The organism is Agreia sp. Leaf210, assembly GCF_001421485.1.
In the GTDB taxonomy this organism is placed as follows: domain Bacteria; phylum Actinomycetota; class Actinomycetes; order Actinomycetales; family Microbacteriaceae; genus Agreia.
The window spans coordinates 857,393-911,828 of sequence record NZ_LMKK01000002.1; the positions used below are offsets into that span (position 1 = coordinate 857,393).

The following is a 54,436-nucleotide window of genomic DNA, read 5'->3' on the forward strand; positions in this document are numbered from 1 at the left end:
GTCGAGCACCACTTTCTTGCCATAGCGCTTGACGATCGAGTCGACGATCACCGGCCAGATGCGGATCGTTTGTTGCATCGTTACCTCTCACGCAGCACGGTGCTGTTCCCGATAGCTCAGACGCTACGGGCGTCGAACAGCACGGCGCCTCCCTCGTGAGAGGGAGATTCCCCACGGCGAGGGATGAGATCGCCGGCGCACGTGGTGCACGGAGCGGCCCGGCACATCAGCTCCGAGGCGCGCCCTTGCGTTGCTCCCTCACGGCGAACACGAACAGGGCCGCAGCCAGTGCAAAGAACGCGGCGCCCAGGGCCCACTGGTTGAGCAGTGCCATCGCAACGCCCGCGATGAGAAAACCCACCGCGCCGATGTACCAAAGAATCGTCGTCATGTTTCATCCCTTCGAAGCGGCGTCGTTACCAGGGGACAGTGTTGCAGCGGGCCTTCGGCAAGTCAGCCCCTTGTCACGAGAAAGTGATCTCGATACGGCTGCTCGTTCCTGGCACGGCCCCTCGATCCGCACAAGCGCTCAGCCCAGCGGCACCGGCTCCACGGCCACCCCGAAGTTGTCTTTAAACACGGCGTCTGGGTCGACCTGTGCCTTGATCGCCCTGAGCCGGGCCAGCGTGGCCGGCGGGAACGCCTGCGCCACGATCTGCTCGCCCGTTCTGCTCTCGAAGCTCAGGTACAGGCCATCGAAGTGCGAGGCCAAGGAATCCCACAGCTGCTCGAAGCGCGCGCTACGACCGACCGAGGTGATCGAGAAGTTGGCCGATCTGTGGGCGTACGCCGTCGCATCCGGAGCCACGTCGTTGATCGCGCCACCCACCGGGCGGATCTGGAACCACGGCGCCGAACCCGACGTCGCCAGCGCGGCCGCGGCCCGCGCGGTCGGCGCATCCAGGTGCTCGACCAGCCCCGAGCGGAACGACGGCTCGCCCTGGCCGTTGTGCGCGACATCCGAGGCGTTCGCCATAACCGCGGCATACGGAAGCAGCTGCACCTGCTGGCCGACCAACGGAGCGAGCTCCGCGAACGGCTGCAGGCGCGCGATGATCGTGTCGGGGTCAGAGGAGTTCACCACTCCGTACATCTGTGCGGTCGCGGGCTCGGCCGGGCGACCGCCGCTCAAGATGAGGAACAGCGTGGTGTCGCGCGGCGACTCCTCTTGAAGGCGACCGAAGTCTTCGAGGAACTGCGCCGCGTCGTCGACCTGGAACGCGAGCTGCGCCCATCCGACGTCGCCCACCTCATCGGCCACGAAGTCGAACGACACCACGATGCCCACATTCGCTCCGGCGCCGCGCACCGCCCAGAACAGCTCGGGGTTCTCGGTCGCCGAAGCGTGCGCCAGCGTTCCGTCGGCCAGCAGCACATCCGCGGCCACCATGTGGTCGATGGTCAGCCCGTGATCACGGCCGAGAAAGCCCACGCCGCCGGCCGTCGCGAGTCCGCCAACACCGACTCCGCCGTAGTCTCCGCTCGAGAGTGCCAGGCCGAAGGGCTGCAGGGCGGCCGCCACGTCCATCCAACGCGCACCCGGGCCGACGCGCACGAGCCTCTTCTCGGGGTCGACGACCTCGATCTCGTTCAGCTTCTTGAGGTCGATCACGATGCCGCCGTCGTTAGTGCTGCGGCCGCTGATTCCGTGGCCTCCGCTGCGCACACCGAGCGGCAGCGACGGGTGCTTTCGCGCGAACGCCAGGGCGTCGCGCACCTCATCGACGGAGCGCGGGCGCAGCACGAGGCCTGGCGCACCGCCGCGCATATAAGTCGAGCGCACGCTCGCGTACGCCGTGTCGCCCGGCTCGATCGCACTCTCGCGCAGCGAGTCGGGCAGCTCGTCGTAGGCGATGCCCTCGCGCCGCAGCGCGATCGCGCGGGCCGGCCGGATGCTGTCGGTCGCGACGATCCCGCTCGTCGCCCTCGCGTCGGCGACGGCGTCGTGCAGCTGCGGCATCGTCTCTTCGGCGAAGCGCTGCAGCACCGCGGGGTCGTCGCCCATCACGATGAACGTAGCGATGCCATCGTCGAGCGCCATGCCCGCGAGCTGGTCGAGGCTCTCGGTGCCCGTGATGTTGAGCAGGCGCCGGATCTCTGCGGGATTGCGCCCCACCTCGGCCGCCGCGTCATCGATGCGGGCGTTGCCCGATTGCAGATCGCCCGGCTTGAGGTAGGGCAGGCTCGGCAGCCATCCATCGCCCTTCTCGCCGGTGAGCCGCAGCATGCGCGGCCTGTACGCGCCCACCCAGATCGGAATGTCGTGCGCCGGGGCGGGCCCCCGCTTGGCTCCGTTGACGGGGTAGTACTCGCCACCCTTGAGCACGGCGCGCTCGCCCGCCGCCCACGTGCCGCGCATGATGTCGACGGCCTCGCTGAGGGCATCCACGGCCTGACCCGGGGTCAGGCGTCGCCCACCCATCGCCTCGATCGCGTCCCAGAACCCGCCGGCGCCGAGGCCGAGGTTGAAGCGCCCGCCGCTGAGCAGGTCGAGCGACGCGGCCGCGCGGGCCGTGACCGGCGCTGGCCGCAAAGGTAGGTTCAACACGTTAGGCGAGATCTGGATGCGCGTGGTCGCCGCCGCGACGTACGACATCAGGGTCCAGGTGTCGAGAAACGACGCCTGGTAGGGGTGGTCTTGAAAGGTGACGAGGTCGTAGCCGAGCGTCTCGGAGAGCTGCGCGAGCTGGACCGCACCCTGGGGCTGTGCCGCGGTGGGTGTGACGAAGGTGCCGAAACGGAGGGTGTGTCCGTAATCCATGGGTCAGTTCTTCTCTGCGGGAGCTGCGTCTTGGTGCGCGGCGGCGGGGCGCTCTTCGGCCGGGCGTTCTTCGGCGGTGCGCTCTTCGGCGGGGCGCTCGAGGTTGCTGGCGGCCCACTGGCCGAGCTGTTCGAGCAGGGGCAGGAGCTGCTCCCCCTGCGACGTGAGCGTGTAGGTGACGGCAATCGGGGGCCCGGCGTCGACGCTGCGGGTGAGGAGGTTGACCTCGGCCAGCCCGGTGAGGCGGTCGGAGAGCATGGCGTCGCTGATGCCCGGAACACCGCGCTTGAGCGCCGCGAACGAGAGTGGTCCGTTGCCGAGCGTGGAGAGCAGCATGCCGTTCCATCGCTTGCCTAGAATGCTGAACGCCAGGCTCACGGCAGCGTCGCACGTGTGCAGATCATGGGTGGAGGCGGCAGGCTTCGGGGTCATGCGCCTCACAGTACGCCGCTAGCTATTGAATAGCAACTCTGAAATATAGAGCGACGTGCGGGGCGGAGCTCAGCCATTCGTCGCCACATGCTCCCTCCAACGTGATGAGAGCATTGGGCGACAATGGATGCGCTTGTTGACGCGAAGGAGACACATGAACGACGTCAGCGAGGCATACTCAGCCCGGGCGGCCGAGTACATCGAGGCGCTCGGAGTCGTCGAGGCCATGCACCCCTCAGACGCAGCGCTCATCGCCAGCTGGGGCGCCCAGGTCGACGGCCCGGCGCTCGACATCGGATGCGGCCCCGGCCACTGGACCGCCTTCCTCGCCGAGCGCGGCCTCGACATTCGCGGCGTCGACCTCACGCCCGCGTTCATCGAGCACGCTCGCGCCACTTACCCCGAGCTGCGATTCGCGACGGGAAGCGTCGAGGCGCTCGACGCATCCGACGCCTCACTCGGCGGCGTGCTGGCCTGGTACTCACTGATTCACCACACGCCGGATGCGATCGGCCCGGCCCTCGACGAGATCGCGCGTGCCCTGCGGCCCGGCGGGCTCCTGCTGATGGGGTTCTTCGAGGGCGCGGTGGTCGAGCCCTTCGACCACGCCGTGACGACGGCCTATCGCTGGCCGGTGGCCGAACTCGGCGAGCGGCTGCGCGCATCCGGATTCGAGGTGATCGAGACGCACACTCGCACCTCGCCGAACACCCGACCGCACGCCGCCATCGTCGCGCGACGCCGCGAGGTGTGAGATATCGCCCTGCGCGAGCTGAATGAAGGGCAATAGCTCACACCTCGGCCGTCACGCCTCGAGCAGCTGCCGCACCGTCTGCGGCTCACGCCCGAGCAGGGTCGCGAGCAGCGGGTCGGTTCCGGCGAAGAATCCCGCGGCAGCAGCCTGGTACATGCCGAGCATGAAGCGAGCCACGAACTCCGGCTGACCGGCCGCACCCTGGGCCGCGATCCAGGCATCGTCGCCGAGCACGCGCAGGCGCACGTCGCGACCGATCGCATCCGATGCCATGGCCGCGATGTCCGCGAACGTGGGCGCGGCACTCGCGGTGAGCGTGACGGCACCGTCGTAACCGCCGTTCGACGCGATGATCACGGCGGCGGCCTCGGCGGAATCCTCGCGTGCCGTCCACGACATCGGTCCATCGGCAGGCACGGCGATCACACCGGACTCCCGCCAGTCGCCGAGGCTCCAGTTGAGGCTGTGCGCGTAGAAGCCGTTGCGCAGTGAGGTCCAGGCGATTCCGGATGCGGCCAGTAGCTGCTCGGTGGCGGCGTGGTCACGGCCGGGTCCGAAAGGCGTGGCGGGCGCCGCCCCCTGGTGGCTCGTGTAGAGGATGCGCCCGACGCCGACCCGCACGGCGGCCTCGATGGCGGCCCGGTGCAGACTGACGGCGTCTGCCTTCTGGTCGCTCGACGAAACGAGCAGCAGCTGGTCTGCTCCGTCGAACGCTGCCGGCAGCGAGTCCGCATCCGCATAGTCGGCTCGGCGCACCTCGATGCCGATGTCGGCGAAGCGCTGGGCTTTCGCGGTGTCGCGCGCTGCCACGACGAGGTCGCTCGCAGGGACGCGCTCGAGGAGGTGGTCGACGGTGGCGCCATTGAGGGCTCCGGTTGCTCCGGTGATGATGATCATGAGAAGGCCTTTCGCGTAGTCGATCTTGTGTTATCGATGGAATCGCTTAAACAGTAGCACCGGAAACATTCTGTGGTAACACTCGACTGTTATCGTCGTTACGTGGAGAAATCGACTCGACCAGCCGGGCAGGCCGACACGCGCGCCCGGATCATCGCCGCCGCTGCAGGCCTCCTCCAGAACGGCGGACCGACTGCTGTCACAACGCGAGCCGTGGCAGAGGGAGCCGGCGTGCAGGCTCCGGCGATCTATCGCATCTTCGGCGACAAAGACGGTCTTCTCGAGGCCGTGGCCGAACACGTGATGAGCGAGCTCGTCTCAGCGAAGGCTGCAACCGTGCAGTCCGCGGCAGAGAACGACATCGACCCGCTCGACGATCTGCGCGCCGGGTGGCAGAACCAGATCGACTTCGGCCTGGCCAATCCAGTGCTGTTCCGCCTACTGAGCGACCCGTCCCGCGCCGAGAGCTCCCCCGCCGCGCAGTCCGGGCTGCGCATTCTCGAGGCTCGCGTACACCGCATCGCCGCCGCCGGCCGTCTTCGCGTGACCGAGAACCGGGCCGTCGGCATCATTCAAGCTGCGGGCACGGGCGCCATCCTCACGATGTTGGCGACACCCCCGGAGCAGCGCGACAGCGCACTGCCCGACGCGATGTACGACGCCGCACTGTATCAGATCCTCACGGATGCGACGGGGCCGGTCACCGACGATGCCCTCACGACGACCGTGGCCTTCCGCGCCGTCGCCCCGCAGCTCGAGTCTCTGACCGCCGGTGAGCGCCGACTTCTGATGGAGTGGCTCGACCGAGCGGTCGCCCGCTGAGGGCGCTTTCAGCAAGCTGGCACTCGCCGGAAACATGAACGACCACCGCGAAACCTGAATTTAACAACCGCGAAATCGGCGCGCAACTGCCGTCGCACAGCATGGGAGCATCACCTGTCAATCGACAGGTATTCGAGTCCCTGTCCGCGGAAGGTCGCGCCCATGAGTGCCCCGGAACCATCCCCGATCCACCTCGCTCCAGCCCACCAGAACCACAAGCTCTACCGCCAGGAACTGCACCGCGGTGTCGGCTCCTTCGCCTCGTTCGCCGCAGGCTTCTCGTTCGTCTCCATCCTCACCACGGTGTTCCAGCTCTTCGGGCTGGGCTTCGGCCTCGGCGGAGCCGCCTTCTTCTGGACCTGGCCGCTCGTGTTCGCGGGACAGTTGCTCGTGGCGCTCAACTTCGCCCAGCTCGCGGCGCGCTGGCCTATCGCCGGCTCGATCTTCCAATGGGCCTGCCGACTGGCCGGCACGACCTTCGGCTGGTTCACCGGCTGGGTCATGATCGTCGCCCAGACGCTGACCGTCGCCGTCGCCGCGATCGCCGTGCAGGCGGTTTTGCCGGCCATCTGGGACGGCTTCCAGATCGTCGGCGGACCGACCGCCGACCCCTCGCTCGCCTCACCGACCGGCGCCCAGAACGCGGTGCTGCTCGGCGTGATGCTGTTGGTGATCACCACCGTCGTGAACATCCTCAGCGTGCGCATCATGGCTCTCGCCACGAGCGTCGGCGTGCTGATCGAGATCGTCGGAGTGGCCGTGCTGGTCACCGCCCTGCTGCTGCTTCCCGCTCGAAGCCCGTCTGTGGTGTTCACGACCGAGGGAACCTCCCCGTCGGACTCCCCCTACATCTGGGCCTTCCTCGCCTCGTCGCTGATGGCCGCCTACGTGCTCGTGGGCTTCGACTCGGCCGGTGAGCTCGCCGAAGAGACGCACGCGCCGCGCAAGACGATCCCCAAGACGATCATCCGAGCGGTCGTGGTGTCGGGCCTCGGCGGCGCACTGCTGATCATCGCGGCTCTGGTCGCGGCCCCGAGCCTCACCGACGGAAGCCTCGCCGGCGGCGGAATCGCCTACGTCGTGACCGAGCGCCTCGGCCCGATCTTCGGCCGACTTCTGCTCGTGGCCGTCGCCGTCGCCGTCTTCGCCTGCACCCTGGCGGTGCAGACATCCGGCTCGCGCATGATGTTCTCGATGGCCCGCGAGCGCGCGCTGCCGTTCTGGCGCACGCTCGCCGCGGTGTCGCCTCGAACGGGCACTCCCATCGCCACCAGCGTCGTCGTCGGCGTCGGCGCGGCCCTCGCCCTGGCGGTCAACTTTGGGCAGGCCGCCATCTTCACGGCCCTCTCGAGCCTCTGCATCGCGATGCTCTACCTCGCTTACCTCGGAGTCACGGTGCCGCTGCTCGTTCGTCGCCTCAAAGCACCCGACCAGGGCTTTCCTCCCGGCGTCGACGAGACGGGCAAGCCGCTGTTCAGCCTGGGCAAGTGGGGCATTCCGGTGAACATCATCGCCGTCGTGTACCAGATCGGCATGGTCATCAACCTGGTCTGGCCCCGCGCCGAGATCTACGACCTCACTGGCGAGACCTGGTGGCTGCAGTGGAGCGCCCTGCTCTTCATCGGCGCGACCCTCGTCGTCGGCTTCCTCGTTCACCGGCACGCTCACACCCGGCACGGCGCCATCAGCCTGGGCCACCTGCCGATGTCGGCGAAGCCGAGCGGCGCGCCCGCCGAGGCTGGCGCAGTCGCAACGATCGCCTAGCCCGGCCGCCTAGCTCGGTCGCCTAGCCCGGACACCTAGACCCACCGCCTGGGCCGCGTCGCACGGATGCCGTGACGCGGCCCGACAGCACCCGCACCACCCGAAAGAGAGCACCACCGCCATGACCTCGATTGCCGACGATCACCAGACCGACAGCGTGCTGGCGGCGCGGGCCGACGCCCGAGCCCAGGCCGCCCGCACCGCCGACTACATGCCCTACCGACCGGCATCCACGTCGCCGGTGGTGCCCGACGGGGTCGATCGCGACAGCCTGGTCTGGGCCGAGACGGTGGCGCCCGGCGGCTACACCCATCGGGTCATCGCGCGCGGCACCCGGCTGCGTCTCGATGACCCGACGGGAAGTGCCTGCGCCCACGTCATTCTATACAACGCGCTCGAGACGAACGAGCGGCTGAACGTGGCCGACACGATCAAGATCCCGTGGCAGGCGTACCTCGGCATGGGTCATCCGTTGCTCTCGGGAGACGGAAGGGCGCTGGCGAGCATCACCGCCGACACCTCCGGCCGGCACGACACGTTCTGCGGCACCAGCACCGACGAATCCGCGACGGCAAAGTACGGATCGGCAGCGCCCGAGGGGCCGTCGCCATCCGGCCGCTCGCGCTTTCTGCTCGCCGCCGCCAAGCACGGGCTCACCGGGCGCGACCTGCCGCCCAGCGTCTCGTTTTTTCAGGGCGTGCACGTCGAGGCGGATGGCGGGCTCACATTCACGGGGAGCGCCGGCGAGGGCACGCACGTCGAGCTCGTGGCCGAGCTTCCCCTGCTCGTGCTGATCGTCAACGTGCCGCATCCACTCGATCCGGCAGACGACTACCTGGTCGGGCCCCTCCTCGTGCACGCCTGGCCGGGCGAGCCCACCCTGCCCGGAGACCCGCAGTTCACCGCGACCCCCGAGGTGAATCGCGCATATCTCAACTCGATCGACTACGCGGAGGCCCGAGGACTATGACTGCCACCACAAGCACGCCAACAAGCACCACCACGCACACCGTGGGCGACCGCGTCATCGAGACGACAGTTCCGGTCGGCGCGCACTACTCAGACGGCACTATCCTCGACCCGAACGGCCCACTCGCGAGCGGAGCCGGAGCCGGAGCCCACGCCCACGCCCACGCCCACGCCGACGCCCACACGATCGTGATCGACGAGACCGTCGCACCGCTCGCCCCCTGGTCGGCTCGACTCCTCGCCGGCCAGACCCTCACGATCGTAGATGTCGGTGGCAATCAGTCCGCGGACTTTCTGGTCTACAACGCGCACGACACGCTCGAGCGCTACTCGACCCCCGACACCCTGGCCTGGCAGCAGAACGCATACCTCAGGGAGGGGTCGATCCTGCGTTCGAACCTCGGCCGCCCCTTGATGACCGTGACCGGCAACGAGATCGACCGCCAAGACACGATCGGCGGCGCCTGCTCCAAGGAGTCGAACACGCTGCGCTACGGCTTTCACACCGAACACCAGCACGGCTGCCGCGAGAACTTCCTTTCCGAAGCAGCGCGACACGGTCTGGGCGCCCGCGACCTCGTCTCGAACATCAACTGGTTCATGAACGTGCCGGTCGAGGCCGACGGCACCCTCGGCATCGTCGACGGCATGTCTGCCCCCGGTAAGCGCGTGGCGCTGCGGGCCGAGATGGACGTGCTCGTGATCGTCTCGAACTGCCCGCAGATGAACAACCCCTGCAACGACTTCAACTGCACTCCGCTGCGAATGATCGTGACCAGCCCGGCGCTCACGACGAAAGAGAACCACGCATGACCCCCGCCTTCGACACCCTGCTCATCGCCAACCGAGGCGAGATCGCTCGCCGCATCATCCGCTCGGCTCGCACCCTCGGCCTTCGAACGGTGGCGGTCTACTCCGATGCCGACCGCGCCGCTCCCCACGTTCGCGAGGCCGACGAGGCCGTGCGGCTCGGGCCGGCGCCCGCCAAGGAGTCCTACCTCGACATCGACACGATCCTCGAGGTCTCCGAGCGACTGGGCGTGGGCGCGATCCACCCCGGCTACGGCTTTCTCTCTGAGAACCTCGACTTCGCTCGTCGCATCGAGGCCGCCGGCATGAGCTTCATCGGCCCCACCGCCGACCAGATCGCATCGTTCGGCGAGAAGCACACGGCCAGAGAGCTGGCCGCCCGCGCCGGAGTTCCCATGTTGGCCGGCACCGGACTTCTCTCCTCGGCCGACGAGGCCGTCGCCGAGGCCGAGCGCATCGGCCTGCCCGTGATGCTCAAGGCCACGGGCGGCGGCGGCGGAATCGGCATGCAGGCCTGCACGAGCATCGACGAGGTGCGCGAGGCCTACGACCGGGTCGCCCGCCTCGGCGAGAAGAACTTCGGCTCGGCCGGAGTGTTTCTCGAGCGCCTCGTGCGCCCTGCCCGCCACGTCGAGGTGCAGCTCTTCGGCGCCGGCGACGGCCGCGTCGCCGTGATCGGCGACCGCGACTGCTCACTGCAGCGACGCAACCAGAAGGTCATCGAAGAGGCGCCCGCTCCCGCGCTTCCGGATGCCGTGCGGCGGCAACTGCACGATTCCGCCCGGTCGCTGGCGGCATCCGTCTACTACCGCTCGGCGGGCACGGTCGAATTCGTCTACGACCCGGTGCGCGAGGAAGCCTCTTTTCTCGAGGTGAACACCCGCCTGCAGGTCGAGCACCCGGTCACCGAGGAGGTCTACGGCGTCGACCTCGTGGCCATGATGCTGCGACTCGCCCGCGACGGCGCCGACGGCATCGATCCGGAAATCTTCACGACAGCATTCGCTCCGAGCGGCCACGCCTTCGAGGCGCGTGTCTACGCCGAAGACCCCGATAAGAACGGTCTGCCCAGCTCGGGACTCGTCACCCACGCGGCGTTCCCCGGCTTCGGCGCCGCCGAGCTCAGCGGCGTGCGCGTCGACGGCTGGATCGAGACCGGCCTCGAGGTCTCGCCCTACTACGACCCCATGCTCGCGAAGGTGATCGCCGCGGCTCCTAGTCGCGACACCGCGCTCGACCTGCTGCGCGAGGGGCTCGACGCCAGCCGCGTCGACGGCGTCGTCACCAACCTCGGCCTGCTGCGCGCGCTCACCGACGAGACGGGCCTGCGCGCCGCCGTGCACTCCACCTCCACGCTCGATCAGACGGCAGACCCCGACCCCCGCATCGATGTTATGGATGCCGGAGCGATGACGACGGTGCAGGATCTGCCCGGGCGCACCGAATACTGGCAGATCGGCGTGCCGCCGAGCGGCCCGATGGACTCTGTCTCGTTCTCTGAGGCGAACCTCGCCGTCGGCAATCCCGCGGGAGCGCCCGCGCTCGAGATCACCGCCACCGGCCCGACCCTGCGATTCAGCGCGCCGAGCCTGATCGCCCTGACCGGCGCACCGGCATCCGCCACCCTCGACGGCGTCGAGGTGCCGTTCTGGGAGCCGGTCGAGGCGGCCGCGGGCAGCGTGCTGACCATCGGCACGCTGCACGGCCCGGGCCAGCGCGCCTACCTCGCCGTGCGCGGAGGCATCGACGTTCCCCTCTATCTCGGCAGCGCGTCCACCTTCACGCTCGGCCAGTTCGGCGGGCACGCCGGCCGCGCCCTGCTACCCGGCGACGTGCTGCGTCCCGGCTCGCCCGATTCGGATGCCGAGCATCCGGCTTTCGCGAGCGGCACGCGCCTGTCGCTGGTCGGCGGCCCGACCCCGGCCGAGCGTCGGCCCGCGCTGACCACGAGCTGGCAGATCGGCGTGACCGAGGGGCCGCACGGCGCCCCCGACTTCTTCACCCGCGCCGACCTCGACGTCTTCTATGCGACCGACTACGCGGTGCACTACAACTCGGCCCGAACCGGCGTGCGGCTTGACGGGCCGCGCCCGGAGTGGGCGCGGGAAGACGGTGGCGAGGCGGGCCTGCACCCCTCGAACATCCACGACAACCCCTACGCCGTGGGCGCCATCGACTTCACCGGCGACACCCCGATCATCCTCGGTCCTGACGGCCCCAGCCTCGGCGGCTTCGTCTGCCCGGCCGTGGTCGCCAGCGGCGAGCTGTGGAAGCTCGGCCAGCTGCGCCCCGGAGACACGATCCGCTTCGTTCCCGTGCGAGAGGCCGACGCGGCCGCGCTCGACTCCGACCGCGCCTCGTTCAGCGTCAGGAGCTCGGGCGGTGACGGCGACGACGGCGTGATAGACCGGCTCGAAGCAACCGAGGCGCGCCCCTCGGTGACCTATCGCCGCGACGGCGACGACAATCTGCTCGTCGAGTACGGCGACCTCACGCTCGACCTCGGGTTGCGGATGCGCGTGCACGCGCTGATGGAGAGACTGCAGAGCGAGTCGCCCCGCGGCGTGCTCGAGCTGACCCCCGGCATCCGCTCGCTGCAGATCCACACCGACTCCTCCGAGCTGAAGGCCACCGCGCTGGCCGGCCTGCTGCGCGAGCTGGAGAACGATATTCCTGCCACGCACGAGCTCGTCGTGCCCTCGCGCACGGTGCGACTGCCGCTGTCATGGGATGACCCCGCGACGCATCTCGCTATCGAGCGCTACATGAACGGCGTGCGCGCCGACGCTCCCTGGACCCCCTCGAACATCGACTTCATCCGCCGCATCAACGGCCTCGACTCGGTCGACGACGTGATGAAGACCGTGTTCGACGCCACCTACCTGGTACTCGGACTCGGAGACGTCTACCTCGGCGCCCCCGTGGCCACGCCGCTCGACCCGCGGCACCGACTCGTGACCACCAAGTACAACCCGGCTCGCACGTGGACGGCGGAGAACTCGGTCGGCATCGGCGGCGCCTACATGTGCATCTACGGCATGGAGGGGCCGGGCGGCTACCAGTTCGTCGGCCGCACCGTGCAGGTCTGGAACAGATTCCGCCGCGGCGGCCTGTTCCAGGAGAACCCGTGGGCGCTGCGCTTCTTCGACCGCATCGAGTGGTACCCGGTCGGCGCCGACGAACTGCTCGAGCTGCGCGCCGAGACCGATGCCGGCCGCGGACACTACGAGACCCAAGAGGGAACGTTCGCGATCGCCGACTACCAGCGCTTCCTCGCCGAGAACGCCGGCTCGATCGCCGACTTCCGCGAAACGCAGGCCCGCGCGTTCAGCGAGGAGAAGGAGCGCTGGCGCGCATCCGGCGAATTCGACGTGCGGCCCGACGAGAAGGCGGCCGCACCGGTCGACGCGGTCGTCGTCGCCGAGGGCTCGGTCGGAGTTGCAGCTCCCTTCACCTCGACCGTGTGGCAGATCGGCGTCGAGCCGGGCCAGGCGGTGAGCGCCGGAGAGAAGCTCATGGCGCTCGAGGCCATGAAGATGGAGTCGGCGGTCGTCGCCGCGTCCGACGGCGTCGTGGGCGAGATCCACGTGCGTCCCGGCGACCAGGTCTCGCCCGGCCAGATTCTCATCTCGATCATCGGAGCAGCAGCATGAGCACCAGCACCGCCGTCGACAGGGTCACTGCCGCCTACGCGCGCATCCGCACCGTCGATCGTCCCGAGATCTGGATCAGCCTGCGCGACGAGCAGGATGCGCTCGACGAGGCCGCGTCGATCGACGCTCGCGTCGCAGCGGGTGAGATTCTGCCGCTGGCCGGAACGGTGGCCGCGGTCAAAGACAATATCGACGCCGCCGGCTTCGACACGACCGCCGCCGCGCCCAGCTACCGCTATCGTCCGGATGCGGACTCGACCGCGGTCAGCCGGCTTCGCGAGGCCGGCTCGGTGGTCATCGGCAAGACCAACCTCGACCAGTTCGCCACCGGGCTCGCGGGCACCCGCAGCCCCTTCGGCGCCGTGCGCAACGCGTGGCGGCCCGATCGCATCTCGGGCGGCTCCAGCTCGGGGTCCTCCGTGGCTGTCGCTCTCGGCATCGTCGATGTCGCGCTCGGCACCGACACCGCGGGCTCGGGCAGAGTGCCCGCCGCCCTCAACGGCATCGTCGGCGTCAAGCTCACTCGCGGCCGCATCCCGACCACGGGCGTCGTGCCCGCCTGCCGCACCCTCGACTGCGTCACCGTCTTCGCCCGCGAGGCCGGGCTCGCCTACAACACGGCAGAGTTGCTCGCCGGCCCTGACGGCATCGACCCGTTGGAGCGCACCCTCGACGAGGCGGCACGCGCCACCGCAACCGCGCTTCCCGCGCGCCCCCGCGTCGGCGTCCCGACCGCAGAGCATCTGGATGGCCTCGCCCCGGGTTGGGCCGACGCGTTCCACGCGGCGGCGGGTCGACTCGCGGCCACCGGCGTGGAGATCGTCGAGGTCGACATCGCTCCCCTGCTGCAGGCAGCGCGGATGCTCTACGAGTCGTCGTTCGTGGCCGAGCGCTACGCGGCCGTCGGCGAGCACATCGACGCGCACCGCGGGCTCATCGGAACCGACCTCGACCCGTCGGTGTCTGCGATCGTGCTCGGCGGCGCCGACCGCACGGCAGTCGAGCTCTACCGCGATCGCGAACAGCTCGACCGGCTCGGTGCAGACGCCCGAGCCGCGCTCTCCGGGTGCGACGCCCTGCTCACCCCGACCACCACGTGGCATCCGACACTCGCCGAGATCGCGGCCGACCCGATCGGTGGCAACAGCCGCATGGGGCGCTACACGAACTTCGCCAATCTGCTCGACATGGCCTCGACCGCGGTGCCCGCCGGTGTCGTCGACGGCCTGCCCTTCGGTGTGATGATCACCGCTCCGGCCTTCCACGACCTCGCCGTGCACCAGCTGGCCGAGCGGATGCTCTCTCCGTCGATCGAGATCCTCGTCATCGGGGCACACCTCAGCGATCAGCCCCTCAATCACCAGCTCGTCTCAGCGGGCGGCTCATTCGTGCGCAGCGTCACCACCAGCGCCGACTACGCGCTCTTCGCCCTCGACACCACCCCACCCAAGCCCGGCCTGCTTCGGGTGGCCGGCGGCGGAGCATCCGTGGCCGGCGAGATCTGGTCGCTGCCGGCATCCGGATTCGGCACGTTCGTCGCGGCCCTGCCCGCACCGATGACCATCGGGCGGGTCACCCTCGCCGACGGCAGCTCCGTGTCGGGCTTTCTCTGCGAGCCCATCGCGACCGAGGGCGCCGAGAACATCAGCGCCCACGGAGGCTGGTTGGCGTGGCAGCGATCCCGAGCGGGCGCATGACCTCTGCGCCCGGCGAGTGAGAGCATGGGTCGTATGAGTTCTGTCACGACGTCGGGCAAGGCCGGCAGGCCCCGGGCCAGCGCGCCCAAGCAGAATTCCGCTCTGAGTGCGCGCGAGCAGATCCTCGACGCGGCGGCGGCGCTGTTCTCGGAGACCGGATTCTCGGGGTCGTCGACGCGCGCCATCGCCGACCGCGTGGGCATCCGGCAGCAGTCGCTCTACTACCACTTCGCCGGCAAAGACGAGATTCTCGCCGAGCTGCTCAGCGGATCGGTGCGACCGAGTATCGAGTTCGTGCAGCGCATCGAGGAACGCGTGCCCGACGAGATCACGCCGGCGGGCGCGCTGTTCGCTCTGGCCAGCATCGACGCGCGCACCCTGCGGCAGACCCCGCACAACATCGGCACGCTCTATCTGCTCCCCGAGATCCAGGAGTCGCGCTACGACGCGTTCCGCATCGAGCGCGAGCAGCTGCGCGCGAGCTACGGCCGACTCGGCATCGCCGCGGCGCACCCCGACGTGGCGGCGACGATGGGCGAAGACCGCATCGGTGCCATTCTGATCCAGCTCGCCGAGCTCGTCATCCGGCTGCGTCGCGACGGCGACATCGCAGCGACTCCCGAAGACGACGACACGACGATCGCGGCATCGTGCCTGCGCGTCCTCGGGCTGTCGTCGGCCGAGATCGCAGCGGCCCGCGATGAGGCGAGCGCCGTGACCGAACTCGTCCCGGCCCTATGACATCAAGGGCAGCCGACCCACGATCTTGTCGATGCGGTTCTTCGGCCCGACGAGGCTGACGGCCAGATACTCGATCTCGTCGGCGCCAACCGACAACATAGCGCCGAGATACTCGTCGTAGACCCGGGTGGTCTGGGCGGCCTCGGGCATGTCCGCCACGAAGGTCGCCTCGTGCGCCTCACCTTTCGCCCGAATGGCTCGCAGGGTCTCGGCGTCGGCGGTCAAGACCGAGCAGCCGGCCCAGGGCAGACCCGGATGCGTCTGGCCGGCCGCATCCACAGCATCCGGCCCGAGAAGGCCGCCCACCGCCGCGACCGTCGCGCCCGCCACGCACACCGCGGCGTTGACCGCTCGCCCGGCGGGAATCGAGTCGTTGATCACGACGACCCACTTCAAACGCGCAGCTCTCGTGGGAGCAGAGGTGTCGATCTCATCGTCGGTGAAGCCGATTGCAGAGGGCAGGGAGTCAGGCATGAGTGCTCCGGATCGTGTGTGAACAGCAATACCGGCACAGCGTACGATCATCGATAGGTGCGGCGCTGGAATTCCGTACTTAATGCGGTGGAGGAGAGCGTATGGCCGACATGGACGAACTAGACCTCGCGATTCTTCGAGAATTGCAGTCAGATGCACGCAAGACGAATCGCGACCTGGCCGCCTCTGTCGGCGTCTCACCCACCACCGCCCTCGAGCGCACACGCAGCCTCCGTGCACGCGGCATCATCACGGGCGCCAGCCTCGAAGTAGACCTGGGTTCGATCGGCCGAGGCGTGCAGGCACTGGTGGCGGTCCGCATCCGGCCACCCTCGCGCGAGGTGATCGAGGCGTTTCGCGACTGGGTGAGCGGGCTACCCGAGACCCTCGGCGTCTTCGTCACCACCGGCAACGATGACTTCATCATCCACGTCGGCGTGCGCCACAACGACGACCTATACGCCTTCGTCATCGACCGGCTCACCCAGCGCCGCGAGGTGGCCGATGTGAGAACGACCGTGGTCTACGAGCACATCCGCAACAGGGCTGTGGTGCCGGCGGGGTCGACGACAGGTCAGGGCAAGCGAGGCTCGTAGTCGGCAGCTATGCCCCTCGCGGCAGGATCACCCACACGCTCGCGCCGCCGAGAGGCGAGGTGTCGATGCCGATGCTGCCGCCGTGCGCATCCACGATTCGGCGGCAGGTCGAGAGTCCGATACCGAGACCGGGAGTCTCACTCGAGACGTTACGCTCCATCAGGCCGAACACGCGCTCGCGCTGGTCATCGGGAACGCCGGGGCCGTTGTCATCGACCGTGATGCGCCACGTGCCATCCAGCGCGTAGGCCTTCACTTCGACCTTCGGGTCGACACCCGCGGCGTGACTGAACTTCACCGCGTTCGCGACCACGTTCTGAAACAGCGCGCGCAGCAGGGTCGGGTCTCCCGACACCCGCGCGTCGGCGTCGACAGACACGACGGTCTCGGTGATACGGATCGCCTGATCGAGGTCGTCGAGCACAGCGGTCATCAGCTCGTCGAGATCGATCTCTTCTCGCCGCGGGCGCGATCCGCCGAGACGCGCGAAATCGAGCAGGTCGGCGATCATGCTGTCCATGCGCGTGGCGGCCGCATCCGCCCGAAAGAGAGCGGCGGCGACCATCGGCGCCGCCACCACCTCGGGGCTGTCGGCGGCGAGTTCGATGAAGCCGGCGACAGCGGTGAGCGGATTGCGCAGGTCATGACTGACCTGACCGGCAAAGCGTTCGAGCTGCTCATTCGATCTCTCGAGCTCGCGGGTGGCCCGACGCAGCTCGAGCACATCGACGATCTGGCGCGCGATCAGCGCAAGACAGCCGCTGAGCTCGTCGGTGAGATCGCGGGTGACATCGTCGAAGATGCAGATGGTTCCGATGGGCACGCCCGCGGGCGTGATGAGGGGACTCGACGCGTAGAAGCGCACATTGGCGAGGGCGCCGGTCACGAACGGGTTGGATGCGAAACGGTCGTCGTTCGTCGCATCAGGCACCACGAGCAGGCCCGGCGTCTGAAGGGCCACCGCGCACATCGACTCCTCGATCGAGCACACCGAGGGCTCGAAGCCGGCGGCCGCGACCTGGTACTGATTCTCGTCGTCGATCAGGTTGATCACCGCGGTCGGAACCGCGCACAGAGTCGCGGCGAGTTGAGCGAGACCCTGCAGGTCTTCCTCGGGAGATGCTCCGAGAATCTCGTACTGCGCGATCGCATCGCGTCGGGTCACGTTCTGCACTGTCGACACTGAATCCCCCATGCACCGGCTGTGGTGCGTCACTGGCCATTCTTCCAAGGTTCGAGGAATTTCGCTCAGTTTCGTCGCGACCGGGCCAAGGTCGATTGGGCTACCGCTCCGCGACTCCCGCTCCGCGACTCCCGCTCGGCACCATCGGCATACGCTTGATCGGTGAGAGTCGTCTGCTCGTTCGTCGGCGGCGCCGGGCATCTGGTGCCGCAGCTTCCCCTGCACAAAGTACTCGCTGAGGCGGGGCACCGGCTGACTCTGGTCGGGCGACAGTCAGGCATTGCGGTCGCCTCAGAGGCGCTCTACGACAGCATCGTTGTTCGGCCAGACCCGCGAGCGACACCCTCCCGCGACATCGCTCCGCTCGTGCCGGTCGACATCGGCACCGAGCTCGCCGTGGTGTCCGACTACTTCGCCGGACGCGCAGCGGAGGACTCTTTCGATTCCGTGATCGCCACCCTGGCCGGAGCGTCTCTCGTCATCTGCGACGAACTCGACTTCGGCGCGATCGCCGCTGCCGATGTCGCCGGTGTTCCTGTCGTGGTGGTCTCGGTGATCGCAACGGGCGCCCTGGTCCGGCCGTCACTCGTCGCCGCATCCGTTTCGGCGATGCGCCAACGTCACGGAATCACGGGCGCTCCCCGGCTCCGCGGCGACCTATTCGTCGTGCCGTTCGCGCCCTCGATGCGGCAGGCCGCATCCGGCGAATGGGCCGACGGCCCCGATACCGTCTGGATGCGCCCGGACCCCGCGAACCCGCAACCGCAGAGCGCGGCCCCGGCCACCGACGGCTCGGTCGTGGTGACCCTCGGCACGGAGTTCAACACGGAGTCGGGCGATCTCTTCGACCGCATCCTGGCGGCACTGAGCACGATCGACACACCCGCAGTCGTCGCCGTCGGGCGCGATCTAGACCCGGATCGCTTCGGCCCCCAGCCGTCGCACATCCGCGTCGAGCGATACGTCGACCTGGGCGCCCTGATTCCGCGGGCGGAAGTAATGCTGCATCACGGCGGTAGCGGGGTGTTCACCGCCGCGGCTCTGGGCGGAGCGCCGCAGCTCGTCTTTGCGATGGGTGCCGATCAGCCTTTCACCGCCAATCGGGTCACTGCTTTAGAGGTGGGCCTAGCCATGGATGCGATGACGTCGACCCCCGAGCAGATACGCGACGCGATCCGGCAGCTTCGCCGCAACGATGCTGTTCGCGCCAGAACGGGCGCGCTGCGCGACGAGCTGCTCAGCCTGCCGAATGCAGAGTCCCTGCTGCCCGCACTGACCGCACTGACCTGACTCCAACGCGCCATTGGCGGGCGAGCGCGCCATGCTGAACGGCGCGCGTGCCCGGTAACGGCGCGCTCGCTGCGCGCGGCTCAATGCGCACTGCTCGCCCGCCGCGGCCCGGGGCGTAGCTGGCAGAATGGCCCGATGCCCGACTCCGTCAGCCCCGAACCGGCCGCGCCAGAACCCGCCCTCGTCCCCGAGCTCCTCGTCACCGACCTCGATACGAGCCTCGCCTTCTGGCGCGACATCTGCGGGTTCGCCGTCTTGTACGACCGGCCCGAAGAGGGCTTCGCCTACATCACGCACGGCTCCGCACACCTCATGCTCGAGGAGATCGGCGACGGTCGGCATTGGATCACAGGCCCGCTCGAGGTGCCGTTCGGTCGGGGCATCAACTTCCAGATCAGCGTTCCGGATGCCGACGGCCTCGCCGCCTCGATGTCCGCGGCGGACATCCCGTTCTACCTGCCGCTCGAAACCACCTGGTATCGCGTCGGCGACGAAGAAACCGGTGTAACGCAGTTCATCGTCGCCGATCCCGACGGATACCTCGTGCGCTTTCAGTCGTCGCTGGGCCGCCGCCCGCTGCGCGTCAGCGAGGCGTAGGAGGCACCAGCCCGGCGTCCGCGAGCGCCGTGATCTCAAATGCACAAGAACTGTTGCGCAATGGTTCTTGTGTAGTTACGGTGGGGCTATGACCCCCGCACACGAAGGCCACAGTCCGCTGACCTCGGCCGCCTCGATGCGCGTCCTCGCGCATCCGACCAGACTCACCCTGCTCGGCCTTCTGCGTGAGCGCGGGCCACAGACGGCCGCGCAGCTCGGCGATATCGTCGACGAGGCACCGGGCACGGTCAGCTACCACTTGGCCAAGCTCGCATCCATCGACCTCATCGAACCGGCCGAGCCGCAGAGCGCCGACAAGCGGGAGCGCTGGTGGAAGGCGGCCGCTCCGCTCACCAGCTGGGACATGGCCGAGCTGCTCGACGACCCGGAGAAGGCGGCCGCATCGTGGGCGCTGCAGAAGTCGATCGGGCAGGCGTATGCCGCCCGCTTCTCCGACTACATCGACGCCGCACCGACGATGCCGCGCGAATGGATCGAGGCCGGCGCGACGGGCGACCGCGTGCTGCGACTCACGGCGCACGAACTCGCCTCGCTGACCACCGAGGTCGAGGCTCTGGTCACTCGCTACGCCGAGACGAGCGCGGGTCGCACCGACTCCGACTCCGACACCGCGCCCGTGTCGGTGGTGTACCAGGCCTACCGCCGCCCGTGACCACCGCGCCGCCGACAGCATCCCGTGGCCAGCGACGGCGGGCATTCGGGTCACTGTCGGCCCTGCTCGCAGCCCACGCCATCTCGCAGACCGGCAACGTCATCACGACATTCGCCATCCCCTTCTACGTGCTCGGTCTCGGCGGATCCGGGGTCGAAGTGGGAATCGCCGCCTTCTTCTCCACCGTGCCGATCGTCGTGGGCGGAGCGCTCGGCGGGGTGGTCGTCGATCGCGTCGGGCATCGCCGAGCCGCCATCGTCGCCGACGTGATCAGCGGAGCCACCGTGCTGGCGGTCCCCTTGCTCGCGCTCACGGTCGGACTGCCGTTCTGGGCCCTTCTCGTTCTCGTCTTCGCCGGGGGCCTGCTCGACACCCCCGGCCAGACCGCGCGCCGGGTGATGCTGCCTCGGCTCACCGAACGCGCGGGCATTCCGCTCGAGCGCAGCGTCGGCCTGCTCGACGGCTCCGAGAGGCTGGCCCGTCTGATCGGCGCCACACTCGCCGGACTGCTCGTCGCACTGATGGGGCCGATCGCGGCGCTCTTCGTCAACGCGGCGACCTTCGCCGTCTCAGCCCTGCTCACCCGGGCCTTCGTGGCTGCTGCTCCCGTCGAGCCCGCTGCCGAGGCGAACGCGCTCGCTGCGCCGAGCGGCTACTGGAGGGACCTCGCCGCGGGGCTTCGCTTCGTCGTCCGCGATCCGCTCATGCGACTGATCGTCGCGCTGGTGCTGATCACGAACCTGATGGATGCCGCACGCAGCTCGTCCTTGCTGCCCCTGTACGCGAACGATCGGCTCGGCGGCGCGGCCGCGCTCGGCCTGCTCGTCGCGGTGATGGGCGGATGCGCGCTGCTTGGCAACATCGCTTTCGGATTCGTTGCGCATCGCGTCGGGCGTCGGGTGACACTCGCCGTGTGCTTCGCTCTGGCCGGGGGCCCGGCCAGCGCCGCGTTCGCCCTCGACGCTCCCCTTCCGGTACTGGTCGCGGCCACCGCTCTGGGAGGACTCGCCGCCGGGGCCGTCAACCCCATCCTCGGGGCGGTGCAACTCGAGCGGGTTCCGGAGCACATGCGAGGCCGGGTATTCGGCCTCGTGAATGCCGGGGCGTGGGCGGGGGTGCCTTTCGGAGCCTTACTCGGCGGAGTCGCTGCCGACACCATCGGACTCTCCTGGGCCTTCGGCATCATCGCGGTCGTCTACACGCTGGTCACCTTGACCCCGCTGCTCGGCGGCTCGTGGCGACAGATGGAGAGGCACCCCTCGCCCCGTGTCAGTTCGCGGGCACCACGTCCCAGTGCTCGCGAATGAGCTTGCCGTCGACGCGGAAGATGTCTGCCGCAAGGAACGGATCGCTCGCCTTCGCACCGGCGCTCTGGGAGAAGGTCCAGACGAGGTCGCCGTCGGAGAGCGAGATGGAGGACTCCTGGGCGGGGAACTTCGTGGAACCCGAGAAGAAGCCCTTGAGCGCAGCCGTGCCATTGGGGGCCACGGAGTTGTGCTGCAGGTAGTTCGGGTCGAACGAGGTGTCGAGCACCGACACGTCCTGGTCACGGAAGAGCGTGTTGTAGGCACCGACGGCGAAGGTGCGGTTCTGCTCCTCCTGGGCCTCGGACACGGATCCCGGCTTGGCGGCGTTGGCGTACAGGTCACTGAACATGGTGTTCGTGTTTCCGCTCGCCGGGGTGCCCGTCGGAATCGCCTGCGAGAACGACCACCGCTCGACGATCTTGCCGCCGGTCACGCGGAAGAGGTCGACCGCGGCCTCTCCGCTTCGCTCATCGTTGGGGTCGGAAGCGATCTGCCAGTGCACGGCCACGAGATCTCCGTCGGCCGCCTCGTGCTTGACAACCGCCTGCGCGTTGGCGACACGGGTGTGCGCCGCCGCGAACTGGTCGAGCAGTCCGCCGGGGCCCGCGGTGAGACCGGAACCGTGCGCCACTGCGTCGGGGGCGACCACGGCCTCCGCCTCGGCCTTGGCCTTCGCCGACGTGGGATCGGGGAAGACATCCGCGATGAGGGTGAGCACCGCCTTCTCGTTGGCCGATTCGACCGTCGAATTCGAGCGGTCCGCGTTCGTTCCGCCGCTCGAGGTCGTGTCGACCACCGCGGCCGCCGTCGGGCTGGATGACGTGTCGCCGGTCGATGAGGCCGAGCCGGCAGTCGAGCATCCGGCAAGAATGGCGACGCCCGCAACGGCTGCTGCCACTCGGGTGACCATGCTGAGGGTTCCTCTATTAGTTGTCATGACAACTATTCTTGCGACGCCGACTGGGAGTGGCCCTACAGTCCCGTGCGGTTCTCCCGTCAACGCTCGCGGTCACGGGCAACAACCAGGTTCGCCGCCGCCGCGCTCCCACCTCTGTATATGGACAACGTCATACTGGACAAATGACTCGCGCACTGGTGATCGTTGACATCCAACTCGACTACTTCGACGGGGGCGCCTTCCCGCTGGTCGGGCCGGATGCCGCAGCCGCCGCGGCCCGCTCGGTTCTCGACGGTTTCCGCGCATCCGGCGAGCCCATCGTGCACATCTTTCACGTCTCGACCGAGGCCGAGGCCCCCTTCTTCGTGAAAGGCACCCCGGGCATCGAGATCCACCCGCTGGTGGCGCCGGTCGGCGACGAGATCGTGCTCGAGAAGCACGAGCCCAACAGCTTCATCGGAACGGGACTTCAGCAGGTGCTGACCGACGAGGGGGTGACCGAGCTGGTCGTCGTCGGCATGATGAGCAGCATGTGCATCGACTCGACGACGCGCGCCGCCAGCGAACTGGGCTTCGAGGTCACCGTCGTCAGCGACGCCTGCGCCGCACCGGATCTCACCTTCGGCGACACGGTGATCCCGGGCGCCACGGTGCACGCGTCATTCATGGCCGCGCTCGACGGCAGCTTCGCCACGGTGTCGACGAGCGGCGAACTGCAGGACTAGGCCGCCTCGTCGACGACTCTCAGTCTCGACTCAACGAGTCCATGCGCCCCACGTACATCGAGCGGTGCAGCTCTGTCACGTGGGCATGCGCGAGCCGGCTCGCACTCGCCGCGTCGCGGTTCGCCACCGCCTCGATCAACAACGCGTGCTCCGTGTTCGACTCCGCGAGATACTCCAGGCGATAGGGCACGAAGTACTCGTAGAGCTCGTTCGACACCCGACGATGCAGGATCGCGGCTCCCGCCACATGGGCCGCCGCCGCGACCGCCTCGTGGAAGGCGGCATCCGCCTCGCGAAAGTCTGCCCAGTCCCTGGCCGCCCGCATCCGCGTCACGAGCGCGCCGAGCTCGGTCAACTCCTCATCCGTGCGCGCTGCGCTGGCGAGACCGGCGAGGCCCGCCTCGATCACGGCGCGCTGATCAATGAGGTCGTGAACGTGCTGGGCATCCTCCCGGTAGGCAGCCAGAGCCGGAATGCCGTGTTCGGGAAGGACCTCGGCGATGAACGACCCCCCGGAGCCTCCGCGCAGCCGCACCACGAGTCCCTCCTCACTCAGCAGCCGATAGGCCCGTCGTGCCGTCATCTCGCTGACGCCGAACGCTCGAGCCGTCTCCGCCGGGGTCGGCAGGCGCTGCCCGGCGGCGAGCATTCCCAGATCCACTCCGAGCCAGATGCGAGCGCGCACGGTGTCGACGGCCGAGGTGCGACGAATCGCGCCGAGCGCGGGTGAGTCGAGATCCACGGTCGGCTCCGTTCAGGTCATGGATGCCGCCGGCCCGGCCGGCAGGGCCGGTCAGGCGGGCGGCATCTCGGCATCCACATCGATTGCCGCACCCCGATCGAGCCGGAGCCGCGCTCCCAGCACGATACCAAGCAGCAACGCGACGACCGGCACCAGGGCGAGCGCCGTACTCACGGCCACGCTGCCACCCGTCACAAGAGTGAAGTTCGACAGCACGAGCCACATCGCGACGATGAGGCCCAGAACCGCGAGCACCGGGAACACCCGCGCTCCCGCGGTGCGCCCCTCGGCGAGTGCGGGGCGGCGAAGGAAGAAAACGAAGACGGCAACCGAGGTGAGGAGCATGAGAATGACCATGCCCACCGTCGCCACCCCGGCCATCGAACCGAAGACGCCGACGAGCGGGTCGAGACCCGACAGCGCCAACACGGCGAGAACGATGGCGGCCGTGATGGTCTGAACGATCGACGACACCGATGGGGAGTGGTGACGGGCGTGCCGACGCCCGAGCGCAGACGGCAAGACGCGCTTGTTCGCGAGGCTGAACTGGTAGCGGGCGATCACGTTGTGAAAAGAGAGAACGCAGGCGAAGAGGCTGGTCACGAGAAGCACCTGGATCACATCGCGCATGATCGGGCCGAGGTACCGGGTGGCCGTGTCGAGCAGGAGGTTGCCCTCGCCGTCGAGAGTCTTCTGGGCGACTGCGACCGCGTTGCCGGCACCGACGCCCGTGATGAGAGCCCAGCACGAGACCGCGTAGAAGACTCCGATGACGATCACGGCGATGTACGTCGCTCTCGGGATGGTCTTCTCGGGGTTGCGCGCCTCGTCACGGAAGACGGCGGTCGCCTCGAACCCGATGAAACCGGTGAGAGCGAAGAGCACCGCGACGCCGATTCCCGGGGTGAAGACGGTGGCGGGATCGAACGTCTCGGTGGCGATGCCGCTGTCGCCTCCCGTGGCGAAGATCACGACATCGAGCACGACGACGACCAGGATCTCGAGCGCCAGAGCCACGCCCAGAACGCGGGCGCTCAGGTCGATGTGCCGGTAGCCGAGCACCGCGACGATCGCCATGGCGGCGAAGGAGTAGAGCCACCACGCGACATCGGGCCCGCCGAAGTAGGTCACCAGGTCGCCGACGGCCCACCCCATGTATCCGTACACCCCCACCTGAATCGCCGTGTAGGCGACGAGGGCGGTGAAGGCGGTGCCGAGACCGAGTCTGGCTCCGAGCCCCGCGGTCACGTAGGAGAAGAAGGCGCCCGCCTCTTTCACGAACGGCGTCATCGTCACGAAGCCCACCGAGAACAGCAGCAGGATGACTGCCGCGAGAGCGAATCCGATGGGCGCCCCCGCGCCGTTGCCGCTCCCGACGGCGAGAGGCACGTTGCCGCCGATCACCGTCAGCGGAGCCGCCGCGGCGATCACCATGAAGACGATGGAGCGCGTGCCGAGCTGCCCCTCGAGGCGTGTGCTCGAGTGCGAGGTGACAGTGGGTGAGGCGGTCATGGTCTGCTTTCGGTCGGGTGGTCGGAGATAGATCTGAGCGCGACGCTCAGTACAGCTCTGGGCGGCGGTCGGCGAGGTAGGGGTTGGCGATCCTGGCTCGAGCGGTCGCATCCGGATCGATCGTGGCGACCATCAGGCCCGACTCGGCCTCGCCCAATGACGCGAGGCGCTCGCCGCTCGGGGCGACGATGCTGCTTCGTCCCACGTAACGCAGATCGCCTTCGGCTCCGCATCGGTTCACGTAGACGACATGCACCTGGTTCTCCCAGGCCCGAACGGGGATGAGCTGCTCCGCGATGTGGGCGAACGGCTCCATCTGAGCGGTGGGAACGATGATCGCGTCGACGCCCGCGAGCGCGGCGGCCCGCACGGTCTCGGGGAACTCGACGTCGTAACAGATGAGGAACGAGAGTCGCACGCCGTCGATGTCGATCGGTTCGGGCAGTTCGTCACCGGCAGAGAAGAGAGAGCGGTCGAGATCGGCGAAGAGATGTGTCTTGCGATAGCGGGTCAGCTCGATGCCGTGCGAGTCGACGACGACGAGGGCGTTGTAGATGCCGCCGCTCTCGCGTGGCAGCGGCAGCCCGGCGACGATCGCAATGCCGACCGACTTCGCGATGTCGGCGACGCGGGCCGGCAGATCGAGGGCGGCGAGCTCATCGAGGCTGCCGGTGATGTTGTACCCGGTCACGAGCATCTCCGGGGTGACCAGCATGCTCGCCCCGCGTTCGACGGCGTCACGCGCGGCCTGCTCGATGATGGCGAGGTTCGCGTCGACGTCTCCGGGCACACCGGCGTGCTGAAGTCCTGCGATCGTCAGGGTCATGTCGTCCTTTCGGGTAGCGACTGGGTCAGTCAAACAGATCAGATTGATCTATTCGATTTCTGCCACGTTACGGCCTCGTTACGACACACGAGCGGCAATCGTGTGCGCGCAAGGGGATGTCGGTGGTCACGGCGCCGCCGTACGATTCCGATATGAGCTCACACGACAAGACCCAGGACGCCCCCATCATGGACGGCGCGAACGAAGCGACCGAAGAAGAGAAGCAGGCCGGTCGCGAAGACCAGATCAAGGCCGACAACGCCCGCGACGGAGGACTCGACGACGATCTCCGCAGCATCCGCGTCGTCGACGAGGGCAAGAATCGCGCCCGCACCGAGGGCAACGGCAGCGGCGCCGACGGAGCCGTCGACATCTCGAACGAATCCGACGTCGAGCGCAGCGACTCCGACGACTAGCTGGTAGCGACGGCGCACTCCCCGCACGGGGAGTGCGCCGCCGCCAGTCAGATCGTGCGCAGTTCGCCTCGAACGATCGAGTTGCCCGAGTGCGTGGTGTCTCCGTTGTCAGGTTCGGCCGATACGTCGACGAGCGAGTAGTCGGCGAGATCGACATTCGACGGAACCGTGAAGACTCCCTCCACCCCGTCGAGATATCCGATGCTGACGAGTTGCGTTCCGTCGCCCGAGATCAGCCACACCTCTCGCAGTTGCGCGTCTGAAGGGCCGCTATCGCCCGCCGTGTCGACGTCGACGACGACCTGGCGCGTGCCATCAGGCAGCACCTCGACCACGGCGCTGCCGCGGGAGTCGGCCCAGTCGGGGAACGGATCGAGTTCTGCTCCGGCCACCGCGATGCCGGTCTGCGCGGTCTGGGATGCCTGCCACCAGGAGCCGAGTCCGGTTCCGGCGACGATTCCCACGACCAGGGCGGCGACCGTCACGGGCACGACGAAGCGGGTGCTCCATCGGCGCCGCCGTCGCCCCGTAGCCACGTGAGGCGTGGCCACGTGAGGCGCCGCGGTAAGCGACGCCTGTGCGGCGCCATCCTCGATCTCGGCCTGGATGCGCTCCCAGACGGCGGGCGGGGGCGTGGCGAGCGACTCGCCCTCGGCCGAGCGACCCTGGTGAACGACCGCCCGGAGCTCGCGCAGTTCGACCGCGCACTCCGCGCACGACGCCACGTGCGCGCTCTCGTCGTCACTCGGAGCGAGTTCGCCCAGCCCGATCAAAGCCAGCTGGTCTGCATCAATGTGTGCCATCGTTCACCTCCAAACGTATTCGTAGCCGAGACAGACTTCGACGGATATGACTTTTCACGGTGCCGAGCGGTAGCTCGAGTCTCTCCGCGATCTGCGCGTGCGTCAGATCGGCGAAGAAGGCCAGTTTCATGATCGTGCGCGGCACCGGGTCGAGACGCTCGAGTTCATCGGCCATCATCAACCTATCGGCCACCTCCGCCGTGTCATCGGTCATCGCGACGGCGTTCTCGAGAATGTGCGCCTCGTCGGCTCGACGCATCCGGCTGCGCGCCTCGTGGGCATCGGCGATGGAGTGCCGGGTGATCCCGACCAGCCAACTGCCCATGCTCGCCCTGGCGGGGTCGTACTTCGCGCGCCCCCTCCATGCGGCCACGAAGACCTTCTGCGTCACGTCCTCCGCGTCGCGCGAATCACCCAGCGACCGCAGCGCCAAGGTGTACACGAGCGACGACCAGCGCTCGTAGACACCCGCCAGAGCACGATCGTCGCCCGAGCAGAAGGCGTCGACTAGTGCGGTGTCGTCGGTGGATACGTCGGTCACGTCAGCGTGCGGCTTCCTGGTGGACACCCCGATCGCACGAGCCGAGAATCGCGGATCGGAGGGGGATTCGGGGCAATGAGTCAGCGTAGGGTCGAGCATACTTGGCATCCCCCATCACGCGATCGGCACCGCGTAGACGATCACATTGCTGAGGTAGTGACCGGTGCTGTAGTCGAATTCTCCCCCGCAGGTGATGAGGGCCAGCCGATGCTCTCCCTCCCGGTCGAAGACGGCATTCCAATCGACACCGTTCTTCTCGAGCATCGAGACGCTCTGAACCGAGAACCTCGCCGTCTGCCCGTCGACCGACGTGGTCATGACCTCGGTGCCGGCAGGCGCGTCTTTCAGCAGCGCGAACTGGCCGACCCCGTAGTCGAACGAGTCGACGTGGGCGGCGATGACGCTGGTACCCGAGGCGCTCCACGGCGTGGGCCCGTAGCGGTACCACGACGCGATCGCGGGGTCATCCGACAGGGCGAGCGCGCCCGTGCCATCGACACCCTCGGGCGACACCACCACGTCGATTCCGAGCGACGGCACCTGGACCCGCGCCGGCTGCACGACGGGTTCGGCGGCGTTCGCCCCCAGGCTCGCGTCGGTCAGAGGCACGGTGGATGCGACGGGCCCGGCGGGCGGTTCCGTCACCGAGGGCGTCGGTGTGGGGGTCGTCGGTCGCTCGACGCCCGCCGGGGTCGACGTCGCGGGGGCGTCGGCGGCGGCGCCGCATCCGGTCGTCAGCAGCAGCGAGGCGAGCGCGAGCGCGCCGAAGACCGCGGCCCGGGTTGCGTGAACCCGGACCGCGGCCGTGTGGGGATGCCTGCGGGTCAGCGTTCGACCTTGGTGAGCATCCGGCTGCGCACTGCTGTGATTGCAAGCGCGGAGAGCAGCAGGGCGAGTGCCCCGCCGATCAGCAGGCCGGCGGGGTCTGCGGGCTGGTTGGTCGCGACGAGACCGGCCGTTCCCGCGGGGACTCCACCAGGGTTGGAGTGCAGTCCGCCGATGGTCTGCACGGCGAGCGCCAGGTTGCCATCGGCGAGGCTGCCCCACGCGTAGACGATGGTGTTCGTTCCCTCGGCCACGTCGACGTCGGCCGGGCCGATCACAGGGTCGGTGGTTCCTGTGGCGGCGACCGACGCCGACACGGTGCCGGCGGGAAGGGTGAGCACGGACTCGCCCGGGTTCGCGAGGTTCGTGATCACGGGGCTGCCTGCGGCGAGAACGTCGACCGCGGGGGCGGCGGCGACGTGGCGCACGGTCAGGCGTCCCTCGCCGGCGGCGAGGGTGGCTGTGTCGTTGGTGAAGAGCGTCGCGGTGGGCTTGCCCGCGGCGTCGAGGTGCGCGACAGCGGTGTAGTTGCCGTTGGCCGCGAGGGCGAGGTCGACCGGGCCGATCAGGGGCGAGCTGGCGTCGGCCGCGTCTGAGGCGGTGATCGCCACCGAGTAGGTTCCGGCGGGCAGCGGGAGCGGTCCGGCGAGCGTGCCGGGCGTGAAGTCGTCGAGTGTCAGGGCTCCGTTCACGTAGACGTCGACAGTGACGCCGGGAACGGCGTGCAGCACCGACAGCTGGGCGTCGCCTTCCGCTGCGGATGCGGGGAGTGCGGCTGCAACGGCGACGAGCGCGCCGGCGGCGATGCCGGCGATGAGGGTCTTGCGCATGGGTACCTCCTGTTAGCGCCCCGAGGGGCTGAGAGAAAACTGCCTACATAGAGCACTTCTCTCGAAGGGCCGCATTTGGATGCACCTTCGCCGAACTTTTTTCTGCGCGGCTCTGCCGGGTAGCGCGGCGTCTGCCCGGTGACCCATGATCGAGAGATGACCTACCTCGCAGACCCGTCCCGTTACGACAGCTTCCCCTACCGACGCACGGGCCGAAGCGGCCTCAAGCTTCCCGCCGTCTCGCTCGGGCTCTGGCAGAACTTCGGCGACGACGTGGCCATCGAGACACAGCGCGCGATTCTGCACCGCGCCTTCGACTCGGGCGTCACGCACTTCGACCTCGCGAACAACTACGGCCCTCCCTACGGCAGCGCCGAGACGAACTTCGGACGCATCTTCGCCGAGGACTTCGCCGGCTATCGAGACGAGCTCGTTCTCTCGACCAAGGCCGGCTACGACATGTGGCCCGGGCCCTACGGCGACCACGGCTCGCGCAAGTACCTGCTCGCCTCGCTCGACCAGTCACTGGCCCGCATGGGCGTCGACTACGTCGACATCTTCTACAGCCACCGCGCCGACCCCGACACGCCCCTCGAAGAGACGATGGGTGCGCTGCACACGGCTGTGCAGTCGGGGCGCGCTCTCTACGCCGGCATCTCGAGCTACTCGCCCGAACGCACTGTCGAGGCCGCGCGCATCCTGGCCGATCTCGGCACTCCCCTGCTCATCCACCAGCCGTCGTACTCGATGTTCAACCGCTGGATCGAAGACGGCCTGCTCGATACCCTCGGAGATCTCGGCGTGGGCTGCATCGCGTTCTCGCCCCTCGCCCAGGGCCTGCTCACCGACCGCTACCTCGATGGCATCCCCGCCGATTCGCGCGGCGCGCGCGGCGGCTCGATGCAGAAGCGGATGCTGACCGACGAGACACTCGAGCGGGTTCGGGGCCTCAACGAGATCGCTTCAGGACGCGGGCAGACGCTCGCTCAGCTCGCACTGTCATGGGCGTTGCGCGACGAGCGCGTGACCTCGGTGCTGATCGGCGCATCGTCGGTGACGCAGCTCGACGACAACCTCGCCGCGGTGCAGAACCTCGCGTTCACCAGCGATGAACTCGCGAGCATCGACGAGTTCGCCGGCGACCGCGACATCAACCTCTGGGCGAACTCGAGCGCCGTCTAGCCGGTGCGGCGGGCGCCGGCAGTAGGCGCCCGCCGGCAGTAGGCGCCCGCCGGCACTCCGCCCGCTGCTAGCGGCGCGCGATCGGCTGGATGCCGAATGCCTTCGCGAGACGGTCGATCTTCTCGGCGCGACCAAGCCTCGGCAGGTCGCTGCCATCGCGGATGACCCGACCCCGCGACTCGAAGTCGTCGAGGAAGTCGCGCGCCCACGTGGCATCCGACACCGTGGGGCTGATGGTCTCGTTGATCACCGAGAGCTGGTCGAGGTCGAGGCACAGCTTTCCGGTGAGGCCCATGGCCACGGCGTGCTCAGACTTCTGCCGCAGCACCGGATGGCTGCTGCCGACCGTCGGACCATCGATGGGGCCGGGCAGATTGCCGATGCGGCTGGCCACGACCAGACGCGAACGAGGATACGCCATGGCCAGGTCGTCGGCACTCGTGCCCGTGTCGCGCCGGTAGTCACCGCTGCCGAAGCCGAGCCGGAAGGCTCCGCGGGCGCGAGCGATCGACGGCGCCTCCTCGATTCCCAGCGCCGACTCGACGAGGGCGAGAACGGGCACCGTGCCGCCGAGGCGGTCGAACGTCTCGGTGACGTGCTCGGCGGACTCGGTCTTGGCGAGCATCACGCCGGAGAGGCCCGGAACACCCTTGAGGCCGTCGACGTCACCGCTCCAGAACTCCGTGCTGCGGTCGTTGATGCGCACCCACCCGGCACCGCCGGCCGTGAGCCAATCGATGACCGAGCCGCGCGCATCCGCCTTCAGCTTGGGGTCGACGGCGTCTTCGATGTCGAGAATGATCTGGTCGGCGCGCGAGTTGCTGGCCGCGTCGAACTCCTCGGAACGGATGCCCGAGACGAGCAGCCAGGAGCGGGCGATTGCGGGATCGATGGTCGATGCGGTCATCTACGGTCTACTTCTCTGTCGGAGATTCGGACACAGTCACCGACCACGACGATCGGCCCTGCTCGTGCCTCAGCATCGTATCGAACGATTCTCCGCGGCAACCTCAGCGGGTGAGGCGCAGCCTCTCAGCTCGCGCGCAGCGACGCCGCGCAGGTCGACAGCATCGCGCGCAGCGCGTCTTGATCCTTCGACGAGAGCTGCGACTTCATGCGGTCTTCGACCCCTCTCACCGCAGCACTCGCCGTGGTGAGCTGGCCCCGGCCCGCTGCGGTCAGCTGCGTCGGCAGCGCTCGCCCCGACGCAGGCTGCTCCGATCTCGTCACGAGCCCGTCGGCCTCCAGCGCCTGCAGCAGCACGTTCATCGCCTGGCGAGTCACGAATGTTCCGCGGGCCAGCTCCGAGTTCGACAGACCCGGTCGCTGAGCGAGCAACTCGAGGCACGAGTAGTGGGTCACGCTCATGCCGAGAGGGCGCAGCACCGCCTCCATCGCCGCGCGCAAGGCGCTGGCGACCTCCTTCATCAGGTATCCCAACGAGGTGCTCAATTCGATTCCCGAAGCGCCTTGACTCATGTCAACATTCTGACATACTTGTGATGTCAACAAACTGACATACCAAGGAGAATCTCATGACCGCATCCGGCCCCGGCTTCATCTCACTTCAGGTCCGCGACATCGAGGCGTCTGCCGCCTTCTACGAGAAGTACCTCGGCGTGAGCCGCCAGCCCGGCCCGCCTCACGCCGTGGTCTTCGACACCACGCCCGCTGCCTTCGCGGTGCGCGACGCACTGCCCGGCGTCGACCTGAACTCCGGCGCCCAGCTCGGTCTCGGCATCGGCGTCTGGATGCACGCACCCGATGCGCAGCAGATCCACGACACCCTGGCGGCCGACGGATTCACGATCACCTCGGCACCCGTCGACGGACCGTTCGGCCGCACCTTCACCTTCGCCGACCCCGACGGCTACGCCATCACGCTGCACGACAAGGCCTGATCCGTTCGCGCTTCGCCATCTCCGCGGGCGATCGTCGAGCGCGCTCTTAGCGGGCACGCGCTCCCTCGTCGAGCGCGCGCTCGCCCGCTGACCGCGCGCTCAAGCGACTGGAGCGTGAGCGGCGGGGAGCCTCGGCGCGCTCAGGCGGCGGCCTGCTCCACGACGTCGCGGATCTCGGCAGCACTGAGGTTCGCCCCGAACAGCTCGCGCCCCGGCTGCAGCACGGCTCCCTCGGCAAGCGGGCCGAGGTCGACCGCGTCGAAGCCCAGAGAATCGATGAAGTCGGCGACCACGTCGTTCGCCTCGACGTCGTCTCCCGAGAGCGCGATCGCCTTGCGGTCCGGGTCACCGGATGGCCGGGAGCCCTCGTCGAGGTCGTGATAGCCCATGTGGTTGAACGCCTTCACGACGCGAGATTCGGGCAGGAGAGCTTCGACGATCTCACTGGTCGTCGACTCTGCGTCGGTGAGGTCGGGGCGCTTTCCGTCGACCTCCCACCAGTAGTTCATGGCGTCGATCACGATCTTGCCGCGCAGCTCGTCGACCGGCAGCGCCCGGTGGCCGTCGAGCGGCACGGCCTTACCCAGGGGCAGAGCCAGGATGACGAGATCCGCCCGGCCCGCGGCATCCGGCGCCGTTGTCGCCTCGGCGCCGTGCGCCAGCACGTCGATCGTCAACTCGATCGCCGCTGGCGGTCGGGAACTCGCGATGAGCACGCGGTAGCCGGCGGCGATCGCGAGCCGGGCGAGCACGGTGCCCACTTTTCCGGCACCGAGGATGCCGAGGGTCACCGGCCGTGAGCCGGATTCAGGGTTCGTGAGTGTGATGTCCGTCGAGCTTCAGAGTAGTGATCGGTCATGCACCACGACGAACTGACTCGTCAGTCGCGCACCCCGAACAGTCCGAAGCCGTGCTTCACCAGCACGTCGTAGGCGTCGGCGTAGTTGTCGGGCACCGGCGCATCCGGCTCGTAACGGGCAAGCAGAATACCGATGAGTCCGAGCGCGGGCGGGGTCAGCGGGCGCTTACGGTCTTTCTCCTTGTCGGAGCGCGGATTCGCCTCAGGATTCGGGGGAACGTAGGCGGGGGTGACCGTGGGCCAGAGCGCGGGCTGGCGCGGCTTCTTCAGATTCACCGCGTTGAAGATCGGTGTGGCGGATGCATCGCGATCGGTCAGCGGCTCGAGTCCGTGCAACTCGGCGATGGTCTTGGCAAGAGAGCCGTGGTGCATCTCGTCGTTGATGACGGTTCCGGCTCTCGTGTAGGCCGAGACCACGATGGTGGGAACCCGCAGGCCGAGACGATCGAACGTGAAGCCCATCTCGCCCGGGGCCTCGTTCTTCACGGGCGGCACGGCGGCCGGCGGCGCGACGTGATCGTAGAGGCCGCCGTGCTCGTCGAAGGTCACGAGCAGCACGGTGTTCATCGCGTTCGAGCCGGTGCTCGAGGCGCCGTCTTTGATCGACGTGTAGACCTCGCCGAGCAGTTGTTCGCCCGCCCGCATGTCCGAGAAGGCGGACTCCATCTCGGGCGTATCCGGCTCGACTTTGTCTTTCTCCGGTCGCACGACAGGCGGATGCATGTCGTTGTGGTCGAACACCATGCGCGGCTCCACGAAGGCGTAGTCGGGCAACTTTCCTTTGGCCGCGTCCTCGTGGAACTGCTCCATGCTGCGGAAGTTGCTCTTCCAGTACTTCTGCAGCGATGGAGCACTCAGCAGTCCGGTGAGCGAGACGACCTGCTGGGCGTCGTAGTACACGCGCCACGACTTGCCCGCCTCCTCAAGACGGCTGAACACGGTCGGCACGGCCGGAGCATCCAGCCACTTGTCGATGCCGCCACCCTCGACGTTCGTGACGAAGCCGTGCGAGGTGCTCGCGTGAAAGAACGAGCGGTTGCAGAACGTCTGCGAGGGAACGGCCGCGTGCCAGTGATCGTAGACACCGAAGCTCTTCGCGAGCGTCGACAGCACCGGGAGCATGGCCGGCGAGAATCCGCCCATCACCACGGCGTACTCCTCGGGTGTCGGCGCGCGCCCGCGAGACAGCGTGGAGTTCACGATGTAGTCCTTCACGAAGCCGTCGTTCTTCGGCGTCGACGCGTCTTTCGGCAGGTTCCAGGGCTCCTGCAGCGGGTTCCTCAGATCGGAGTTTCTCTCGGGGTCGATCGTTCCGAACAGTTGCGTGTTCACGTGGGGGTAGAACTCGCCCGGGTCGGGATCGGGCTGGGCCATGATGCGGTCGGTCGAACCGCTGTAGACGTGAGCGGGCACGGTGTCACCCGAGGGTCCGGGGTTGCTGTACTCCCCCTGGTGTAGACCGTCGAAAGTCTGCCCCGCGGGCTCCTGCCCCGACTCGTAGAGCCAGCCCAGCATGTGGTCGAACGAGCGGTTCTCGAACATGATCACGACCACGTGGTCGAATCCCGGTTCGTGACGAACGGGCAGTGGCGAGAAGCCGAGTTCGTCGTCATCCGGGTCAGACGAGCGGATGCCGGCGGTCACGCCGCCGACCGTCGCCCCGCCGACCGCAAGCCCTGCGACCCCGATGCCGGCGGTGCGGAGGAAGTTACGTCGTGACGCGCCGCGCTGAGCTTTCTCGTCGTCGCTCTCGTTCTTTCTGGCCGCCATCTCGGTCCCCTCCCGATCCCGCCAGAATACTCGGGTGCGGGTCGAAACCGCCGTCCGCGCATCCGCGCCGGTTGGGCGCATCGGCGCCTGGTCGTCCAGCAGCGGATGCGCCCAAGCGGCGCGGTTACGACGGTTGCAGCGCGGCGAGCGGGGTCGTCGGCAGAGCGGTCCACCCCTCGCGGCGTGCGCGGGCGAGCTGCTCCGGAGACGGACGGCCGTAGTGGCCGAGAGCCGCGCTTCGCGAAGCGAGGGCGGCGATCACGGCGTCGAAGGCGTCGCCCGAGCGCACCATGAGCTCGACGTGACCCTCGAGGTCGAGCCAGGGGGCGGCATCCAGAACCCGAGCCAGCAGCAGCTCGCGCGCCTGCGCGCTCACGCGGTAGCCGGTCGTGTCGAACCCCCAGAGCCTGAGGCTCGCCCCCGGATAGATCTCGACGACGACCCCGGAACCCGAACGATCGACATGCACACCCCGAGCCTGGATGCGGCCGAGCAGCCCGGCGCACCGCATCGCGGTGAGCCCCAGCCGATCTGTCGACACGCTGAGCGGCCAGCGGCCTGTCTTGGCGCGTACGTCGCGATCCGTCTCGCGGTAGGCGAGGGTGCGACGCCAATCCATGCCGCCGTCGACGGCGGGCGCCTCGGTCGAGTCGTGATCGGCGTGGGCGACGATGAAACTCACGAACTCATCGGGCCAGCCGAAGGCGCAGTCGATGCCGAGCTTGTCGACCTCTGTCGCTGCCTGCGCGATCACGTCGTCACCGACGCCGAGTCGCAGCTCGGTCAGCGTCGCACGAGGCCCGGCCCAGTCGATGACCGCGAGCGCTGTGCCCTTGCTCTCGGCAGCGAGATCGACCCCAGCGGTGAGCATCAGACAAGCGTAGTCGCGAGCGGGAGCTGCACCGCGGCATGGGGACTTCTCCCCATTTTGGACGAGGGCGACTCTGCCTAACGTGGAAGCATGACAACCGGATCCTTCTACGAATCCCTGCCGCCCCAGAATTCGACTCCGCCCGCCGCAGCGCCCGGCTCCTACTCACCGCCGCCCGCCGCGCCCGCCACCGGGGCACTGCCCTATGGGCTCGGGTTCCTCGCCTACATTCCCCTGCCGTATCTGAGCCTGATCATCGCCGGAATCGTCATGGCCTCCGTGTACCCGTCCCAGAAGAGAAAGGGCGGGCTCGCTGCAGAGAACGCCCGGCAGGCCGCGAACTGGGGACTCAGCCTGATCGTCTACATGGTGCTCGACTTCACGTTCTTCATCATTCTACTCGTCACGCGCCCCGAGGAGAATACGGGGTTCTTCCCGGTCGGCATCCCCGTTCTGCTGGTGCTCGCGATCGGTCTCGCTCACCTCATCGTGAGCATCATGGGTCTCGTCGCGGCGAACAAGCACACGGTGCTGCGCAACCGCATCGCGATTCCCTTCATCCGCTAGGGGCACATCCGCTAGGGATCAGGGAAGAAGCGCCCCTCCGGCGACCGCCAGCCGGTACCACTCCGGCCGCGTGAGCTCGATCTCCGACCCCGCGGCCGCCTCGCGCAGACGCGATCCCTTCGTCGTTCCCAGCACCAGCTGAATTCGAGCCGGATGCCGGGTGATCCATGCTGCCGCGATCGCCGTGGGCGTCACCGAGTAGGTGGCCGCGAGATCGTCGAGAACGTCGTTCAGCTCCGCGTAGTTCTCACGGTCGCCGATGAAGACGCTGCCGGTCGCGCCCGACTGGAACGGCGACCACGCCTGCACCGTGATGTCGTTGAGACGGCAGTAGTCGAGCACGCCGTTGTGCCGGTCGACGGACTGCTCGGCGTGAGCCATGTTCATGGCGAGCCCCGAGGTGATCGAGGGCGCGTGGGTGATGCTCAGCTGCAGCTGGTTCACGACGAGGGGCTGACGCACCGATTTCTTGAGCAGCTCGATCTGCCCCGGCGTGTGGTTCGAGACACCGAAGTGACGCACCTTGCCCTCGGAGTGCAGCTGCTCGAATGCGGCCGCCACCTCGTCTGGTTCGACGAGCGCGTCGGGGCGGTGCAGAAGCAGCAGGTCGAGGTAGTCGGTCTTCAGCGCCGCCAACGACCCGTTCACGGAGTCGACGATGTGCTCGGCCGAGAAGTCGAAGTAGCCGGGGCGGATTCCGCACTTCGTCTGAAGCACCATCTGCTCGCGCGCGGCCGAGGTGTAGTTCAGAGCATCGGCGAACAGGCTCTCGCACACGTGCTCGGGGCTGCCACCCGAACCGTAGATGTCGGCATGGTCGAAGAAGGTGATGCCCTCGGCCTGAGCATCGCCCACGAGGGTTCGAATCTCGGATGCCGACAGCTCGGGAATGTGCATCAGCCCCAGAATGTGCTGCGAAACGGTCAGACCGGTTGTTCCGAGATTCACGTGTTTCATGCTTCGCAGGCTACCGCTCGCGGCCACAGGCCGACGCCGGAAGCCGTCAGATGTTGTCGGGCTCGAAGGGAGTCTCGGTAGGCGTCGGCGTCGGAGTGGGCGTCTCTGTCGGGGTCGGCGTGGACGTCTCCGACACAGAGGGATTGGGCGTCGCCGTGCCGACCTTGTCCGTGTCTTGCGCGTCTCCCACACATCCTGTGAGAAGAAGCAGCGCGGCGGAACCCACGATGGTCGTAGCGATGATTTTCTTCATTCCGCCAATGTACGGAGTGCTCGCGCCCTTACCCGGCCCCGTAGATTTACGCGCTTCACGGTGGTAGCCGATCCGGCGCATCCGGTCGTGAGCTAGGCGTATCGTCGAAGCAGACCATCCGATTCTCACGAGGAGCCGCCATGACGAAACAGCTCGACAAGCCCGCATCCAAGGGCCGCACGGCGGCACGCATCGCTCTCGGGGCCATCCTCGTTCTTGCCGGAACGAGCCACCTCACTTTCGGCCGCGACGACTTTCGCGCCCAGGTGCCCGAGTTCGTGCCTCTCAAAGAAGACACGACCGTGCTCTTGAGCGGCGTCGCCGAGATCACGCTGGGCGCGGCCCTGCTCTTCGCCCCGCGCTCGCAGCGGGCACGCGTCGGCGGGCTCGCCGCAGCCTTCTTCACCGCGATCTTCCCCGGCAACATCGCGCAGGCGATCCACCACCGGGATGCGTTCGGTCTCGATTCCGACGCCAAACGCGTAGGGCGCCTGTTCGGCCAGCCCCTGCTCGTGGCGTGGGCCCTGTGGTCGACGCGCACCGCGGCGAAGTGACCCGAAGCCGCATACTGCTCGCAGCCGGCGGAGTCGCGCTCGTCGCGGCGTACGCGGCTCTGATGGCCGTCGAATCCCTCGTGCTCGATCCGCTCGCGGCCGTTCCCGGTGCGACTCTCGAAGAGATCCACGCGTATCTCACGGCGGCCGGCGACGATGTCCCCGGTGACATCGCCTGGGTGATCGCCACAGCATCCATCGGTGTTGTGCTCGCCGCGGCCACCGCGATCGTGGGGGTGTGGAGACGACTATCCCTCTCGACGTTGGCGATCGTCTTTCTTGCCATCGTCGCGGCTGGCGCCGTACCCGCGTTCCTCGATGGCTTTCGTCTGAACATGGACATCGCCGACACCTACGGCGTCAGCGGCGGGGCGCACACGGTGTGGGCGGGAGTGCTCTATCTCACGAGCCTGGCAGCCTTCGGGGCAATCATCGGGCTGGGTGTCTACAAGCTTCACCGGCGCGCGAAAATGACCACGCTTGCTTAAAGGAAGATAGCTTCCTATGCTCATGGCATGGCTAAACGCAAACCGGGACGGCTCTTTCCCATCGAATTCGACATCCTCGAATGCGGACTCGCGCTGCAGTCGAGCGAGGGCAGCTTCTATGGCTTCGCTCTCGCTCGAGCACTGTCCGAGAACTCGGGAGACGAGCTGACCGCTCACGGCACGCTCTACAAGGCTCTTGGTCGCATGAAAGATGCCGACCTTCTCGAGTCGTCTTGGGAGAACTCGATAGTGGCCGACGCCGAGAACCGCCCGCGTCGCCGCCTTTATACCGTCACAGGCGAGGGAGAGAAGGCGTACCAGGCCGAGGCGCAGGCGCTGGGCGCGGATGCCGTGGCCGAGCGCAGGCGGGCACGTGCGGGCAATGCGATCCCCGGGTTGCCGCGACTGGGCATCGACGCAGGAGGTCTCGCGTGAGCGTCGCCCGCTCGGCCGACTATCGACGCATGACGTCGGCCGTCCTGCGATGGGCGGCCTGGTACACCCGCGGCATCGACCGACAGGCCACCAACGATCGACTCGACGAGTTGACCTCGGATCTGTATGAGCATGTCGTCTGGGCGGAGTCCGCCGGCCTGAAGCCGACGGAGGTGGCGCGCAGCATCCGGCGTCGGAGACTGCGCGGCGTACTCGACGATCTGCGCTGGAGGCGCGCTCAGCTACGTGAGGCGCGCACGAACGATCCCCTGACCTTCTCGCTCGGCCGCAACGACGCCGTCGCGCTCGCCATCGTGTTCGCCGTCGGACTGGCCGTCGTGATCTTCGGGGCATTCACGCTCACGCGGCTGCTGTCGTATCTCGGCCGAACCGGCGACACGGCAGTCACGACCCTCAGCGGGGCACTGGCCCTGTCTGCACTTCTGTCGACCGTGGGATTGGTGGCGCTCGGCTGGAAACGCACACGATTCATTGGTGCACTCGCGCTGGTGATCGCCCAGGCCGCGGTCGTGCAATTCGGATTCTCGAGTCTTCTCTACGGCAGTTCTTCGGTGAATGCCTACATGTACAACTCAGAGCTGTGGCCACTGCCGAAGTATGCCCTTGCGGGAGCACTCGCCCTGCTGTTCGCGGCGGCGACGCTGTGGTGGTGGCCCAGCAGAAAGCCCGCGCGTACGCGCCTCGCCGAAGCCGCACACCAAGGAGATCGATCATGAGACGTCGACTGGCCGCCATCGTCGGAGTCATCGCCGGCGTCGCCCTAATGGCCACCGCCATCTTCATCGGGGTTGGAATCCTCGACACGCGATCGAGCCTGCAGGCCGCGGCGGCCCCCGTGCCGCAGACCACCATCGGTACCGCGCTGTCGAACGGGGCGCCGACGCAAACGGTGACGTCGAATCTGCCCGCGGCCATGATTGCGGGCTTGCCCGGCTACCGCGACGAGCACGACCGCGACACCTACATACACGTGCAGACCTGGATGAAGATCTGCATGGGAACGCACGGCTACAGCTACCAGTTCGATCTGGCGCCGCAATCCGGGTCGGTGCTCGGCCTCGTCTCGACCGGCTTCATTCCCCTCCCCAAGGGATTCGACCAGGGCGAACAGAACGCGCTGTACGGCGCGCCCGATAACCTGTTGCCCGACTACGACTGGCAGACCGGCGGATGCTATGGCGAAGCCGTTCACAAGGCAGGCCTTCTCGATGACGGTTCAGATGGATTCACCCCCGACGAGCTCGCGAAGATCGCAGAGATCTACGATCCCATGGCCAACCCTCCAGAACCGCTTTATGGCTACGCAGGAGTGACCCCCGGGTTCGGCGTGAGCTTCGACCCGGCCGTGGCAGCGAGTGTCGACGCGTCGATCGTCGCCTGCATGAGCCGGAACGGAATCCAATACGCCCACGCGGACAACATCAATCCCGAGGGGTCGGCGCTCCTCAACGAAGGCTCTTTCATGGCCCGTCCGATCTCAGGCGATAACACGCCGACTTTCTTCGACGACGCGTTCGTTGTGCTCTACGGAGTCCGGGTGCCGGCCGACCAGCCCTATGACTGGCAGAAGGGTGGGTGCTACGGCGCCGCGATCCACGAAGCGGGCATCGACCGCTAGTAGCTCGGCGCGTCGGGCTCACTCGCAGCGAGCTCGGCGCGATCGCGCTTCAGCCACAGTCGGCCCAAGACCAGCCGATAGAGAAGCGAAGCAGCCACGGTGATGACGAGAAGCCACGGGTCCGCTTTGCCGAATACGAAAACGACTGCTGTGGCAAACACGGCCAGCATCAGAATGATCGACGCACCGACGCGAGACGGTCTCGCCCACAGCACGCTCGAGGGAACCCACCAGATCTGATCCACGTCGATCTCTCGTTCGTTATGACGCTCGACGATCCAGAGAACCAGGGTGAAGCCGACCACGAAGACGAGCATCACGGCCCCGGGCCACTCCTGATAGAGCCCCACGGCGAACAGCACCGCGAAGAGTGTGGCGGGGCCCGTCGTCAGCCACCAGCGAAGCGGAAATCTCTTTGCAGCCATACTCAACACGCTAACAAAGTCACGTCTGGGGCTGAAACGTAACACCGATCTGCGCGACGACGTTCGAACACCAGTACGATAATCCGCGTGACCACGTCGCTCATTCTGCACGTCGACGCCGACTCGTTCTTCGCCTCGGTGATCCTTCGGCGTCACCCAGAGCTCACCCACAGGCCCATGGCCGCCATCGCCCACGTGTTCATCGCCAGCGCCAACTATCCGGCTCGACTCCGGGGCGTCCGGGGCGGCATGCAGCTGCATGAAGCCCTGCACGTCTGCCCCGAACTCGTGATGATCGAGACGCCGCGTGGCGAGGTCGAGGAGGTAAGCGACGCACTCTTCGACATCTTTCGAGACAGCGCTCGCGCGGTCGAGCCCGGGTCGATGGAGGAGGCGTTTCTCGACGTCGAAGCCATAGACAGGCAGACCGCCGTCGAGGCCGGCGAGGCTCTGCGCCGACGCGTGGCGCGCGAACTCGGCATTCCCATCAGCGTCGGCATCGGGCGCACCAAGCTGATGGCGAAGCTGGCCTCGCGGGCGGCGAAGCCCGACGGCCTGCATGTCATCGACCACGGTGACGAGGCCGACTTGCGGGTCTCGCTGGCCATCTCCGACATCTGGGGCATCGGTCCCCAGACCGTCGAGCGTCTGCGCCTCATCGACGTCACTCACCTCGGAGACCTCGATCGCATCTCATCAGACGAACTACGCAGGGTCTGCGGAGCGACCATGGCGCAGCGCTTGAGCCGCATTCGGGCCGGCACCGACGATGCAACACTCAACCCGATCGAGACGAGATCGAGCCTCTCCTCCGAAGGAACCATCTCGGGCTACAACCGCCCCGACTGGAGTCCGTCCGAGCTCATGGAGGCCTGCGTCACCCGTGTCTGCGGGCGAGCATCGAAGGCCGAGCTGGCGGCCGGCGGGCTCACCGTCGCGCTCCGCTTCGACGGCGGCGAGCCGCCCGTCATTCTCAAACACCGGATGCCGTCGGCGACGTCGGATCCGCAGGCGTGGCTGCCCGAGATGCGCCGCCTGCTGGCCGCCGCCCAGCAGCCCGGACTCACCGCCATCAAGGCCACTCTCACAGGGCTTCTCCCCCCGGAACGCGTGCAGCAGGCTCTGTTCTGATGCATTCGTAGACGCGGTCTAGCCCACAGCCTCAGCTTGGTCAACGCCGCGCGAGGCCCGAGCCGACGCCGTAGCGTGAAGATATGCGATCAGTAGTGCGCGAGGCCAGCGGCATCCGGGTGCTCGGCGGCCCGTCGACCGCAGCGCTACCCTCCAACGCTTCGGATCGCCTGCCGACGGTCGTGCTCGTGCACGGAATCGGAACATCGCACCGCTACTTCTCTCGTCTGCACCGCGAACTCGAGACAGAGACGACGGTCTACTCGCTCGACCTGCCGGGCTTCGGCGGCACTCCCAAGCCAGCGTTCACGGCGAGCGTGCGCGAGATGGCGCTGCTGATCGCGAACGCGCTCGACGAGCTCGCCGTGCGCGATGCCGTACTGGTGGGCCACTCCATGGGTGTGCAATGGGTCGTCGAACTCGCACTCCTGAGACCCGACCTCGTGTCGCTGGTGGTCGCGATCGGTCCGGTTGCCGACTCCGCCCATCGCACACTCGCCGCCCAGTCTCGGGCCCTGGCCGTCGATGTCCTGGGCGAACCCCCGCTGACGAACGCCGTGGTGTTCGTCGACTATCTGCGCTGCGGCCCCGCCTACTACCTGGCTCAGTCGAAGCCCATGCTGAGCTATCCCGTCGACGAGCGCGTGGCCGCGCTCACCCGCCCGCTGCTGGTCATCCGGGGCGGCAACGACCCGATCGCGGGCGACGACTGGTGTCGCCGTCTCGCCGCTCGGGCCCCAGTCGGATGCGTCGTCACCGTTCCCGGCAATCGTCACGTCGTGCAGTTCACCGCCCCGAGGGCGGTTGCGGGGGCCATCCGCTCCACCGTCGCCCGCACGAGCACCGACCAGAGCACCCGCCGATGAGAGCTCTTCGCATCGCGGGGTGGTGGGCACGCGACTACGCCTACGCCCTCTACTGGCAGGCCAGAGCGATCGTCGGCAGAACCGACCCCACGTCGTTCCGCGCCGGATCGGCGCGGACGATCGTCGTCATCCCCGGGGTGTACGAGACCTGGCGCTTTATGCAGCCGCTGATCCGCGCGATGCACGACCGAGGGCATCCGGTGTACGTCGTCGACGCGCTCAACTGGAACAATCGCCCTGTCGTCGAGGCCGCCGATGTCGTGTCGGCGTTCCTCGCCGAGCACGGTCTTCATGACGTGGTCGTCGTGTCGCACAGCAAGGGCGGGCTCATCGGCAAGTACGTCATGAGTGCGGGCGCCGAGGCCGCGCGCGTCGACTCGATGCTGGCGGTCGCGGCTCCGTTCGTGGGCTCCTTCTATGCACGTCTGATGGTGCTGCCGAGCCTGCGCATCTTCTCACCGAAGAACGCCACGATCCTGGCCCTGGCCCACGACGAGACGGTCAATAATCGCATCGTGTCGGTCTATGGCGAGTTCGATCCGCACGTTCCGGCGGGCAGCGAACTGGTCGGCGCCAAGAACGTGCGACTCGACACGGGCGGGCACTTTCGGGTGCTCGCGCACCCTCGCGTGATGGCAGAGCTCGCGGCGCTGGCGGAGTAGCCTCCGTCAGTCCATTCCGTCGAGGCGCTCCCGCAGCCCGGCCACGATCTGCGCCTCGCTGTCGTAGTAGGCGAGACCCCAATCGGCGACCATCGCGGCGTAGCGCACCCTGTGCTCGTCGCCGAGCATGTCTCGCACACCCTGCAGATCTGCCCGGCGCGCCGCCAGGTCATCCAGATGCCCTTCGAGCATGCCGCCCAACTGCTCTGGCGTCGACAGGCGACCCATCAGCAGGCGCAGCGCGACGGGATGTTTGAGGATGGGAAAGCCGACCTCACCATGGAAGAGCCATGTCTGCAGCTGCTCTTCGCCGAGTTCGGTCACCCGATACCGCGCCGGGCCGTCGGAGGGCGCCGTCTCGACGAGCTCGGCCTCGGACAGCTTGCGCAGCTCGGTATAGATCTGGCTCATGGCCGGGCTGACCCAGTAATACCGCAGCGTGAAGTCGGCGCGCTGCTTGAGTTCGTAGCCTGTCATGCCCTCAGGATTCTCTCGGTCGAAGACGAGCAGGCCCAGCAGCGCGTACGCCGTGGTCGACAGAGCGGAATTAACCATGGACATAACCATAGGTTCCTGATAGGTATATTCCTACTAGGAATAGACCCGTCGCCGTCGACAGATCAGGAGCGCAGCATGACCGACCTCGCCATCGAGACGCACGCGCTCGTGAAGACGTTCAAGAAGACGGTCGCCGTCGACGGCATCGATCTGGCGATTCCTCGCGGAGGGGTGCATGGCTTTCTCGGCCCGAACGGAGCCGGCAAGACGACCACGATCCGCATGCTCGCGACGCTCACCAGACCAGACTCGGGCACCGCTCGGGTGCTCGGCCGCGACGTCGTCACCGACGCCAACGAGGTACGCCGCCGAGTGAGCCTCACCGGCCAGTTCGCCTCGGTCGACGAAGACCTCACCGGTGCCGAGAACCTGCGACTCATCGGCCGCCTCTTCGGTTACACAGGCGCTCGCGCCACACGGCGCTCTGACGAGTTGCTGACGGCGTTCGGGTTGTCGGATGCGCGAGACAAGCAGGTCAAGAAGTATTCCGGCGGCATGCGTCGCCGCATCGACATCGCCGCGAGCATCGTGGTCACCCCCGAGCTGCTGTTCCTCGACGAACCGACCACCGGCCTCGATCCGCGCAGCCGCAACGAGGTGTGGGACATCATCAGGGCGATGGTCTCATCGGGCACGACGGTTCTGCTGACGACCCAGTACCTCGACGAGGCCGACCAGCTCGCCGACCGTATCAGCGTGATCGATGCCGGCAAGGTCATCGCCGAGGGCACGTCGAGCGAACTCAAGGCGAAGGTGGGCAACGGGGCGTTGCACGTGCGCGTGATGAATCCGGCGGACCGGCCACGGGCATCCGAGGTTCTGAATCGCATTCTGGGCGTCGAGATTCGCGACCAAGCCGACCCCGCAGCCCTGAGCGCGACGGTCGCCGACCCTGGCATCGTGACATCCGCACTCACGGCCTTGGCTGCCGAGAAGATCGAATTGGCTCAGTTCTCACTCGGGCAGCCCTCGCTCGACGAGGTGTTCCTCGCGTTGACGGGCCACACCTCAGAGAGCACAAGCGACGAGGAGGTCGCAGCATGACCCGTCTCGACAAGCTCGACGAACGAGCCGACGTCGCACCCGCGAGCGCCGAGTCGCTCGCGGCCGCTATGCGGTCGGCGCTGGCCGACGTCGAGCGCCCCACCCCGCCCGGCCCGCTGTCGACGTCGCTGACCTTCGGCTGGCGGGCGCTGCTCAAGATCAAGCACGTGCCCGAGCAGCTGTTCGACGTCACCGTCTTCCCGGTGATGTTCACCCTGCTGTTCACGTTCCTCTTCGGCGGGGCGATTGCCGGAAGCGTCGGCGGCTACCTGCAGTACGTGCTGCCCGGTCTGCTCGTGCAGGGCGTGATCATGATCACGATGTACACCGGGTCGACGCTGCGCACCGACATCGATCGGGGTGTCTTCGACCGCTTCCGCTCGCTGCCGATCTGGCGGCCGTCGGCTCTGGTCGGCATGCTGCTCGGCGACGCGGTGCGCTACACGATCTCTGCCACCGTCACGATCGCGCTCGGGCTGGCGCTGGGCTACCGGCCCGAGGGTGGCGTAGCGGGCGTACTCATGGCGGTGCTGCTGATCCTCGTCTTCGCGTTCAGCTTCAGCTGGCTCTGGACCTTCTTCGCCCTCGTGCTGCGAACGCCCGGCGCAGTCATGGGGGTGAGCATGCTCGTGATCACCCCGCTCACCTTCGCGAGCAACATCTTCATCGAACCGTCGACGCTTCCGAACTGGCTGCAGGCCTTCGTCGAGGTCAACCCGGTGTCGCACCTGGTCACGGCTGTGCGCGACTTCATGGGGGGCACGGATGCGTCGGGCGAGTTGAGCATCACACTCCTGTGGTGCGCGGGGCTGGTCGCCGTCTTCGGCCCGCTCACCATGATCCGCTACCGAACGGCAGGATAAGCACATGCCCCTTGAATCCACTCCCGTGACCACTCTCTTCGAGAACTACACGTCGGCCGTCCTGGCCAAAGACGTCGAGCGCTTTCTGAGCCTCTACGCCGACGACACCCTCGTCTTCGATGCTTGGGGCATGTGGGAGTTCGCCGGCGTCGATGCGTGGCGGCCGATGGTGACCATGTGGTTCGAGAGCCTGGGCGACAAGCTCTGCGAGGCGCGCTTCACCGAGGTCGTCACCTCGGTGCTCGACGACCTCGCCACGGCTCACGCCGCCGTGCGCTACGCCGAAGTCACCGCCGATGGCGAGCAGGTCAACTCGATGATGAACCGCATGACCGTGGTGCTCGAGAAGCGCGACGGCGAGTGGAAGATCACCCACGAGCACACCTCGATGCCCCTCGACATGGAAACCATGAAGGGGCTCGCCGACGCTTACGAAAAACGCGACGAGGCCTGATCCTGAGCCGTCAAGGCCTGTCGACACGTCGCGCTGCGCCACTAGCCTGGGGCCTCGCTCACGACTAGGAGAACCATGAACACGTCGTCACTCATCAACCAGGTCAACGAATCGCTCGCCACGCTGGGAGCCGGACCCTTCATGACCGACAGCTCGAATGACACCGAGACGGGAGCCGTGGTCACAGGCCGACTCGACGGCCGCGTCCTGCGCATCGAGTTCGTAGAAGAGGGCAGCGGCGACAGCCCCGAGAAGGGCCACCGCGTCGACGTCGTCGACGACGCATCCGGCGAGAAGTTGGGAACGGGTCGCGGCGATTCCACGTTCGCCGACGCGATCTCGTCACACAACTGGGGCGGAACGATCGAGGCGCTGAAGCAGCTCGGCTAGCGTTCGCCTGCGGGCCCGAAGGTCACCCCTTCGGGCCACCGCGCAGCTCGAGCGCGATCTGCGACGCGTCGAGAATCTGAAGGGCGTACGCGAGCACGTCTGCATCGAAGGTGCCGTGGTCTCGGGCCTCGAGCAGCGCAGCTCTCTGGGCGCCGATCACCGCCAGCTCGTGCTGCTTCGACGAGATGAACCCCTTCATCGACTGCTCGACCGGCGGCGCCGGAGGAACAGCCTCGGCGCTCGTCTTCAAGAGCTGCATGAGTCGAGCCCGCTCCGCGGTCGTCTGCTCATCGACGGCCTTCTGGTCGACCTTCGGCGCAACGACGCGCAGCAGCGGAGCAATGGTGCCGCCCTGCACCAGCAACGACAGCACCGCCACCGCGAATGCGATGAGTACGAGCACAGACCGCTGGGGCGTGTCTTCGGGAAGCGTCTGCGCCGCCGCGACCGTGACGGCTCCGCGCATGCCCGCCCACACGACCGCCGTGCCATCCCGCCACCCGAGCGGAGCGTTGCGGAAGTAGGTGATGTCGGCGAGCGACTGCACCACGCGTCGACCCAACCGCTCGATCTGATTGTCGGATGCCCGGCGCCGTCGCCCGTTCATCTCACCGAACATCTGCTCAGCGCCCTCGGGCGTGCTCATCTTCTCTCGCATCTCGAGCAGCCTGTCCTGCATTCTCTCGTTGCGATTGCGCAGGGTCGAAAGCACCCAGAGCAGCGGCGCCACGTAGGCGGCCCGCACGATGATCGTGAGCACGAGCGCTCCGGCAGCCACCAACACCGCCGTCCAGACGCCCGCGTGGTCGCGTTCGACGTTCGCCACGATCGACGAGATCTGTACTCCCATCGTGAGAAAGACAGCACCTTCGAGAACCAGTTCGACCGTGCGCCAGTTCTGCGAGTCTGACAGCCGGTTCTGGGCCGAGAGATAGCGAGGGGCGCGGATGCCCGTGGCGAGTCCCGCGACGACCGCCGCCACCAGACCGGATGCGCCGAGCAACTCGGCAGGCACGGCCGCGACGAAAGGAACCACGAACGAGATCACGGTATTGACGGTCGGATCGGTGACGCGCTTGCGCACGACCAGGTTTCCCCATCCGACGAGCACGCCGATGATGGTCGCGATCACGACGGAGTAGGCGAAGGTGCCGACCGCTCCCCAGAACGAGAACGACGCTGCGGTGGCGACGATGGCCGTGCGCAGCAGCACCAGGGCGGTGGCGTCGTTCAGCAGGCTCTCGCCCTCGAGCATCGCGACGACCCGCTTCGACACCGACGTCTGCTTCACGATCGATGTCGCAACCGCGTCGGTCGGGCTGATGATCGCGCCGAGCGCGACACCCCACGCGAAGCCGAGATCCGGGATGACGAGCATGAAGAACACGCCGAGCACGAGCGAACTGGCCACGACCAGCGCCACAGACAGCCCACTGATCGCGCCGAACTCGCGGCGGAAGTTCATGGCGGGCATCGATACCGCCGATGAATACAGCAGTGGCGGGAGCACGCCGGCGAGAATCCATTCCGGTTCGATCTCGACCTCGGCGAACACGGGCAGGAAGCTCGCCCCCACGCCGATGGCGACGAGCAGTAGAGGAGAGGCCACGCCCAGCCGCGGTCCGAGCACGGTAGACGCTGCGATCGCCGCGAAAGCGAGCACCAGTACGACAAGAAGTTCGGTCACGACTCCAGATTGGCACGGAGGTCGCGCTGCAACTCAGGCCGAACTGCCCAGATCAGTGAATTTCGCCCGCGCCATATCTACTTTTCCCTGAATTGCAGCGCGGGGTACTGAGGCTAGTCGCGCCCGAACAGGCTTCCGAGGTCGCCGAGGCCGGGAATCTCGATGTTGGAGCCGAGCCCCGAGAGGTGCTCGCCGATGCCGCTCGCGTATTCGCCGGCCCCGGAAGCCACGTCGCCGAGACCGCCCTCGAGTCCTTCGAGACCGCCCTCGAGGCCAGCCAGCGCATCGAAGTCGATACCCATTCCAGACGCCTGCTCGAGCAGAGGCCCTGCGACGCTACTGAGCACGGCGCCCCCGGCGACCGCGGCGAGAAGCCCGCCCGCAACGCCGATGCCTGCGCCGGCGACGGCGCCCACTCCGACTCCAGCGGCGCCCGCGGCTGCGGGCTTCGAGAAGATTCCGCGCAGGAACCCGGGCTTGTGCGCCTCGCCGCGAACGGCGGAGCGCGCCAAGTCGTCGGGCGAAGACGACACAGGCTGTTCGGATGCGGGCAGTTCGTCACGCAGACGCGACTCGACCTGCTGGCGTTGCGCGGGCGTAAGCCTCGCGAACGCGTCGCGGTGCACCTGCTCGAGCTGCTCCGGCATCGCTGTCTTCAGCAGATAGTCGTAGCGCGCGATCGCGGCCCGGTCTTCCGGGGTCGACGCGGCCGCCCCCGCCGCATCCTGAACCGGAGCGCCGGACGGCGTGCCGTAGACGGGAACGTCGTGGGGGTGCGACACGGGTGCGTCGTGCACCGGCGCATCCTGAACACGCGACGGCGACGGATGCGCAGCGCCGGATTGAGGAGACGCGTTGCGCCCGTCGCCCGTCACCTTGTCGGCGGCGGAACGCACGAGATCACGCCAGTCGGTTGAGCCGGAACCCGAGGCCTTGCTCTGACCCGAGCCGTCGAGCGCCTTCGACGCCATCTTCATCAATCGCTGGAGGGTACTCATCTCGGGCCTTTCAATAGAACGGTCTGGCCTCACAGGATGCACGAACGCTCTGGGCAGGTGCCGAGAAGAGCCTGATGAAACACCGGCTGGGCCCGTCGAGCCGGGAGGCTCTGCACCGCTGTCAAGGCGTCGGAATACATTTCTGGCGCGCGGTTAAAGTGACGCCATGGCATCAACGACAACAACCGGGCAGGCCGCGGGCGACACGGATTCGAAGCTCACCCGCCGCATCACCGGACCACTCCTCTTTCTCTTCATCCTCGGCGACGTACTCGGAGCCGGGATCTACGCGCTGATGGGGGTGCTCTCTGGAGAGGTCGGAGGGGCGCTCTGGGCGCCGCTGGCTCTCGCGCTCGTTTTGGCCCTGCTCACAGCCGGGTCATATGCAGAGCTCGTGACCAAATACCCGAAGGCCGGAGGGGCTGCGATCTTCGCGCAACGCGCCTTCAAGCCTCCGATCATCTCTTTTCTCGTCGGATTCAGCATGCTGGCCGCCGGCGTCACCAGCGCCGCGGGTCTCGCGATCGCTTTCGCCGGCGAGTACCTCAAGACCTTCCTCGACGTTCCCACGATCCCCGCAGCCATGATCTTCCTCGTGCTCGTCGCCGCACTCAACGCGAGGGGCATCAGCGAGTCGATGAAGAGCAATCTCGTGATGACGGTGATCGAGGTCTCCGGACTCGTCATCGTGGTCGTGGCGGTGGCCGTGATGCTCGGCGGCGGGGGTGGAGACATCTCGCGGGTCGCGGAGTTCCCCAGCGAAACGGCTCCGGGACTCGCTGTCCTCGGGGGTGCGGTAATCGCGTACTACTCGTTCGTGGGTTTCGAGACCTCGGCCAACGTCGCCGAAGAGGTTCGGGATCCCTCGCGCGTCTATCCCCGCGCGCTGTTCGGTGCTCTTCTCGCCGCCGGGGTCGTCTACATCCTGGTCGGACTCGCGTCGTCGATTGCGCTGCCCGCCGACGATCTGTCGTCGTCGTCAGGACCCCTTCTCGCCGTCGTCGCCGCAACAGGGGTAGGCATTCCCGAATGGGTGTTCAGCCTGATCGCACTGATCGCGGTGGCGAACGGCGCACTGCTGACGATGATCATGACGAGCCGCGTCACCTACGGCATGGCGGAGCAGGGCCTGCTGCCGTCGGTTCTCGGTCGTGTTCTGCCCAATCGCAGAACGCCCTGGGTCGCGATCGTCGCGACGACGATCCTCGCCCTGCTGCTCACGCTCGTGGGAGACCTCAGCACGCTTGCGTCAGCTGTCGTGCTCCTGCTGCTGTTCGTGTTCATCAGCACGAACATCGCCGTGCTCGTTCTGCGCCGTGACCGCGTGGAACACAAGCATTTTCGGGTCTGGACCTTCGTGCCCGTTCTCGGCGTCGCATCCTGCATTCTGCTGCTGACCCAGCAGGAGCCGATCGTCTGGGCGTTCGGCGGCGGCTTCCTGGTTCTCGGCGCCATCCTCTACGTGATCGCGCGAGCGACCAAGCGCTCGTAGCCACGGGCTACGTCGGAACAACGCCAGAAGGGGCGGGCCATCGGCCCGCCCCTTCTTCGTCGGCTTCGTCAGACGGTGAGTGTCTTCTGCTCGTCTGCGCTCTGCACGGTCTTGACCTCGACCTTGCGCGGCTTTGCCCGCTCGCTGACCGGAATGATCACGGAGAGCACGCCATTGTCGTAGCTCGCCGAGATCTTCTCGGAGTCGACACCGTCGCCCAGGCTGAACTGACGGAGGTAGTCGCCGTTCGGGCGCTCCTGGGCCAGCCACTTGACGCCCTCGTGGGCTGCTGCGGTTCGCTTGGCCCTGATGGTCAGCAACTGGCCATCGACATCGACATCGACGGAGCCGGGGTCGATGCCCGGCAGGTCTGCGCTAAGCACGTACTGGTCGCCGTCGCGGTAGAGATCGACGGGCATGAACTTCGGCCCCGGACGGAACGTGAGCAGGTCGCCGGCGATGCGGTCGAGCTCGCTGAAAGGATCAAAAGACATTGCCATGAGGATTCCCCTTTCTGTGAACCTGAGTCGAGTCGACTCAACTTGTGACAGCTAAATTAGCACTCGACCGCCGAGAGTGCCAAGCCATGTCGATACCCCCAGGAAGTTCGTGAAAGAAGCTAGCGTCCTCCCCTCTTCGATCGAGTCTGGGTCTAGGCGTTCCAGTCGAGGTCTGGCACGTCACGCATCTCCTCACCCCACACGGGCCGTGCCGTCGCGCGCTGCCCGCCTTCTTCGATGATCGGGAAGTCGATGATGTCGGACTTGTCCTTCGTGGTCATCGATAGCGCCGTCGCCCGTCGGTCATGAAACAGACGAGACAACGGCACCGCCGTGCCAGCTAGGCCCCGACTGCTGGTGCCGCAACCGAAGCGCGCTCGATGTACGTCGACTGCAGGGTGTGCATGGTTCGACTGGGCGTCTTGCCGTTGATCTCCTCGAGCAGGATCTCGGCCGCGCGCGCACCGAGCTCCAGCATGGGTTGCTCGATCATGGTGAGCGGCGGATCCATGACCGCGGCCCACGAGCTGTCGTCGAATCCGATGAGCGACACGTCCTCGGGGTAGCGCAATCCGCTCGCCCTGATGGCCCGCAGGGCACCCGTGGTGCCGTCGGTCTCGCTGCAGAGGATCGCCGTCGCCCTGCTGGGCAGCTCGAGCATGCGCGCGACCCACGCCGTGGCGTTCTCCTCGGTCTTCGGGCCCGTCATCACCAACTGGGCGTCGAAGGGGATGCCCGCGTCGTCGAGGGCATCGAGGTAGCCGCGCAGACGTTCGCCGTCTGTCCACAGATTCACCGACGCGGCGGCGCTCAGCTCACGCCGCGTCGTTATCTCGTCCGTGGTCGACGGGCCCCAGATGAAGCCGATGCGGCGGTGGCCCGCCTCTATGAGCCCGGCGGCAGCCCGCCGTGCGGCATCCCGGTTGTCGATGACGACGGAATCGAGGTCGAGGTAGTCGAGCGCCCGGTCGACGAGAACGACGGGCACACCTCTGTCGACCGCATCTCGAATATGGTCGACGTCGTCACGGCCGAGCGCCGCCGAGGCGATGATCATGCCGTCGACGCGCTTGTCTACGAGCACGCCGATCGCGGCGCGCTCCTCGTCGAGGTCTTCGTGCGTGCTGAGAACGATGGTGTCGAAGCCACGCGACCGCGAGGTGTCGCTGATGCCGCGCACGACGCCGGCGAAGAAGGGATTGCCGATGTCGGCCACGATCACTCCGAGGGTGTGAGTGACCCCCGTCGACATGCTGCGCGCGAGCGCATTCGTGCGGTAGCCGAGCTTCTCGGCTGCGGCGAGCACCCTGTCACGAAGCTCGGGGCTGGCGTACCCGTAGCCGCCGAGCGTGCGAGCGGCGGATGCCCGACCCACTCCCGCCTCGGCGGCGACTTCGGAGATGGTCGGCGGCGAGGAGTTGCGGTCGCGTTCGGCGGCCATGTCAGTGAGCCCATCTGGTAGTCATCGAGTGCATGAAGGCTGGTGTGTCACATCGTAGCGGGCACGATGCCGGCGTCGACTCCGTGGCCAAAGGCCCCCTCCACGAGGCACTGGCGGGCTGCGAAACCCGCTCCGTCGCGGAGCGCCGTATCGAGCGCCCCCACCCAGGGACGCCGGGAGCGGGTCCATCCGGAGGTCAGCAGCGACACGGCGAAGGCTGTGATGAATGCGTCGCCGCATCCCATGGTGTCGACGATCGTCGACGGGTCGTCGACCGGCTGGGCCGGCGCAGTCACGTGGTCACGGCCATCGAACACGATGGCTCCACGGATGCCCCGGGTGCCGACCGCGAGCCCCGCACCTCGGTCGACGGCATCGGCCAGAACGGCGCGGGTCTGGCGCAGGGTGAGGTGACTGCACGACAGCAGAACGAGGTCAGCGAATGGGGCGACGCGGTCGAGGTATTCGGGCGAGCGGAACTCGTCTTCGCTCGAGAGATCGATGCTCACGAGCGCCGATGTCTCACGCAGCGCGGGCAGTTGCGACTCGGTGGCCGAGTAGACGCTGGTATGTACGAGGTCGAAGCTCGCGGCATAAGAGAGGAGCTCGGGGTCGAGCTCGAGTGGCTGGCCCACGGTGACGCCTCCGCCGTTCCACCCGCCGAACACCCGATCGCCGTCGACGACGGTCAGCGTCGATACGCCGCTCGGTCCCTCGCGCACGACTGAGCGCGAGATGTCGACGCCTTGATCGCTTACCGCGTCACGCAAAAAGGTGCCGGCGGCGTCGGAGCCGAAGACGCCCAGATACGAGGCATCGACGCCGAGCTGGCGCGCGAACACCGCGAAGTTGACGCTGTTGCCGCCGGGGTAGGCGATACCCCGGTCGACGAAACGGTCGACGATGTTGTC

62 protein-coding genes (2 of these 62 cut by a window edge) are annotated in these 54,436 nt (G+C 67.6%); 32 read left to right on the forward strand and 30 right to left on the reverse strand.

Features of this window, described 5'->3' with window-relative positions; all coding sequences use genetic code 11:
* From ASE64_RS10010 to ASE64_RS10020, 4 genes are all read right to left on the reverse strand, one after another.
* Positions 1-78 carry the beginning of an ABC transporter ATP-binding protein gene (locus ASE64_RS10010; RefSeq protein WP_082466083.1) on the reverse strand. 891 nt of this gene lie to the left of the window's left edge, so only the first 78 of its 969 coding nucleotides appear in the window; the start codon lies at positions 76-78; its stop codon lies off the left edge, out of view.
* A gap of 148 nt (positions 79-226) precedes the next feature.
* Positions 227-391 (reverse strand): hypothetical protein, encoded by a 165-nt coding sequence (locus ASE64_RS17450; protein ID WP_156351762.1) that lies wholly within the window; start codon positions 389-391, stop codon positions 227-229.
* Positions 392-529: 138 nt separating this feature from the next.
* Complete coding sequence (locus ASE64_RS10015) at positions 530-2,761, reverse strand: LLM class flavin-dependent oxidoreductase (RefSeq protein ID WP_055779480.1); 2,232 nt, start codon at positions 2,759-2,761, stop codon at positions 530-532.
* Between the two features lie 3 nt (positions 2,762-2,764).
* Positions 2,765-3,193, reverse strand: a complete 429-nt coding sequence (locus ASE64_RS10020; RefSeq protein WP_055779482.1) for a winged helix-turn-helix transcriptional regulator — start codon at positions 3,191-3,193, stop codon at positions 2,765-2,767.
* A gap of 154 nt (positions 3,194-3,347) precedes the next feature.
* On the opposite strand from ASE64_RS10020, the gene ASE64_RS10025 reads away from it, so the two are divergent.
* The gene (locus ASE64_RS10025) at positions 3,348-3,947 is read left to right on the forward strand and encodes a class I SAM-dependent methyltransferase (protein ID WP_156351764.1); all 600 of its coding nucleotides are present in this window, start codon (positions 3,348-3,350) and stop codon (positions 3,945-3,947) included.
* 51 nt (positions 3,948-3,998) lie between these two features.
* On the opposite strand, the gene ASE64_RS10030 is transcribed toward ASE64_RS10025, so the two are convergent.
* Positions 3,999-4,844 carry an SDR family oxidoreductase gene (locus ASE64_RS10030; RefSeq protein ID WP_055779485.1) on the reverse strand — a complete coding sequence of 282 codons (846 nt, stop codon included), beginning with the start codon at positions 4,842-4,844 and terminating at the stop codon, positions 3,999-4,001.
* Positions 4,845-4,946: 102 nt separating this feature from the next.
* Between ASE64_RS10030 and ASE64_RS10035 the strand changes: the two genes are divergently transcribed.
* The 7 genes from ASE64_RS10035 (at position 4,947) to ASE64_RS10065 (ending at position 15,300) form a co-directional block, all read left to right on the forward strand.
* Positions 4,947-5,666: a TetR/AcrR family transcriptional regulator gene (locus tag ASE64_RS10035; protein WP_055779487.1), complete on the forward strand. Its 720-nt coding sequence runs from the start codon at positions 4,947-4,949 to the stop codon at positions 5,664-5,666.
* Between the two features lie 162 nt (positions 5,667-5,828).
* Entirely contained in the window at positions 5,829-7,430 is a 1,602-nt protein-coding gene (locus ASE64_RS10040) for an APC family permease (RefSeq protein ID WP_055779490.1), read from the forward strand.
* A 121-nt stretch (positions 7,431-7,551) separates the two neighbouring features.
* Positions 7,552-8,400: an urea amidolyase associated protein UAAP1 gene (locus tag ASE64_RS10045; RefSeq protein ID WP_055779493.1), complete on the forward strand. Its 849-nt coding sequence runs from the start codon at positions 7,552-7,554 to the stop codon at positions 8,398-8,400.
* A complete protein-coding gene (locus ASE64_RS10050; RefSeq protein WP_082466085.1) occupies positions 8,397-9,212 on the forward strand; it encodes an urea amidolyase associated protein UAAP2 in 816 nt (271 codons plus the stop codon). Before ASE64_RS10045 ends, ASE64_RS10050 begins: the two co-directional genes overlap by 4 nt.
* On the forward strand, positions 9,209-12,862 hold the full coding sequence (uca, locus tag ASE64_RS10055; protein WP_055779495.1) for an urea carboxylase: 3,654 nt from the start codon (positions 9,209-9,211) through the stop codon (positions 12,860-12,862). The genes ASE64_RS10050 and uca overlap by 4 nt, the downstream gene beginning before the upstream one ends.
* Positions 12,859-14,559 carry an allophanate hydrolase gene (locus ASE64_RS10060; protein WP_055779499.1) on the forward strand — a complete coding sequence of 567 codons (1,701 nt, stop codon included), beginning with the start codon at positions 12,859-12,861 and terminating at the stop codon, positions 14,557-14,559. Before uca ends, ASE64_RS10060 begins: the two co-directional genes overlap by 4 nt.
* 33 nt (positions 14,560-14,592) lie before the next feature.
* Entirely contained in the window at positions 14,593-15,300 is a 708-nt protein-coding gene (locus ASE64_RS10065) for a TetR/AcrR family transcriptional regulator (RefSeq protein WP_055779502.1), read from the forward strand.
* Here ASE64_RS10065 and ASE64_RS10070 read toward each other — a convergent pair.
* Entirely contained in the window at positions 15,295-15,774 is a 480-nt protein-coding gene (locus ASE64_RS10070) for a DUF2000 domain-containing protein (protein ID WP_055779505.1), read from the reverse strand. The two genes, ASE64_RS10065 and ASE64_RS10070, sit on opposite strands and share 6 nt — an antisense overlap.
* 101 nt (positions 15,775-15,875) lie before the next feature.
* On the opposite strand from ASE64_RS10070, the gene ASE64_RS10075 reads away from it, so the two are divergent.
* Complete coding sequence (locus ASE64_RS10075) at positions 15,876-16,370, forward strand: Lrp/AsnC family transcriptional regulator (RefSeq protein ID WP_235480564.1); 495 nt, start codon at positions 15,876-15,878, stop codon at positions 16,368-16,370.
* Between the two features lie 7 nt (positions 16,371-16,377).
* Here the strand turns inward: ASE64_RS10075 and ASE64_RS10080 are convergent, their stop codons facing one another.
* On the reverse strand, positions 16,378-17,535 hold the full coding sequence (locus ASE64_RS10080; RefSeq protein ID WP_235480565.1) for a sensor histidine kinase: 1,158 nt from the start codon (positions 17,533-17,535) through the stop codon (positions 16,378-16,380).
* Between the two features lie 180 nt (positions 17,536-17,715).
* On the opposite strand from ASE64_RS10080, the gene ASE64_RS10085 reads away from it, so the two are divergent.
* The 4 genes from ASE64_RS10085 (at position 17,716) to ASE64_RS10100 (ending at position 21,420) form a co-directional block, all read left to right on the forward strand.
* Positions 17,716-18,843 carry a nucleotide disphospho-sugar-binding domain-containing protein gene (locus ASE64_RS10085; RefSeq protein ID WP_055779511.1) on the forward strand — a complete coding sequence of 376 codons (1,128 nt, stop codon included), beginning with the start codon at positions 17,716-17,718 and terminating at the stop codon, positions 18,841-18,843.
* Positions 18,844-18,978: 135 nt separating this feature from the next.
* A complete protein-coding gene (locus ASE64_RS10090) occupies positions 18,979-19,440 on the forward strand; it encodes a bleomycin resistance protein (protein WP_055779514.1) in 462 nt (153 codons plus the stop codon).
* 88 nt (positions 19,441-19,528) lie between these two features.
* The gene (locus ASE64_RS17785) at positions 19,529-20,113 is read left to right on the forward strand and encodes a winged helix-turn-helix domain-containing protein (protein WP_055779517.1); all 585 of its coding nucleotides are present in this window, start codon (positions 19,529-19,531) and stop codon (positions 20,111-20,113) included.
* Positions 20,110-21,420 (forward strand): MFS transporter, encoded by a 1,311-nt coding sequence (locus ASE64_RS10100; protein WP_235480566.1) that lies wholly within the window; start codon positions 20,110-20,112, stop codon positions 21,418-21,420. Before ASE64_RS17785 ends, ASE64_RS10100 begins: the two co-directional genes overlap by 4 nt.
* On the opposite strand, the gene ASE64_RS10105 is transcribed toward ASE64_RS10100, so the two are convergent.
* Positions 21,383-22,357: a nuclear transport factor 2 family protein gene (locus tag ASE64_RS10105; RefSeq protein ID WP_055779520.1), complete on the reverse strand. Its 975-nt coding sequence runs from the start codon at positions 22,355-22,357 to the stop codon at positions 21,383-21,385. The genes ASE64_RS10100 and ASE64_RS10105 overlap by 38 nt on opposite strands.
* Before the next feature lie 143 nt (positions 22,358-22,500).
* Between ASE64_RS10105 and ASE64_RS10110 the strand changes: the two genes are divergently transcribed.
* On the forward strand, positions 22,501-23,043 hold the full coding sequence (locus ASE64_RS10110; protein WP_055779522.1) for a cysteine hydrolase family protein: 543 nt from the start codon (positions 22,501-22,503) through the stop codon (positions 23,041-23,043).
* 19 nt (positions 23,044-23,062) lie between these two features.
* Here ASE64_RS10110 and ASE64_RS10115 read toward each other — a convergent pair whose 3' ends face one another.
* Genes ASE64_RS10115 through ASE64_RS10125 form a run of 3 tightly spaced genes read right to left on the reverse strand, consistent with a single transcriptional unit; the run spans position 23,063 to position 26,123 of the window.
* Positions 23,063-23,785, reverse strand: coding sequence for a FadR/GntR family transcriptional regulator (locus ASE64_RS10115; RefSeq protein WP_055779525.1), 723 nt, complete (start codon positions 23,783-23,785; stop codon positions 23,063-23,065).
* A gap of 51 nt (positions 23,786-23,836) precedes the next feature.
* Positions 23,837-25,297, reverse strand: coding sequence for an APC family permease (locus tag ASE64_RS10120; protein WP_055779528.1), 1,461 nt, complete (start codon positions 25,295-25,297; stop codon positions 23,837-23,839).
* Positions 25,298-25,343: 46 nt separating this feature from the next.
* Positions 25,344-26,123: a carbon-nitrogen hydrolase family protein gene (locus ASE64_RS10125; RefSeq protein ID WP_055779530.1), complete on the reverse strand. Its 780-nt coding sequence runs from the start codon at positions 26,121-26,123 to the stop codon at positions 25,344-25,346.
* Between the two features lie 152 nt (positions 26,124-26,275).
* Here ASE64_RS10125 and ASE64_RS10130 point away from each other — a divergent pair, with 152 nt between their 5' ends.
* The gene (locus ASE64_RS10130; RefSeq protein ID WP_156351768.1) at positions 26,276-26,539 is read left to right on the forward strand and encodes a hypothetical protein; all 264 of its coding nucleotides are present in this window, start codon (positions 26,276-26,278) and stop codon (positions 26,537-26,539) included.
* A gap of 47 nt (positions 26,540-26,586) precedes the next feature.
* Here ASE64_RS10130 and ASE64_RS10135 read toward each other — a convergent pair whose 3' ends face one another.
* The 3 genes from ASE64_RS10135 to ASE64_RS17585 all read right to left on the reverse strand — a co-directional run bounded on the left by ASE64_RS10135 (position 26,587) and on the right by ASE64_RS17585 (position 28,492).
* On the reverse strand, positions 26,587-27,342 hold the full coding sequence (locus tag ASE64_RS10135; protein ID WP_082466087.1) for an anti-sigma factor: 756 nt from the start codon (positions 27,340-27,342) through the stop codon (positions 26,587-26,589).
* On the reverse strand, positions 27,329-27,883 hold the full coding sequence (locus ASE64_RS10140; protein WP_235480567.1) for an RNA polymerase sigma factor: 555 nt from the start codon (positions 27,881-27,883) through the stop codon (positions 27,329-27,331). Before ASE64_RS10140 ends, ASE64_RS10135 begins: the two co-directional genes overlap by 14 nt.
* Before the next feature lie 114 nt (positions 27,884-27,997).
* Positions 27,998-28,492, reverse strand: a complete 495-nt coding sequence (locus ASE64_RS17585) for a class F sortase (protein WP_162234560.1) — start codon at positions 28,490-28,492, stop codon at positions 27,998-28,000.
* A 1-nt stretch (position 28,493) separates the two neighbouring features.
* Here ASE64_RS17585 and ASE64_RS17590 point away from each other — a divergent pair, with 1 nt between their 5' ends.
* The gene (locus ASE64_RS17590) at positions 28,494-28,673 is read left to right on the forward strand and encodes a hypothetical protein (protein ID WP_055779540.1); all 180 of its coding nucleotides are present in this window, start codon (positions 28,494-28,496) and stop codon (positions 28,671-28,673) included.
* A gap of 34 nt (positions 28,674-28,707) precedes the next feature.
* Here the strand turns inward: ASE64_RS17590 and ASE64_RS10155 are convergent, their stop codons facing one another.
* Positions 28,708-29,538: a DUF4397 domain-containing protein gene (locus ASE64_RS10155; protein WP_055779542.1), complete on the reverse strand. Its 831-nt coding sequence runs from the start codon at positions 29,536-29,538 to the stop codon at positions 28,708-28,710.
* Between the two features lie 156 nt (positions 29,539-29,694).
* On the opposite strand from ASE64_RS10155, the gene mgrA reads away from it, so the two are divergent.
* Positions 29,695-30,720: an L-glyceraldehyde 3-phosphate reductase gene (mgrA, locus tag ASE64_RS10160; protein ID WP_055779545.1), complete on the forward strand. Its 1,026-nt coding sequence runs from the start codon at positions 29,695-29,697 to the stop codon at positions 30,718-30,720.
* 67 nt (positions 30,721-30,787) lie between these two features.
* Here mgrA and ASE64_RS10165 read toward each other — a convergent pair whose 3' ends face one another.
* Positions 30,788-31,627 carry an HpcH/HpaI aldolase/citrate lyase family protein gene (locus ASE64_RS10165; protein ID WP_055779548.1) on the reverse strand — a complete coding sequence of 280 codons (840 nt, stop codon included), beginning with the start codon at positions 31,625-31,627 and terminating at the stop codon, positions 30,788-30,790.
* A gap of 125 nt (positions 31,628-31,752) precedes the next feature.
* On the reverse strand, positions 31,753-32,199 hold the full coding sequence (locus tag ASE64_RS10170; RefSeq protein ID WP_055779550.1) for a MarR family winged helix-turn-helix transcriptional regulator: 447 nt from the start codon (positions 32,197-32,199) through the stop codon (positions 31,753-31,755).
* Positions 32,200-32,255: 56 nt separating this feature from the next.
* Between ASE64_RS10170 and ASE64_RS10175 the strand changes: the two genes are divergently transcribed.
* Positions 32,256-32,621, forward strand: a complete 366-nt coding sequence (locus ASE64_RS10175) for a VOC family protein (protein ID WP_055779553.1) — start codon at positions 32,256-32,258, stop codon at positions 32,619-32,621.
* Between the two features lie 140 nt (positions 32,622-32,761).
* Here the strand turns inward: ASE64_RS10175 and ASE64_RS10180 are convergent, their stop codons facing one another.
* From ASE64_RS10180 to ASE64_RS10190, 3 genes are all read right to left on the reverse strand, one after another.
* Positions 32,762-33,412, reverse strand: a complete 651-nt coding sequence (locus ASE64_RS10180) for an NADPH-dependent F420 reductase (protein ID WP_235480568.1) — start codon at positions 33,410-33,412, stop codon at positions 32,762-32,764.
* 89 nt (positions 33,413-33,501) lie between these two features.
* Positions 33,502-35,250 carry an alkaline phosphatase family protein gene (locus ASE64_RS10185; RefSeq protein WP_055779560.1) on the reverse strand — a complete coding sequence of 583 codons (1,749 nt, stop codon included), beginning with the start codon at positions 35,248-35,250 and terminating at the stop codon, positions 33,502-33,504.
* 124 nt (positions 35,251-35,374) lie between these two features.
* Positions 35,375-36,121, reverse strand: a complete 747-nt coding sequence (locus ASE64_RS10190) for a DUF429 domain-containing protein (protein WP_055779563.1) — start codon at positions 36,119-36,121, stop codon at positions 35,375-35,377.
* Positions 36,122-36,211: 90 nt separating this feature from the next.
* Between ASE64_RS10190 and ASE64_RS10195 the strand changes: the two genes are divergently transcribed.
* The gene (locus ASE64_RS10195; protein WP_055779566.1) at positions 36,212-36,688 is read left to right on the forward strand and encodes a DUF4870 domain-containing protein; all 477 of its coding nucleotides are present in this window, start codon (positions 36,212-36,214) and stop codon (positions 36,686-36,688) included.
* A gap of 18 nt (positions 36,689-36,706) precedes the next feature.
* Here ASE64_RS10195 and ASE64_RS10200 read toward each other — a convergent pair whose 3' ends face one another.
* Complete coding sequence (locus tag ASE64_RS10200; RefSeq protein WP_055779960.1) at positions 36,707-37,645, reverse strand: aldo/keto reductase; 939 nt, start codon at positions 37,643-37,645, stop codon at positions 36,707-36,709.
* 46 nt (positions 37,646-37,691) lie between these two features.
* Positions 37,692-37,898, reverse strand: a complete 207-nt coding sequence (locus ASE64_RS10205) for a hypothetical protein (RefSeq protein ID WP_055779569.1) — start codon at positions 37,896-37,898, stop codon at positions 37,692-37,694.
* Positions 37,899-38,038: 140 nt separating this feature from the next.
* On the opposite strand from ASE64_RS10205, the gene ASE64_RS10210 reads away from it, so the two are divergent.
* From ASE64_RS10210 to ASE64_RS10230, 5 genes are read left to right on the forward strand one after another with little or no spacing between them, the layout of a single operon-like run.
* Positions 38,039-38,452 carry a DoxX family protein gene (locus ASE64_RS10210; protein ID WP_055779572.1) on the forward strand — a complete coding sequence of 138 codons (414 nt, stop codon included), beginning with the start codon at positions 38,039-38,041 and terminating at the stop codon, positions 38,450-38,452.
* Positions 38,449-38,940: a hypothetical protein gene (locus ASE64_RS10215; RefSeq protein WP_156351770.1), complete on the forward strand. Its 492-nt coding sequence runs from the start codon at positions 38,449-38,451 to the stop codon at positions 38,938-38,940. Before ASE64_RS10210 ends, ASE64_RS10215 begins: the two co-directional genes overlap by 4 nt.
* 27 nt (positions 38,941-38,967) lie before the next feature.
* Entirely contained in the window at positions 38,968-39,375 is a 408-nt protein-coding gene (locus ASE64_RS10220; RefSeq protein WP_055779577.1) for a PadR family transcriptional regulator, read from the forward strand.
* The gene (locus tag ASE64_RS10225) at positions 39,372-40,112 is read left to right on the forward strand and encodes a hypothetical protein (RefSeq protein ID WP_055779579.1); all 741 of its coding nucleotides are present in this window, start codon (positions 39,372-39,374) and stop codon (positions 40,110-40,112) included. The genes ASE64_RS10220 and ASE64_RS10225 overlap by 4 nt, the downstream gene beginning before the upstream one ends.
* The gene (locus ASE64_RS10230) at positions 40,109-41,014 is read left to right on the forward strand and encodes a hypothetical protein (protein ID WP_055779582.1); all 906 of its coding nucleotides are present in this window, start codon (positions 40,109-40,111) and stop codon (positions 41,012-41,014) included. Before ASE64_RS10225 ends, ASE64_RS10230 begins: the two co-directional genes overlap by 4 nt.
* Here the strand turns inward: ASE64_RS10230 and ASE64_RS10235 are convergent.
* Positions 41,011-41,439 (reverse strand): hypothetical protein, encoded by a 429-nt coding sequence (locus ASE64_RS10235; RefSeq protein WP_055779585.1) that lies wholly within the window; start codon positions 41,437-41,439, stop codon positions 41,011-41,013. The two genes, ASE64_RS10230 and ASE64_RS10235, sit on opposite strands and share 4 nt — an antisense overlap.
* 87 nt (positions 41,440-41,526) lie before the next feature.
* Between ASE64_RS10235 and ASE64_RS10240 the strand changes: the two genes are divergently transcribed.
* The 3 genes from ASE64_RS10240 (at position 41,527) to ASE64_RS10250 (ending at position 44,098) form a co-directional block, all read left to right on the forward strand.
* Positions 41,527-42,570 carry a DNA polymerase Y family protein gene (locus ASE64_RS10240; protein ID WP_055779588.1) on the forward strand — a complete coding sequence of 348 codons (1,044 nt, stop codon included), beginning with the start codon at positions 41,527-41,529 and terminating at the stop codon, positions 42,568-42,570.
* Between the two features lie 83 nt (positions 42,571-42,653).
* Positions 42,654-43,436 (forward strand): alpha/beta fold hydrolase, encoded by a 783-nt coding sequence (locus tag ASE64_RS10245; RefSeq protein WP_082466095.1) that lies wholly within the window; start codon positions 42,654-42,656, stop codon positions 43,434-43,436.
* Entirely contained in the window at positions 43,433-44,098 is a 666-nt protein-coding gene (locus tag ASE64_RS10250; protein ID WP_055779592.1) for an esterase/lipase family protein, read from the forward strand. The genes ASE64_RS10245 and ASE64_RS10250 overlap by 4 nt, the downstream gene beginning before the upstream one ends.
* A gap of 6 nt (positions 44,099-44,104) precedes the next feature.
* On the opposite strand, the gene ASE64_RS10255 is transcribed toward ASE64_RS10250, so the two are convergent.
* Positions 44,105-44,653, reverse strand: a complete 549-nt coding sequence (locus ASE64_RS10255; RefSeq protein WP_055779594.1) for a PadR family transcriptional regulator — start codon at positions 44,651-44,653, stop codon at positions 44,105-44,107.
* Positions 44,654-44,731: 78 nt separating this feature from the next.
* Between ASE64_RS10255 and ASE64_RS10260 the strand changes: the two genes are divergently transcribed.
* From ASE64_RS10260 to ASE64_RS10275, 4 genes are all read left to right on the forward strand, one after another.
* Positions 44,732-45,700: an ATP-binding cassette domain-containing protein gene (locus ASE64_RS10260; RefSeq protein ID WP_055779597.1), complete on the forward strand. Its 969-nt coding sequence runs from the start codon at positions 44,732-44,734 to the stop codon at positions 45,698-45,700.
* Positions 45,697-46,563 carry an ABC transporter permease gene (locus ASE64_RS10265; protein ID WP_055779601.1) on the forward strand — a complete coding sequence of 289 codons (867 nt, stop codon included), beginning with the start codon at positions 45,697-45,699 and terminating at the stop codon, positions 46,561-46,563. Before ASE64_RS10260 ends, ASE64_RS10265 begins: the two co-directional genes overlap by 4 nt.
* 4 nt (positions 46,564-46,567) lie before the next feature.
* Positions 46,568-47,017 (forward strand): YybH family protein, encoded by a 450-nt coding sequence (locus tag ASE64_RS10270; RefSeq protein ID WP_082466097.1) that lies wholly within the window; start codon positions 46,568-46,570, stop codon positions 47,015-47,017.
* Between the two features lie 75 nt (positions 47,018-47,092).
* A complete protein-coding gene (locus ASE64_RS10275; RefSeq protein WP_055779607.1) occupies positions 47,093-47,407 on the forward strand; it encodes a hypothetical protein in 315 nt (104 codons plus the stop codon).
* A gap of 22 nt (positions 47,408-47,429) precedes the next feature.
* Here the strand turns inward: ASE64_RS10275 and ASE64_RS10280 are convergent, their stop codons facing one another.
* Positions 47,430-49,094 carry a cation:proton antiporter gene (locus ASE64_RS10280; protein WP_055779610.1) on the reverse strand — a complete coding sequence of 555 codons (1,665 nt, stop codon included), beginning with the start codon at positions 49,092-49,094 and terminating at the stop codon, positions 47,430-47,432.
* Positions 49,095-49,207: 113 nt separating this feature from the next.
* Positions 49,208-50,092 carry a hypothetical protein gene (locus tag ASE64_RS10285; RefSeq protein WP_082466099.1) on the reverse strand — a complete coding sequence of 295 codons (885 nt, stop codon included), beginning with the start codon at positions 50,090-50,092 and terminating at the stop codon, positions 49,208-49,210.
* A 166-nt stretch (positions 50,093-50,258) separates the two neighbouring features.
* Between ASE64_RS10285 and ASE64_RS10290 the strand changes: the two genes are divergently transcribed.
* Entirely contained in the window at positions 50,259-51,584 is a 1,326-nt protein-coding gene (locus tag ASE64_RS10290) for an APC family permease (RefSeq protein ID WP_055779616.1), read from the forward strand.
* Positions 51,585-51,652: 68 nt separating this feature from the next.
* Here ASE64_RS10290 and ASE64_RS10295 read toward each other — a convergent pair whose 3' ends face one another.
* The 4 genes from ASE64_RS10295 to ASE64_RS10305 form a co-directional block, all read right to left on the reverse strand.
* Entirely contained in the window at positions 51,653-52,084 is a 432-nt protein-coding gene (locus ASE64_RS10295) for an Hsp20/alpha crystallin family protein (protein WP_055779619.1), read from the reverse strand.
* 152 nt (positions 52,085-52,236) lie between these two features.
* Positions 52,237-52,365, reverse strand: coding sequence for a hypothetical protein (locus ASE64_RS17850; protein WP_268750578.1), 129 nt, complete (start codon positions 52,363-52,365; stop codon positions 52,237-52,239).
* 59 nt (positions 52,366-52,424) lie between these two features.
* Positions 52,425-53,525 carry a LacI family DNA-binding transcriptional regulator gene (locus tag ASE64_RS10300; protein WP_055779621.1) on the reverse strand — a complete coding sequence of 367 codons (1,101 nt, stop codon included), beginning with the start codon at positions 53,523-53,525 and terminating at the stop codon, positions 52,425-52,427.
* Between the two features lie 47 nt (positions 53,526-53,572).
* Positions 53,573-54,436 carry the 3' portion of a PfkB family carbohydrate kinase gene (locus ASE64_RS10305; RefSeq protein ID WP_055779624.1) on the reverse strand. 21 nt of this gene lie beyond the right edge of the window, so only the last 864 of its 885 coding nucleotides appear in the window; its start codon lies beyond the right edge, outside the window; its stop codon occupies positions 53,573-53,575.

Excerpts from the sequence above, each read along its gene's own strand:
- ASE64_RS10275 (WP_055779607.1), top strand. The coding sequence starts at position 47,093 with ATGAACACGTCGTCACTCATCAACCAGGTCAACGAATCGCTCGCCACG.
- ASE64_RS10165 (WP_055779548.1), bottom strand. The coding sequence starts at position 31,627 with ATGACCGCATCGACCATCGATCCCGCAATCGCCCGCTCCTGGCTGCTC.
- ASE64_RS10255 (WP_055779594.1), bottom strand. The coding sequence starts at position 44,653 with ATGGTTAATTCCGCTCTGTCGACCACGGCGTACGCGCTGCTGGGCCTG.
- ASE64_RS10245 (WP_082466095.1), top strand. The coding sequence starts at position 42,654 with ATGCGATCAGTAGTGCGCGAGGCCAGCGGCATCCGGGTGCTCGGCGGC.
- ASE64_RS10175 (WP_055779553.1), top strand. The coding sequence starts at position 32,256 with ATGACCGCATCCGGCCCCGGCTTCATCTCACTTCAGGTCCGCGACATC.
- ASE64_RS10090 (WP_055779514.1), top strand. The coding sequence starts at position 18,979 with ATGCCCGACTCCGTCAGCCCCGAACCGGCCGCGCCAGAACCCGCCCTC.
- ASE64_RS10210 (WP_055779572.1), top strand. The coding sequence starts at position 38,039 with ATGACGAAACAGCTCGACAAGCCCGCATCCAAGGGCCGCACGGCGGCA.
- ASE64_RS10295 (WP_055779619.1), bottom strand. The coding sequence starts at position 52,084 with ATGGCAATGTCTTTTGATCCTTTCAGCGAGCTCGACCGCATCGCCGGC.
- ASE64_RS10190 (WP_055779563.1), bottom strand. The coding sequence starts at position 36,121 with ATGCTCACCGCTGGGGTCGATCTCGCTGCCGAGAGCAAGGGCACAGCG.
- ASE64_RS17785 (WP_055779517.1), top strand. The coding sequence starts at position 19,529 with ATGACCCCCGCACACGAAGGCCACAGTCCGCTGACCTCGGCCGCCTCG.
- ASE64_RS10170 (WP_055779550.1), bottom strand. The coding sequence starts at position 32,199 with ATGAGTCAAGGCGCTTCGGGAATCGAATTGAGCACCTCGTTGGGATAC.
- ASE64_RS10250 (WP_055779592.1), top strand. The coding sequence starts at position 43,433 with ATGAGAGCTCTTCGCATCGCGGGGTGGTGGGCACGCGACTACGCCTAC.
- ASE64_RS10300 (WP_055779621.1), bottom strand. The coding sequence starts at position 53,525 with ATGGCCGCCGAACGCGACCGCAACTCCTCGCCGCCGACCATCTCCGAA.
- ASE64_RS10025 (WP_156351764.1), top strand. The coding sequence starts at position 3,348 with ATGAACGACGTCAGCGAGGCATACTCAGCCCGGGCGGCCGAGTACATC.
- ASE64_RS10260 (WP_055779597.1), top strand. The coding sequence starts at position 44,732 with ATGACCGACCTCGCCATCGAGACGCACGCGCTCGTGAAGACGTTCAAG.
- mgrA (WP_055779545.1), top strand. The coding sequence starts at position 29,695 with ATGACCTACCTCGCAGACCCGTCCCGTTACGACAGCTTCCCCTACCGA.
- ASE64_RS10185 (WP_055779560.1), bottom strand. The coding sequence starts at position 35,250 with ATGGCGGCCAGAAAGAACGAGAGCGACGACGAGAAAGCTCAGCGCGGC.
- ASE64_RS10060 (WP_055779499.1), top strand. The coding sequence starts at position 12,859 with ATGAGCACCAGCACCGCCGTCGACAGGGTCACTGCCGCCTACGCGCGC.
- ASE64_RS10045 (WP_055779493.1), top strand. The coding sequence starts at position 7,552 with ATGACCTCGATTGCCGACGATCACCAGACCGACAGCGTGCTGGCGGCG.
- uca (WP_055779495.1), top strand. The coding sequence starts at position 9,209 with ATGACCCCCGCCTTCGACACCCTGCTCATCGCCAACCGAGGCGAGATC.
- ASE64_RS10015 (WP_055779480.1), bottom strand. The coding sequence starts at position 2,761 with ATGGATTACGGACACACCCTCCGTTTCGGCACCTTCGTCACACCCACC.
- ASE64_RS10120 (WP_055779528.1), bottom strand. The coding sequence starts at position 25,297 with ATGACCGCCTCACCCACTGTCACCTCGCACTCGAGCACACGCCTCGAG.
- ASE64_RS10040 (WP_055779490.1), top strand. The coding sequence starts at position 5,829 with ATGAGTGCCCCGGAACCATCCCCGATCCACCTCGCTCCAGCCCACCAG.
- ASE64_RS17450 (WP_156351762.1), bottom strand. The coding sequence starts at position 391 with ATGACGACGATTCTTTGGTACATCGGCGCGGTGGGTTTTCTCATCGCG.
- ASE64_RS10155 (WP_055779542.1), bottom strand. The coding sequence starts at position 29,538 with ATGCGCAAGACCCTCATCGCCGGCATCGCCGCCGGCGCGCTCGTCGCC.
- ASE64_RS10070 (WP_055779505.1), bottom strand. The coding sequence starts at position 15,774 with ATGCCTGACTCCCTGCCCTCTGCAATCGGCTTCACCGACGATGAGATC.
- ASE64_RS10105 (WP_055779520.1), bottom strand. The coding sequence starts at position 22,357 with ATGACAACTAATAGAGGAACCCTCAGCATGGTCACCCGAGTGGCAGCA.
- ASE64_RS10020 (WP_055779482.1), bottom strand. The coding sequence starts at position 3,193 with ATGACCCCGAAGCCTGCCGCCTCCACCCATGATCTGCACACGTGCGAC.
- ASE64_RS10065 (WP_055779502.1), top strand. The coding sequence starts at position 14,593 with ATGAGTTCTGTCACGACGTCGGGCAAGGCCGGCAGGCCCCGGGCCAGC.
- ASE64_RS10130 (WP_156351768.1), top strand. The coding sequence starts at position 26,276 with ATGAGCTCACACGACAAGACCCAGGACGCCCCCATCATGGACGGCGCG.
- ASE64_RS10135 (WP_082466087.1), bottom strand. The coding sequence starts at position 27,342 with ATGGCACACATTGATGCAGACCAGCTGGCTTTGATCGGGCTGGGCGAA.
- ASE64_RS10030 (WP_055779485.1), bottom strand. The coding sequence starts at position 4,844 with ATGATCATCATCACCGGAGCAACCGGAGCCCTCAATGGCGCCACCGTC.
- ASE64_RS10195 (WP_055779566.1), top strand. The coding sequence starts at position 36,212 with ATGACAACCGGATCCTTCTACGAATCCCTGCCGCCCCAGAATTCGACT.
- ASE64_RS10125 (WP_055779530.1), bottom strand. The coding sequence starts at position 26,123 with ATGACCCTGACGATCGCAGGACTTCAGCACGCCGGTGTGCCCGGAGAC.
- ASE64_RS10110 (WP_055779522.1), top strand. The coding sequence starts at position 22,501 with ATGACTCGCGCACTGGTGATCGTTGACATCCAACTCGACTACTTCGAC.
- ASE64_RS10285 (WP_082466099.1), bottom strand. The coding sequence starts at position 50,092 with ATGAGTACCCTCCAGCGATTGATGAAGATGGCGTCGAAGGCGCTCGAC.
- ASE64_RS10050 (WP_082466085.1), top strand. The coding sequence starts at position 8,397 with ATGACTGCCACCACAAGCACGCCAACAAGCACCACCACGCACACCGTG.
- ASE64_RS10075 (WP_235480564.1), top strand. The coding sequence starts at position 15,876 with ATGGCCGACATGGACGAACTAGACCTCGCGATTCTTCGAGAATTGCAG.
- ASE64_RS17850 (WP_268750578.1), bottom strand. The coding sequence starts at position 52,365 with ATGACCACGAAGGACAAGTCCGACATCATCGACTTCCCGATCATCGAA.
- ASE64_RS10235 (WP_055779585.1), bottom strand. The coding sequence starts at position 41,439 with ATGGCTGCAAAGAGATTTCCGCTTCGCTGGTGGCTGACGACGGGCCCC.
- ASE64_RS10290 (WP_055779616.1), top strand. The coding sequence starts at position 50,259 with ATGGCATCAACGACAACAACCGGGCAGGCCGCGGGCGACACGGATTCG.
- ASE64_RS10230 (WP_055779582.1), top strand. The coding sequence starts at position 40,109 with ATGAGACGTCGACTGGCCGCCATCGTCGGAGTCATCGCCGGCGTCGCC.
- ASE64_RS10270 (WP_082466097.1), top strand. The coding sequence starts at position 46,568 with ATGCCCCTTGAATCCACTCCCGTGACCACTCTCTTCGAGAACTACACG.
- ASE64_RS10265 (WP_055779601.1), top strand. The coding sequence starts at position 45,697 with ATGACCCGTCTCGACAAGCTCGACGAACGAGCCGACGTCGCACCCGCG.
- ASE64_RS10220 (WP_055779577.1), top strand. The coding sequence starts at position 38,968 with ATGGCTAAACGCAAACCGGGACGGCTCTTTCCCATCGAATTCGACATC.
- ASE64_RS10200 (WP_055779960.1), bottom strand. The coding sequence starts at position 37,645 with ATGAAACACGTGAATCTCGGAACAACCGGTCTGACCGTTTCGCAGCAC.
- ASE64_RS10205 (WP_055779569.1), bottom strand. The coding sequence starts at position 37,898 with ATGAAGAAAATCATCGCTACGACCATCGTGGGTTCCGCCGCGCTGCTT.